Source organism: [Pantoea] beijingensis, assembly GCF_022647505.1.
GTDB classification, from domain to species: Bacteria; Pseudomonadota; Gammaproteobacteria; order Enterobacterales; family Enterobacteriaceae; genus Erwinia; species Erwinia beijingensis.
Map to the genome: position 1 here is coordinate 402,284 of NZ_CP071409.1, position 54,986 is coordinate 457,269.

66 protein-coding genes, 3 tRNA genes, 4 rRNA genes and 1 pseudogene (2 of these 74 running past the window's edge) are annotated in these 54,986 nt (G+C 49.3%); 49 read left to right on the top strand and 25 right to left on the bottom strand.

The window, feature by feature from the left end:
* The 3 genes from rpsG to tuf form a co-directional block, all read left to right on the top strand.
* Positions 1–395, top strand: the 3' portion of a protein-coding gene (gene rpsG, locus J1C60_RS01745) for a 30S ribosomal protein S7 (protein ID WP_017803037.1). The gene continues 76 nt to the left of window position 1, outside the view; 395 of the gene's 471 nt are visible here — the last part of the coding sequence; the start codon falls outside the window, past its left edge; its stop codon occupies positions 393–395.
* A gap of 96 nt (positions 396–491) precedes the next feature.
* Positions 492–2,606 (top strand): elongation factor G, encoded by a 2,115-nt coding sequence (gene fusA, locus J1C60_RS01750; RefSeq protein WP_128177200.1) that lies wholly within the window; start codon positions 492–494, stop codon positions 2,604–2,606.
* Positions 2,607–2,677: 71 nt separating this feature from the next.
* Positions 2,678–3,862, top strand: a complete 1,185-nt coding sequence (gene tuf, locus J1C60_RS01755) for an elongation factor Tu (RefSeq protein ID WP_242080467.1) — start codon at positions 2,678–2,680, stop codon at positions 3,860–3,862.
* A 114-nt stretch (positions 3,863–3,976) separates the two neighbouring features.
* Here tuf and J1C60_RS01760 read toward each other — a convergent pair whose 3' ends face one another.
* The gene (locus J1C60_RS01760) at positions 3,977–4,810 is read right to left on the bottom strand and encodes a DUF364 domain-containing protein (RefSeq protein WP_128178021.1); all 834 of its coding nucleotides are present in this window, start codon (positions 4,808–4,810) and stop codon (positions 3,977–3,979) included.
* A gap of 196 nt (positions 4,811–5,006) precedes the next feature.
* Between J1C60_RS01760 and bfd the strand changes: the two genes are divergently transcribed.
* Entirely contained in the window at positions 5,007–5,201 is a 195-nt protein-coding gene (gene bfd, locus J1C60_RS01765) for a bacterioferritin-associated ferredoxin (RefSeq protein ID WP_128178078.1), read from the top strand.
* 234 nt (positions 5,202–5,435) lie between these two features.
* Positions 5,436–5,909: a bacterioferritin gene (bfr, locus tag J1C60_RS01770; protein ID WP_128178023.1), complete on the top strand. Its 474-nt coding sequence runs from the start codon at positions 5,436–5,438 to the stop codon at positions 5,907–5,909.
* Here bfr and J1C60_RS01775 read toward each other — a convergent pair.
* The 3 genes from J1C60_RS01775 to idi all read right to left on the bottom strand — a co-directional run bounded on the left by J1C60_RS01775 (position 5,896) and on the right by idi (position 8,717).
* Positions 5,896–6,687, bottom strand: a complete 792-nt coding sequence (locus J1C60_RS01775) for a prepilin peptidase (protein WP_128178025.1) — start codon at positions 6,685–6,687, stop codon at positions 5,896–5,898. The two genes, bfr and J1C60_RS01775, sit on opposite strands and share 14 nt — an antisense overlap.
* A gap of 432 nt (positions 6,688–7,119) precedes the next feature.
* Positions 7,120–8,166 (bottom strand): terpene synthase family protein, encoded by a 1,047-nt coding sequence (locus tag J1C60_RS01780; RefSeq protein ID WP_128178027.1) that lies wholly within the window; start codon positions 8,164–8,166, stop codon positions 7,120–7,122.
* A complete protein-coding gene (gene idi / locus J1C60_RS01785; protein ID WP_128178080.1) occupies positions 8,163–8,717 on the bottom strand; it encodes an isopentenyl-diphosphate Delta-isomerase in 555 nt (184 codons plus the stop codon). The genes J1C60_RS01780 and idi overlap by 4 nt, the downstream gene beginning before the upstream one ends.
* A gap of 1,235 nt (positions 8,718–9,952) precedes the next feature.
* On the opposite strand from idi, the gene rpsJ reads away from it, so the two are divergent.
* The 31 genes and pseudogenes from rpsJ to J1C60_RS18605 all read left to right on the top strand — a co-directional run.
* On the top strand, positions 9,953–10,264 hold the full coding sequence (gene rpsJ / locus J1C60_RS01790) for a 30S ribosomal protein S10 (protein ID WP_001181005.1): 312 nt from the start codon (positions 9,953–9,955) through the stop codon (positions 10,262–10,264).
* 32 nt (positions 10,265–10,296) lie between these two features.
* Complete coding sequence (rplC, locus tag J1C60_RS01795; protein ID WP_128178029.1) at positions 10,297–10,926, top strand: 50S ribosomal protein L3; 630 nt, start codon at positions 10,297–10,299, stop codon at positions 10,924–10,926.
* Between the two features lie 10 nt (positions 10,927–10,936).
* A complete protein-coding gene (rplD, locus tag J1C60_RS01800) occupies positions 10,937–11,542 on the top strand; it encodes a 50S ribosomal protein L4 (RefSeq protein ID WP_128178031.1) in 606 nt (201 codons plus the stop codon).
* Positions 11,539–11,841 (top strand): 50S ribosomal protein L23, encoded by a 303-nt coding sequence (gene rplW / locus J1C60_RS01805; RefSeq protein WP_128178032.1) that lies wholly within the window; start codon positions 11,539–11,541, stop codon positions 11,839–11,841. Before rplD ends, rplW begins: the two co-directional genes overlap by 4 nt.
* 17 nt (positions 11,842–11,858) lie before the next feature.
* Positions 11,859–12,680 carry a 50S ribosomal protein L2 gene (gene rplB, locus J1C60_RS01810; RefSeq protein WP_128178034.1) on the top strand — a complete coding sequence of 274 codons (822 nt, stop codon included), beginning with the start codon at positions 11,859–11,861 and terminating at the stop codon, positions 12,678–12,680.
* A gap of 16 nt (positions 12,681–12,696) precedes the next feature.
* Positions 12,697–12,975 carry a 30S ribosomal protein S19 gene (gene rpsS / locus J1C60_RS01815; protein ID WP_004929772.1) on the top strand — a complete coding sequence of 93 codons (279 nt, stop codon included), beginning with the start codon at positions 12,697–12,699 and terminating at the stop codon, positions 12,973–12,975.
* A gap of 14 nt (positions 12,976–12,989) precedes the next feature.
* Complete coding sequence (gene rplV, locus J1C60_RS01820; protein WP_052902732.1) at positions 12,990–13,322, top strand: 50S ribosomal protein L22; 333 nt, start codon at positions 12,990–12,992, stop codon at positions 13,320–13,322.
* A 17-nt stretch (positions 13,323–13,339) separates the two neighbouring features.
* A complete protein-coding gene (gene rpsC, locus J1C60_RS01825) occupies positions 13,340–14,038 on the top strand; it encodes a 30S ribosomal protein S3 (protein ID WP_002919766.1) in 699 nt (232 codons plus the stop codon).
* Positions 14,039–14,050: 12 nt separating this feature from the next.
* The gene (gene rplP, locus J1C60_RS01830; RefSeq protein WP_002438716.1) at positions 14,051–14,461 is read left to right on the top strand and encodes a 50S ribosomal protein L16; all 411 of its coding nucleotides are present in this window, start codon (positions 14,051–14,053) and stop codon (positions 14,459–14,461) included.
* On the top strand, positions 14,461–14,652 hold the full coding sequence (gene rpmC, locus J1C60_RS01835) for a 50S ribosomal protein L29 (RefSeq protein ID WP_128178036.1): 192 nt from the start codon (positions 14,461–14,463) through the stop codon (positions 14,650–14,652). Before rplP ends, rpmC begins: the two co-directional genes overlap by 1 nt.
* On the top strand, positions 14,652–14,906 hold the full coding sequence (rpsQ, locus tag J1C60_RS01840; RefSeq protein ID WP_017799048.1) for a 30S ribosomal protein S17: 255 nt from the start codon (positions 14,652–14,654) through the stop codon (positions 14,904–14,906). Before rpmC ends, rpsQ begins: the two co-directional genes overlap by 1 nt.
* A gap of 291 nt (positions 14,907–15,197) precedes the next feature.
* The gene (gene rplN, locus J1C60_RS01845; RefSeq protein ID WP_020322771.1) at positions 15,198–15,569 is read left to right on the top strand and encodes a 50S ribosomal protein L14; all 372 of its coding nucleotides are present in this window, start codon (positions 15,198–15,200) and stop codon (positions 15,567–15,569) included.
* 10 nt (positions 15,570–15,579) lie between these two features.
* Positions 15,580–15,894: a 50S ribosomal protein L24 gene (gene rplX, locus J1C60_RS01850; protein ID WP_034899626.1), complete on the top strand. Its 315-nt coding sequence runs from the start codon at positions 15,580–15,582 to the stop codon at positions 15,892–15,894.
* A gap of 14 nt (positions 15,895–15,908) precedes the next feature.
* Complete coding sequence (gene rplE, locus J1C60_RS01855) at positions 15,909–16,448, top strand: 50S ribosomal protein L5 (protein ID WP_128178038.1); 540 nt, start codon at positions 15,909–15,911, stop codon at positions 16,446–16,448.
* A 14-nt stretch (positions 16,449–16,462) separates the two neighbouring features.
* Positions 16,463–16,768 carry a 30S ribosomal protein S14 gene (gene rpsN, locus J1C60_RS01860; RefSeq protein WP_128178040.1) on the top strand — a complete coding sequence of 102 codons (306 nt, stop codon included), beginning with the start codon at positions 16,463–16,465 and terminating at the stop codon, positions 16,766–16,768.
* Between the two features lie 33 nt (positions 16,769–16,801).
* Positions 16,802–17,194: a 30S ribosomal protein S8 gene (rpsH, locus tag J1C60_RS01865; RefSeq protein WP_052902739.1), complete on the top strand. Its 393-nt coding sequence runs from the start codon at positions 16,802–16,804 to the stop codon at positions 17,192–17,194.
* 12 nt (positions 17,195–17,206) lie between these two features.
* Positions 17,207–17,740: a 50S ribosomal protein L6 gene (gene rplF / locus J1C60_RS01870; protein WP_128178042.1), complete on the top strand. Its 534-nt coding sequence runs from the start codon at positions 17,207–17,209 to the stop codon at positions 17,738–17,740.
* A gap of 9 nt (positions 17,741–17,749) precedes the next feature.
* Positions 17,750–18,103, top strand: coding sequence for a 50S ribosomal protein L18 (gene rplR, locus J1C60_RS01875; protein ID WP_052902743.1), 354 nt, complete (start codon positions 17,750–17,752; stop codon positions 18,101–18,103).
* A gap of 14 nt (positions 18,104–18,117) precedes the next feature.
* Entirely contained in the window at positions 18,118–18,618 is a 501-nt protein-coding gene (gene rpsE / locus J1C60_RS01880) for a 30S ribosomal protein S5 (protein ID WP_052902745.1), read from the top strand.
* A gap of 5 nt (positions 18,619–18,623) precedes the next feature.
* A complete protein-coding gene (gene rpmD / locus J1C60_RS01885; RefSeq protein ID WP_004160569.1) occupies positions 18,624–18,803 on the top strand; it encodes a 50S ribosomal protein L30 in 180 nt (59 codons plus the stop codon).
* 3 nt (positions 18,804–18,806) lie between these two features.
* Positions 18,807–19,241: a 50S ribosomal protein L15 gene (rplO, locus tag J1C60_RS01890; protein WP_128178044.1), complete on the top strand. Its 435-nt coding sequence runs from the start codon at positions 18,807–18,809 to the stop codon at positions 19,239–19,241.
* Between the two features lie 7 nt (positions 19,242–19,248).
* On the top strand, positions 19,249–20,580 hold the full coding sequence (gene secY / locus J1C60_RS01895) for a preprotein translocase subunit SecY (RefSeq protein WP_128178046.1): 1,332 nt from the start codon (positions 19,249–19,251) through the stop codon (positions 20,578–20,580).
* Positions 20,581–20,612: 32 nt separating this feature from the next.
* Complete coding sequence (gene rpmJ, locus J1C60_RS01900) at positions 20,613–20,729, top strand: 50S ribosomal protein L36 (protein ID WP_004160566.1); 117 nt, start codon at positions 20,613–20,615, stop codon at positions 20,727–20,729.
* Between the two features lie 143 nt (positions 20,730–20,872).
* Complete coding sequence (rpsM, locus tag J1C60_RS01905; RefSeq protein WP_128178047.1) at positions 20,873–21,229, top strand: 30S ribosomal protein S13; 357 nt, start codon at positions 20,873–20,875, stop codon at positions 21,227–21,229.
* 16 nt (positions 21,230–21,245) lie between these two features.
* Positions 21,246–21,635: a 30S ribosomal protein S11 gene (gene rpsK, locus J1C60_RS01910; RefSeq protein WP_004160563.1), complete on the top strand. Its 390-nt coding sequence runs from the start codon at positions 21,246–21,248 to the stop codon at positions 21,633–21,635.
* A 31-nt stretch (positions 21,636–21,666) separates the two neighbouring features.
* A complete protein-coding gene (gene rpsD / locus J1C60_RS01915; RefSeq protein WP_024966594.1) occupies positions 21,667–22,287 on the top strand; it encodes a 30S ribosomal protein S4 in 621 nt (206 codons plus the stop codon).
* 25 nt (positions 22,288–22,312) lie between these two features.
* Positions 22,313–23,302: a DNA-directed RNA polymerase subunit alpha gene (locus J1C60_RS01920; protein ID WP_128178049.1), complete on the top strand. Its 990-nt coding sequence runs from the start codon at positions 22,313–22,315 to the stop codon at positions 23,300–23,302.
* Between the two features lie 40 nt (positions 23,303–23,342).
* A complete protein-coding gene (gene rplQ / locus J1C60_RS01925) occupies positions 23,343–23,729 on the top strand; it encodes a 50S ribosomal protein L17 (RefSeq protein ID WP_128178051.1) in 387 nt (128 codons plus the stop codon).
* A gap of 108 nt (positions 23,730–23,837) precedes the next feature.
* Positions 23,838–24,221 (top strand): DnaJ family domain-containing protein, encoded by a 384-nt coding sequence (locus tag J1C60_RS01930; RefSeq protein ID WP_259393880.1) that lies wholly within the window; start codon positions 23,838–23,840, stop codon positions 24,219–24,221.
* On the top strand, positions 24,221–24,658 hold the full coding sequence (zntR, locus tag J1C60_RS01935) for a Zn(2+)-responsive transcriptional regulator (protein WP_128178054.1): 438 nt from the start codon (positions 24,221–24,223) through the stop codon (positions 24,656–24,658). The genes J1C60_RS01930 and zntR overlap by 1 nt, the downstream gene beginning before the upstream one ends.
* A 51-nt stretch (positions 24,659–24,709) precedes the next feature.
* A pseudogene (locus tag J1C60_RS18605) lies at positions 24,710–24,883 on the top strand (alternative ribosome-rescue factor A); the annotation flags it as partial.
* Between the two features lie 482 nt (positions 24,884–25,365).
* Here the strand turns inward: J1C60_RS18605 and mscL are convergent.
* From mscL to def, 5 genes are all read right to left on the bottom strand, one after another.
* Positions 25,366–25,770, bottom strand: a complete 405-nt coding sequence (mscL, locus tag J1C60_RS01945; RefSeq protein ID WP_128178058.1) for a large-conductance mechanosensitive channel protein MscL — start codon at positions 25,768–25,770, stop codon at positions 25,366–25,368.
* A gap of 160 nt (positions 25,771–25,930) precedes the next feature.
* Positions 25,931–27,307 (bottom strand): Trk system potassium transporter TrkA, encoded by a 1,377-nt coding sequence (trkA, locus tag J1C60_RS01950; protein WP_128178060.1) that lies wholly within the window; start codon positions 27,305–27,307, stop codon positions 25,931–25,933.
* Between the two features lie 163 nt (positions 27,308–27,470).
* Entirely contained in the window at positions 27,471–28,760 is a 1,290-nt protein-coding gene (rsmB, locus tag J1C60_RS01955) for a 16S rRNA (cytosine(967)-C(5))-methyltransferase RsmB (RefSeq protein WP_128178062.1), read from the bottom strand.
* 49 nt (positions 28,761–28,809) lie between these two features.
* Positions 28,810–29,757 carry a methionyl-tRNA formyltransferase gene (fmt, locus tag J1C60_RS01960; RefSeq protein WP_128178064.1) on the bottom strand — a complete coding sequence of 316 codons (948 nt, stop codon included), beginning with the start codon at positions 29,755–29,757 and terminating at the stop codon, positions 28,810–28,812.
* A gap of 24 nt (positions 29,758–29,781) precedes the next feature.
* Entirely contained in the window at positions 29,782–30,291 is a 510-nt protein-coding gene (gene def, locus J1C60_RS01965; protein ID WP_128178066.1) for a peptide deformylase, read from the bottom strand.
* A gap of 130 nt (positions 30,292–30,421) precedes the next feature.
* Here def and dprA point away from each other — a divergent pair, with 130 nt between their 5' ends.
* Genes dprA through J1C60_RS01995 form a run of 6 tightly spaced genes read left to right on the top strand, consistent with a single transcriptional unit; the run spans position 30,422 to position 34,210 of the window.
* Entirely contained in the window at positions 30,422–31,546 is a 1,125-nt protein-coding gene (gene dprA, locus J1C60_RS01970) for a DNA-protecting protein DprA (protein WP_128178068.1), read from the top strand.
* Positions 31,518–31,991, top strand: a complete 474-nt coding sequence (gene smg, locus J1C60_RS01975; protein WP_128178070.1) for a DUF494 family protein Smg — start codon at positions 31,518–31,520, stop codon at positions 31,989–31,991. Before dprA ends, smg begins: the two co-directional genes overlap by 29 nt.
* A gap of 25 nt (positions 31,992–32,016) precedes the next feature.
* Complete coding sequence (locus tag J1C60_RS01980; RefSeq protein ID WP_128178072.1) at positions 32,017–32,574, top strand: DNA topoisomerase family protein; 558 nt, start codon at positions 32,017–32,019, stop codon at positions 32,572–32,574.
* Complete coding sequence (gene tsaC / locus J1C60_RS01985; protein ID WP_128178073.1) at positions 32,564–33,136, top strand: L-threonylcarbamoyladenylate synthase type 1 TsaC; 573 nt, start codon at positions 32,564–32,566, stop codon at positions 33,134–33,136. Before J1C60_RS01980 ends, tsaC begins: the two co-directional genes overlap by 11 nt.
* Before the next feature lie 7 nt (positions 33,137–33,143).
* Positions 33,144–33,962 (top strand): shikimate dehydrogenase, encoded by an 819-nt coding sequence (aroE, locus tag J1C60_RS01990; protein WP_128178082.1) that lies wholly within the window; start codon positions 33,144–33,146, stop codon positions 33,960–33,962.
* On the top strand, positions 33,959–34,210 hold the full coding sequence (locus J1C60_RS01995; RefSeq protein ID WP_128178075.1) for a DUF1488 family protein: 252 nt from the start codon (positions 33,959–33,961) through the stop codon (positions 34,208–34,210). Before aroE ends, J1C60_RS01995 begins: the two co-directional genes overlap by 4 nt.
* Here J1C60_RS01995 and J1C60_RS02000 read toward each other — a convergent pair.
* Positions 34,186–34,731 (bottom strand): gamma carbonic anhydrase family protein, encoded by a 546-nt coding sequence (locus tag J1C60_RS02000; protein WP_128178076.1) that lies wholly within the window; start codon positions 34,729–34,731, stop codon positions 34,186–34,188. The two genes, J1C60_RS01995 and J1C60_RS02000, sit on opposite strands and share 25 nt — an antisense overlap.
* A gap of 586 nt (positions 34,732–35,317) precedes the next feature.
* Here J1C60_RS02000 and J1C60_RS02005 point away from each other — a divergent pair.
* The 7 genes from J1C60_RS02005 (at position 35,318) to rrf (J1C60_RS02035) (ending at position 40,783) form a co-directional block, all read left to right on the top strand.
* A 16S ribosomal RNA gene (locus J1C60_RS02005) occupies positions 35,318–36,859 on the top strand.
* A gap of 72 nt (positions 36,860–36,931) precedes the next feature.
* A tRNA-Ile gene (locus J1C60_RS02010) sits at positions 36,932–37,008 on the top strand.
* Between the two features lie 129 nt (positions 37,009–37,137).
* Positions 37,138–37,213: transfer RNA gene (locus tag J1C60_RS02015), tRNA-Ala, on the top strand.
* Positions 37,214–37,414: 201 nt separating this feature from the next.
* A 23S ribosomal RNA gene (locus J1C60_RS02020) occupies positions 37,415–40,322 on the top strand.
* Between the two features lie 99 nt (positions 40,323–40,421).
* Positions 40,422–40,537: ribosomal RNA gene (gene rrf, locus J1C60_RS02025) — 5S ribosomal RNA — on the top strand.
* A gap of 15 nt (positions 40,538–40,552) precedes the next feature.
* Positions 40,553–40,628: transfer RNA gene (locus J1C60_RS02030), tRNA-Thr, on the top strand.
* 39 nt (positions 40,629–40,667) lie between these two features.
* Positions 40,668–40,783 (top strand): 5S ribosomal RNA (rrf, locus tag J1C60_RS02035).
* Together the 16S, 23S and 5S rRNA genes with 3 tRNA genes alongside form the textbook arrangement of a ribosomal RNA operon.
* A 154-nt stretch (positions 40,784–40,937) precedes the next feature.
* Here the strand turns inward: rrf (J1C60_RS02035) and J1C60_RS02040 are convergent.
* The 15 genes from J1C60_RS02040 to msrQ all read right to left on the bottom strand — a co-directional run.
* Complete coding sequence (locus J1C60_RS02040) at positions 40,938–41,699, bottom strand: amino acid ABC transporter ATP-binding protein (protein ID WP_128178667.1); 762 nt, start codon at positions 41,697–41,699, stop codon at positions 40,938–40,940.
* 8 nt (positions 41,700–41,707) lie between these two features.
* Complete coding sequence (locus J1C60_RS02045) at positions 41,708–42,808, bottom strand: amino acid ABC transporter permease (protein ID WP_128178666.1); 1,101 nt, start codon at positions 42,806–42,808, stop codon at positions 41,708–41,710.
* Positions 42,809–42,822: 14 nt separating this feature from the next.
* Positions 42,823–44,001, bottom strand: coding sequence for an amino acid ABC transporter permease (locus J1C60_RS02050; protein ID WP_128178665.1), 1,179 nt, complete (start codon positions 43,999–44,001; stop codon positions 42,823–42,825).
* A 70-nt stretch (positions 44,002–44,071) separates the two neighbouring features.
* Entirely contained in the window at positions 44,072–45,097 is a 1,026-nt protein-coding gene (locus J1C60_RS02055) for an amino acid ABC transporter substrate-binding protein (RefSeq protein ID WP_128178664.1), read from the bottom strand.
* Positions 45,098–45,701: 604 nt separating this feature from the next.
* Entirely contained in the window at positions 45,702–46,631 is a 930-nt protein-coding gene (gene lpxP / locus J1C60_RS02060) for a kdo(2)-lipid IV(A) palmitoleoyltransferase (RefSeq protein ID WP_128178663.1), read from the bottom strand.
* Between the two features lie 202 nt (positions 46,632–46,833).
* The gene (gene fis / locus J1C60_RS02065; RefSeq protein WP_000462905.1) at positions 46,834–47,130 is read right to left on the bottom strand and encodes a DNA-binding transcriptional regulator Fis; all 297 of its coding nucleotides are present in this window, start codon (positions 47,128–47,130) and stop codon (positions 46,834–46,836) included.
* Between the two features lie 25 nt (positions 47,131–47,155).
* Positions 47,156–48,121, bottom strand: coding sequence for a tRNA dihydrouridine synthase DusB (gene dusB / locus J1C60_RS02070; RefSeq protein WP_128178662.1), 966 nt, complete (start codon positions 48,119–48,121; stop codon positions 47,156–47,158).
* A gap of 320 nt (positions 48,122–48,441) precedes the next feature.
* On the bottom strand, positions 48,442–49,206 hold the full coding sequence (locus J1C60_RS02075; protein WP_128178661.1) for a carbonic anhydrase: 765 nt from the start codon (positions 49,204–49,206) through the stop codon (positions 48,442–48,444).
* A gap of 134 nt (positions 49,207–49,340) precedes the next feature.
* Complete coding sequence (prmA, locus tag J1C60_RS02080; RefSeq protein ID WP_128178660.1) at positions 49,341–50,222, bottom strand: 50S ribosomal protein L11 methyltransferase; 882 nt, start codon at positions 50,220–50,222, stop codon at positions 49,341–49,343.
* 24 nt (positions 50,223–50,246) lie between these two features.
* Positions 50,247–51,692, bottom strand: a complete 1,446-nt coding sequence (gene panF / locus J1C60_RS02085; RefSeq protein ID WP_220485595.1) for a sodium/pantothenate symporter — start codon at positions 51,690–51,692, stop codon at positions 50,247–50,249.
* Complete coding sequence (locus J1C60_RS02090) at positions 51,676–51,918, bottom strand: YhdT family protein (RefSeq protein ID WP_128178658.1); 243 nt, start codon at positions 51,916–51,918, stop codon at positions 51,676–51,678. The genes panF and J1C60_RS02090 overlap by 17 nt, the downstream gene beginning before the upstream one ends.
* 69 nt (positions 51,919–51,987) lie before the next feature.
* Positions 51,988–53,337, bottom strand: coding sequence for an acetyl-CoA carboxylase biotin carboxylase subunit (gene accC / locus J1C60_RS02095; RefSeq protein WP_128178657.1), 1,350 nt, complete (start codon positions 53,335–53,337; stop codon positions 51,988–51,990).
* 11 nt (positions 53,338–53,348) lie between these two features.
* The gene (gene accB, locus J1C60_RS02100) at positions 53,349–53,816 is read right to left on the bottom strand and encodes an acetyl-CoA carboxylase biotin carboxyl carrier protein (RefSeq protein ID WP_128178656.1); all 468 of its coding nucleotides are present in this window, start codon (positions 53,814–53,816) and stop codon (positions 53,349–53,351) included.
* A 21-nt stretch (positions 53,817–53,837) separates the two neighbouring features.
* Positions 53,838–54,290, bottom strand: coding sequence for a type II 3-dehydroquinate dehydratase (gene aroQ, locus J1C60_RS02105; protein WP_128178655.1), 453 nt, complete (start codon positions 54,288–54,290; stop codon positions 53,838–53,840).
* Between the two features lie 234 nt (positions 54,291–54,524).
* Positions 54,525–54,986 carry the 3' portion of a protein-methionine-sulfoxide reductase heme-binding subunit MsrQ gene (gene msrQ, locus J1C60_RS02110; protein ID WP_128178654.1) on the bottom strand. The gene runs 141 nt beyond the window's last position, so the window shows 462 of its 603 coding nt (coding positions 142–603); its start codon lies beyond the right edge, outside the window — the gene reads right to left on this strand; it ends in the stop codon at positions 54,525–54,527.

The window sequence follows — 54,986 nt, forward strand, 5'->3', positions numbered from 1 at the left end:
TTGTAAACATCCTGATGGTAGATGGTAAAAAATCTACTGCAGAAGCTATCGTCTATACCGCGCTGGAGACCCTGGCTCAGCGTTCTGGTAAAAACGAACTGGAAGCGTTCGAAGTCGCTCTGGACAACGTCCGTCCGACCGTCGAAGTTAAGTCCCGCCGCGTAGGTGGTTCAACTTATCAGGTTCCAGTAGAAGTCCGTCCGGTTCGTCGTAATGCGCTGGCAATGCGTTGGATCGTAGAAGCTGCTCGTAAACGCGGTGATAAATCCATGGCTCTTCGCCTGGCGAACGAACTTTCTGATGCTGCAGAAAACAAAGGTACTGCAGTGAAGAAACGTGAAGACGTTCACCGTATGGCTGAAGCCAACAAGGCGTTCGCACACTACCGTTGGTAATAAAACCGTCGTAGTGTTAGTCACCAAGCGGGCACTTCAAGAAGCTGCCCGCTTTGGGTTACTTAACTTGAACGTCCCAGGATATAGAGGAATCAAATGGCTCGTACAACACCCATTGCACGCTACCGTAACATTGGTATCAGTGCACACATCGACGCCGGTAAAACCACTACTACCGAACGTATTCTGTTCTACACCGGTGTAAACCATAAAATCGGTGAAGTTCATGACGGCGCTGCCACCATGGACTGGATGGAGCAGGAGCAGGAGCGTGGTATCACCATCACCTCCGCTGCAACGACTGCGTTCTGGTCAGGTATGGCTAAGCAGTATGAACCGCATCGTGTAAACATCATCGACACCCCCGGACACGTTGACTTCACCATCGAAGTTGAACGTTCCATGCGTGTGCTTGACGGTGCGGTAATGGTTTACTGCGCAGTTGGTGGTGTTCAGCCGCAGTCTGAAACCGTATGGCGTCAGGCTAACAAATATAAAGTTCCACGCATCGCGTTCGTTAACAAAATGGACCGCATGGGTGCAAACTTCCTGAAAGTTGTAGGCCAGATTAAATCACGTCTGGGCGCGAACCCGGTTCCGCTTCAGTTGGCGATTGGTGCTGAAGAGCACTTCACCGGTGTTATCGACCTGGTGAAAATGAAAGCGATCAACTGGAACGATGCGGATCAGGGCGTGACCTTCGAATACGAAGAGATCCCTGCCGATATGCAGGATCTGGCTGAAGAATGGCACCAGAATCTGATCGAATCCGCAGCAGAAGCGTCTGAAGAGCTGATGGAAAAATACCTGGGCGGCGAAGAGCTGACCGAGGAAGAGATCAAGAAAGCTCTGCGTCAGCGCGTTCTGAACAACGAAATTATTCTGGTTACCTGTGGTTCTGCCTTTAAGAACAAAGGTGTACAGGCAATGCTGGATGCGGTAATTGATTACCTGCCAGCACCAACTGACGTACCTGCGATCAACGGTATGCTGGATGACGGTAAAGATACTCCTGCTGAGCGTCACGCCAGCGATGAAGAACCGTTTGCTGCACTGGCGTTCAAAATCGCAACTGACCCGTTTGTGGGTAACCTGACGTTCTTCCGTGTTTATTCCGGTGTAGTTAACTCTGGTGATACCGTAGTTAACTCCGTGAAAGCGGCACGTGAGCGTTTCGGTCGTATCGTTCAGATGCATGCTAACAAACGTGAAGAGATCAAAGAAGTTCGCGCAGGCGACATCGCGGCAGCTATCGGTCTGAAAGACGTAACTACCGGTGATACCCTGTGTGATCCAGACCATGTGATCATTCTGGAGCGTATGGAATTCCCTGAACCGGTAATTTCAATCGCCGTTGAGCCGAAAACCAAAGCTGACCAGGAAAAAATGGGTCTGGCTCTGGGTCGTCTGGCGAAAGAAGATCCATCATTCCGCGTATGGACTGATGAAGAATCTAACCAGACTATCATCGCCGGTATGGGTGAGCTGCACCTTGACATCATCGTTGACCGTATGAAGCGTGAATTCAACGTTGAAGCGAATGTCGGTAAACCACAGGTTGCTTATCGTGAAGCGATTCGCGCGAAAGTTACCGATATCGAAGGTAAACACGCCAAGCAGTCTGGTGGTCGTGGTCAGTACGGTCATGTTGTTATCGATATGTACCCACTGGAGCCGGGCTCAAATCCGAAAGGCTACGAGTTTGTCAACGACATCAAAGGTGGTGTAATTCCTGGCGAATACATCCCTGCCGTTGATAAAGGCATTCAGGAGCAGTTGAAATCTGGTCCACTGGCGGGTTACCCGGTAGTTGACATGGGTATTCGTTTACATTTCGGTTCTTACCATGATGTTGACTCCTCCGAACTGGCGTTTAAACTGGCGGCATCTATCGCCTTTAAAGATGGCTTTAAGAAAGCAAAACCTGTGCTGCTTGAGCCAATTATGAAGGTTGAAGTTGAAACGCCTGAAGAGAATACCGGTGACGTGATCGGCGACCTTAGCCGCCGTCGTGGTATGCTGCGTGGTCAAGAATCCAACGTTACTGGCGTTGTGATTCACGCTGAAGTTCCGCTGTCCGAAATGTTCGGATATGCAACTCAGCTGCGTTCTCTGACCAAAGGTCGTGCATCTTACTCCATGGAATTCCTGAAGTACGATGATGCGCCGAACAACGTTGCTCAGGCCGTAATCGAAGCCCGTGGCAAATAAGTCCCGAGTTTAAATAATTGATCCCGTGCTCTCCTCCCACAAGGAGAGCACAGAAAGTAAGGAATATCGTCGTGGCTAAAGAGAAATTTGAACGTAACAAACCGCACGTCAACGTAGGTACTATCGGCCACGTTGACCATGGTAAAACTACCCTGACTGCTGCTATCACTACCGTTCTGGCTAAAACCTACGGTGGTTCTGCTCGTGCATTCGACCAGATCGATAACGCGCCTGAAGAAAAAGCTCGTGGTATCACCATCAACACGTCTCACGTTGAATATGACACCCCAAGCCGCCACTATGCGCACGTTGACTGCCCGGGACACGCCGACTACGTCAAAAACATGATCACCGGTGCTGCACAGATGGACGGCGCAATCCTGGTTGTTGCTGCAACTGACGGCCCGATGCCTCAGACCCGTGAGCACATCCTGCTGGGTCGCCAGGTTGGCGTTCCTTACATCATCGTGTTCCTGAACAAATGTGACATGGTTGATGATGAAGAGCTGCTGGAACTGGTTGAGATGGAAGTACGTGACCTGCTGTCACAGTACGATTTCCCAGGCGATGATACGCCAATCGTTCACGGTTCTGCACTGAAAGCGCTGGAAGGCGATGCACAGTGGGAAGAGAAAATCATCGAACTGGCAGGTTACCTGGATTCTTACATCCCTGAGCCAGAGCGTGCGATTGATAAGCCGTTCCTGCTGCCAATCGAAGACGTATTCTCCATCTCCGGTCGTGGTACCGTTGTTACCGGTCGCGTAGAGCGCGGTATCGTTAAAGTGGGTGAAGAAGTTGAAATCGTTGGTATCAAAGCAACCGTAAAATCAACCTGTACTGGCGTTGAAATGTTCCGCAAACTGCTGGACGAAGGCCGTGCCGGTGAGAACGTTGGTGTTCTGCTGCGTGGTATCAAACGTGAAGAAATCGAACGTGGTCAGGTTCTGGCTAAGCCAGGCTCAATCAAGCCACATACTCAGTTCGAGTCCGAAGTTTATATCCTGAGCAAGGATGAAGGCGGCCGTCATACTCCGTTCTTCAAAGGCTACCGTCCACAGTTCTACTTCCGTACAACTGACGTGACCGGTACCATCGAACTGCCAGAAGGCGTGGAAATGGTAATGCCAGGCGACAACATCAAAATGGTTGTTACCCTGATCCACCCAATTGCAATGGACGACGGTCTGCGTTTCGCAATCCGCGAAGGTGGTCGTACCGTTGGTGCAGGTGTTGTTGCTAAAGTTATCGCTTAATCGCTGATAATTGGTAATAAACCGTACAAAAAAGAGCGCCTTGGCGCTCTTTTTTACTTTCTATGCCTTACTCTTTTCCTCTCATCGCTATATCAGCCGAATACGCTTTTACACTCAATGTAATGTCAGATTTATGCGTTCAAGGCCCTTTTCAAAAAGGTGGTAGCCGGATGCTCCTTGCACCAGTAAATCCAGTACGTGCTCAGGAGCGGTTACCCGCACACCACCGAGTAAACTCACAGAATAGGGGGCAAAGGCTTCTGGTAATAATGGCGTAGTTGGGCCTACGATAGCGACCGATGTGCCAGTTTTCGCCAGGCGCAACAAGGAATCGAGTGTGCCATTCAAAAGTGTTGTGGCAGTAATGATAAGAATATCGGCGGTAGGAATAACGGTGGGTGCCTGATCTGCTGGGACGTAGTACGTCAGTTCACTAGTTTTAAACACTGACGGATCCTTCTCCAAAACCTTGAAGGAGATGCCTTGCTTACGTAACTGGTGAATATAAGGATAAAAAGCCCCCACCATCACTACGTGTTGACCTGGCGAAGGGGACAAGGTAAGGATGGCATCGCCAGAAGTCGTGGCTGCGACTAACTCATCTCCTCTCATTTGCCAGATGGTTTCGATTAATGCGTTCAGTGTGGCAATTGCCACCGTACGTCGCAGCGGTTTTGGTGAGCCGAGATCCTCAAGGCATGTTTCGACCGGGAGCCCTCTGAGACGGCCCGCTCCCGGTAACGCATTTGCTGAACTGGAGCAACAGACTGCAGCGGATATCTCTTTCACGGGTGTTGCGCAGAGACCAGCACAACGATTACTAAGTTGAACCCCAGTAAAAAATACACCGACTACAGCCTCCTTGATCGTAAGAGATGAGAGTATTTCTGATGTTTGCTGGCAAGCAATCAACTTGAGTTGTTGTAAAAGCGTCAATTCAGTTTGCACAGGAGTCCTTCCTTATTAAAGAGATAGCATCTCAATGTCCTTTCACACCGTTCAGATTACGCCATTATATTATGTTGGGAAGCAGGTATGTGTCGAAAATGTGACCTGATACAGCGGGTAATGTAGCCAATGAAGTATTGAAATGCTAATGGTTATCATTTATATTCTTGTTGTGGAAAGTTTCCGGGATGTTGATATGTATATTTGTCTGTGTAATGCCGTTAGTGATAAAACAATCCGTGAAGCGGTGCGCCGCTATCAGCCAAAGTCTATCCAGCATTTGCGTCAAATTATCCCCGTAGGCAAACAATGCGGCAAATGCATCCGCGCTACACGCGAGATTATGGACGAAGAGTTACAATGCCTACCGCAATATAAAGAAATAGCATGAAATTTCATGTAGTTAACTTGTATTGCAATACCCCTGAATCGTATGCAAATCGGGCTGAAAGGCTCGTTTGTGTCCCTGTGTTTCCAGTGATATCTCTGTTTATCGCGTTTTATTGACAGACCGGTTACCTGCGTCACGCGTTATTTAGAGCATATATCCCTTATTTTCGTCCTGTCTTTTGACTTCTTCCTCAGTGCATCTACGCTGTTATTAACTGGAAGCGGAGGAAACAAAATGAAGGGCGATAGTAAAATCATAAATCATCTCAACAAATTACTGGGGAATGAGCTGGTGGCGATTAACCAGTATTTCCTGCATGCGCGGATGTTCAAAAATTGGGGGCTGATGCGGCTAAACGACGTTGAGTATCATGAATCAATTGATGAAATGAAGCATGCAGATAGGTATATCGAACGCATCTTATTCCTTGAAGGCATTCCAAATCTGCAGGACTTGGGCCGGCTTCGTATTGGTGAGGATGTAGAGGAAATGCTAAAGTCTGACTTGGCGCTGGAGTTGGAGGGTGCAAAGGATCTCCGCGAAGCGATTGCCTGGGCAGATAAAGTTCACGATTATGTCAGCCGTGACATGATGATCGAAATCTTGGCCGATGAAGAGCATCATATCGATTTTCTTGAAACCGAGCTGGAGTTGATTCAGAAAATAGGCATTCAAAATTACCTGCAATCGCAAATCACATCAGAATAGTCAGCCAAAACACATCATAATGTTGTGCCGTGAAAACCAACCATCCCGCGACTGCCAGATAGGGGCCAAAAGGTTGCTGGATGGTTTTTTGCGTCTGCGCCCTTGCAGCCGAGTATAACCAGCCTGCGATGCCAAAGACGGCGGCCAGCGCCGCAATTAACGGCAGTGCTAATATGCCAGTCCATGCACCAAGCGCGGCAAAAAGCTTTGCATCACCCAAGCCCAGCCCCTGCTGCTTACGGCACAAAAAATAAATGAATGAAATCGATAAAAAACTGAGATAACCGGCTGCTGCTCCTGTTACCGACCCAGACCAGTTTGCCGGGGAGCGTTGAAGTTGGAAAAGCATCCCACTGATAAGTAAGGGGAGCGTTAACACGTCGGGTAAGAGAAGATGCCGACGATCAATTTCACTTAGCACTAGCAGCATTATACTGAGTAAAAGCAACCAGAAAAATAGGGAAGGGGAATCCGTTATTCCATCTGCTACGATAAAAACCAAGGCAGTGAACAGCTCGACCAAAAAGAGTGTCGCTGGAATACTGTGCCCACAATGACGACAGCAGCCACGCAGCTTTAACCAGCTATAGAGTGGGATCAGGTCTCTAGGGGATAATGTTGTTTTACAAAATGAGCAATGAGAGGCCGGCCAGCTTATCTGCGCAAACCAGTTACGTGCACTGCATCCGGGAATATAGCGTGTAATCACTAAGGCCAGGAAACTACCGGTGGTAGCACCCGCTATAAATTCAACGATAACTCTTATCCACTCATCCATAAGTTCCTCCTGACTCCCGTTAGCATAAAGCCGTCGTTCTCTCTTGGGCTACATAAAAATGAGTCGGAAGACGATATTGCGGAATGTTACGCAACTCAAATGTCAGATATGGTCATTACACGCAACCAACTCGGGGGAGGCCAAAAATCTGTGAAGTTATCGGATAAATAAGTGGTTTTTTTGGGACAAGAATCTTATTGGAGTGAGGCATTATTGAAATAACAATAGTGCTTCTATCGTTAGTATCAATAATCGCCATCAGGGATCATGCAGGATTACCATGGTATCGAAAGTGGCATAGAGAGTTATAACCGGGGAGAGCATTAACCCAGAGATCCATGCTCTCTGGATTAATGCAAATTAACAGGGCCGCTAAGATGTAAGTAAACGATGGTTTTACGGACTACCAGCAGTGGTTACTGCGTCTTTATATCAGGGCGCTGTAAAAACCTCTGATTGCATGGAGCTAATATTCTCTAACCAACTTAATGGCTTGCCCTTTTGGCTTTCTTCTATATCAAAATAGCGCGGTGTTCTCAGAGAGAACTCAAGATTCGCTCGCATCCAGTGCCCCATTCCCTGAACATAGTCTCTGATGCTGGTGCAGGTTTGTTCATCAAGTTTGAGAGTATGCAATAGCGATTCCAGGCGCGATTGGGTATCAATAAACAGCTGCTGACGATTAAGAACAAATCGATAAATAGTATCTGCAGCCTCCTGCAAATCGCTGTGGGTGCAATGCTGCCAGACTGTCACCAAATTGTTGGTATCACCACGAGCCTGCTCTTTTTCGAAGGAAAATAAATCATTGCTCATGCAGATAACGTCTATAGTGCAGTCCTTGAGTACCTGCATTTCGAGACTATTGGCGATTTCGTTAGGGATTGGGCTGCCCAAACAATACTCGATCAAATCGAGGACCATGCGCACTGCGCCGGTATCTCGCCGCAGTTCAATAAAATTTATAAAATGCGGCAGGGTCCCATCAGCTCGGGTAGAGACTTCCCAGCGCATAGATGCGAGATAATTACGTATATTTTGCATAAAAGACTGATGCTGTTGAACATTCAGTGTGCGAGTGTACTCCTGGCATAAATCAACAAAAGCCACTTCTATCGGACTGGACGGCTCAAGAGACTGGCAGGTGTCAATATGGGTAAATTGATACAGACGATCAATAATTACCGCTGCCTGTTGTTTATCATGCCCCAGATAACATTCGTCCAACTGATCATCGAACAGGAACAACCATATCAGCCAGTTAATAGCGATAGTTAATTGTTGCTGCGTTGCATTAGGATAAGCTTGTGCTGTTAATTGTGAAAACCCTGAGCGATCCAAACGTTCAGTCGCTTGCCTTCCCTTAATTAGTCCAGTCTGCTTCAGCCATTGGCGTGAGAGATCCCAGCTTTGATCGTGATGGGGATTCATCCAGGTCGTAAAAGGACAATAAAAATCCGGCTTAGAAAATGAACTCATGATTGTGCCTCTTTAAGACGTACCTGTTGCCACCACAATTCAGGTTGCAGAGGGGCAGGTTGCTGAAAAATACGCAGAAACCACTGGCTGAAAGAATTGGGGTTAGTGGCGATTTGTTGACGGATATCAGCCAAATCAAGCCATTTATATTGCGCGACTTCAGCCGGATTATGTTGCGGGGAACCATCGAAGACCCCTGCATAAAGATGGTCATATTCATACTCAACCATATTATCTGAGACCTGAGCGTGGTAGATGAAACTCCCAACGGGGATCAGAGAACAATCGAAGCCCATTTCTTCATGCAAGCGTCGGCGCGCTGCCGCTAGTTTGTCTTCTCCTGGACGGGGATGACCACAACAGGTATTCGCCCATAGACCAGCAGAGTGGTATTTTTCCACCGCTCTTTGCTGAAGGAGTAACTGTCCATTAGAATTAAAAATAAATACAGAAAAGGCTCGGTGCAAGCTTCCATCAAGGTGGACCTGCAACTTTTCGCCTTCGCCTACCTGGTTGTCGTGGCGGTCAACAAGTATCAGTTTTTCAATCAGCATAGTTATCATTTATTAGGTATTAAATATTAATTGCATGTGTCTGCATATTCGCGGATAGCGTAGTCACTCTTTTGACACAGGCTTAGCGGGAAATCCTGACACAGGAATTCGTCGGACAGTTATTGATCCTATATAGAACAGAATTTATTGATGTTTTTTTGAGTTATGCTCGCAGGCAGAACGGCAGGCCAGCACGATCAGGTTGACTCTCCCCCTTTTGGTAAAGCCCGGTGATAGCAATGATGAAAAGTAACAATAGAAACTGAATAACAGATAACGAGAGTAGAACGTTATGGAATGAATCTTTTAGTTTATTCATAATGGTTTTCTAATGAGTTACGATATAAATCATTAACGTATTGCCAGAGGTGTGTTGGCTGGCGGTAGTAAGTAATAACGCAGACGGTTTAGTTCCATTTATTCAGAAATTACTCTCTATGCGTATTTTGTGTACTTTGAGTTATATCGAATTTACAGGCTGGCAGTGGAATTGCCTATGATGCGAATTATCCCGCTTAATAAATGAGAGTGATTACGGAGGGTGTTCTTTGTCCGCAATTAAGATCATGTTTTGTTTCTTTATAAAGAAATTGCGGTTGCCAGTGCATGAATATTATCCTGTTAAAAATGAATACTTAGGCGTTTATCGCGATTCAATAAAAAGGTCATTTGCCATCAGGTCGCAGCCAGGAAACAGCATATTCCGTCTTTAGTATGCTGATTATTGCTTTCATTATTATGTTTTCCATGAGCGACACACCGAGTGACGCAATTGAGCTGCCCAATGATATCTGTGGAATATTGACGTAATGTTTCAGGAAAGGATTTAACATCTGAAAATAGTCATGGCCCCGGGAATGACTGACACAATAGAGTTTTCGCCCCCCGTCCGGCTTGGCCCGTAGAACGTAAAGCGTCGGAATAAAATAACGCGATCTATCAGGTCAGCGTCCCGGCCACTCAACGGGTGAAGAATGGTACAACGGCCTTTACTTCCTTGAAGGTAAAACCCACAAATTCAGGTTGCTTCCTGAGCGGGAATCCGTATAATGCGCGGGCCTGCCTTTATTGCCAGGCGCGATTCAATAAGAGTCGCAGGTCGAGGTTAAATCCACGACCAGACAATACTCCCGATATGGGGGTTATGTACTGAACGATTACACTCCTCCATCAATCGTAATGGATGTGGGTAGTAATTTTTTTCGTTTATAAATAATTGGAGCTCTGGTCTCATGCAGAACCAAAGAATCCGTATCCGTCTTAAAGCGTTTGATCATCGTCTGATCGATCAATCAACTGCGGAAATCGTTGAGACTGCCAAGCGCACTGGTGCGCAGGTTCGTGGTCCAATCCCGCTGCCGACCCGCAAAGAGCGTTTTACCGTTCTGATCTCCCCGCACGTCAATAAAGATGCGCGCGATCAGTACGAAATTCGTACTCACAAGCGTCTGGTTGACATCGTTGAGCCAACTGAAAAAACGGTTGATGCTCTGATGCGTCTGGATCTGGCTGCCGGTGTTGACGTGCAGATCAGCCTGGGTTAATCAGGTCATTGAGCGATTGAGAGGTTGAAACAATGATTGGTTTAGTCGGTAAAAAAGTGGGTATGACCCGCATCTTCACTGAAGATGGCGTTTCTATCCCAGTAACCGTAATCGAAATTGAAGCAAACCGCGTTACTCAGGTCAAAGGCCTGGAAAACGAAGGTTACACCGCTGTTCAGGTCACTACCGGTGCTAAAAAAGCAAACCGTGTAACTAAGCCTGAAGCAGGTCATTTTGCTAAAGCTGGCGTTGAAGCTGGCCGTGGTCTGTGGGAATTCCGCACTGCTGAAGGCGAGGAATTCACTGTAGGTCAGAGCATTAATGTCGATATTTTCGCTGACGTGAAAAAAGTTGACGTGACTGGTACATCTAAAGGTAAAGGTTTTGCCGGTACTGTTAAGCGCTGGAATTTCCGTACTCAGGATGCTACTCACGGTAACTCCTTGTCTCACCGCGTTCCGGGTTCTATCGGTCAGAACCAGACTCCGGGCAAAGTGTTCAAAGGCAAGAAAATGGCAGGCCAGCTGGGTAATGAGCGCGTAACCGTTCAAAGCCTGGACGTAGTACGTGTTGACGCTGAGCGCAACCTGCTGCTGGTTAAAGGTGCGGTTCCCGGTGCTACCGGTAGCGACCTGATCGTTAAACCAGCTGTGAAGGCGTAAGGGGATAGCAATGGAATTAGTATTGAAAGACGCGCAAAGCGCGCTGACTGTTTCCGAAACTACCTTCGGTCGTGATTTCAACGAAGCGCTGGTACATCAGGTTGTTGTTGCTTATGCAGCAGGCGCCCGTCAGGGTACCCGTGCTCAGAAGACCCGTGCTGAAGTTACTGGTTCCGGCAAAAAGCCGTGGCGCCAGAAAGGTACCGGCCGTGCGCGTTCAGGTTCTGTTAAGAGCCCGATCTGGCGTTCCGGTGGCGTAACCTTCGCTGCGAAGCCTCAGGATCACAGTCAAAAAGTAAACAAAAAGATGTACCGCGGCGCGCTGAAAAGCATCCTGTCCGAACTGGTACGTCAAGATCGTCTGATCGTTGTCGAGCAGTTCTCTCTGGAAGCACCTAAGACTAAGCTTCTGGTAGAAAAACTGAAAGACATGGCGCTGGAAGACGTGCTGATCATCACTGGCGAACTGGAAGAGAATCTGTTCCTGGCCGCTCGCAACCTGTACAAGGTTGACGTTCGTGATGCATCAGGTATCGACCCAGTTAGCCTGATCGCCTTCGACAAAGTCGTTATGACTGCTGACGCAGTTAAGCAAGTTGAGGAGATGCTGGCATGATCCGTGAAGAACGTCTGCTGAAAGTACTGCGCGCGCCGCACGTATCTGAAAAAGCGTCTGCTGCGATGGAAAAAACCAATACCATCGTTCTCAAAGTTGCTAAAGACGCGACCAAGGCAGAAATCAAAGCCGCTGTACAGAAACTTTTCGAAGTTGAAGTTAATGATGTAAACACCCTTGTTGTTAAAGGGAAAGTGAAACGTCAAGGACAGCGTATTGGTCGTCGTAACGACTGGAAAAAAGCTTACGTCACCCTGAAAGAAGGCCAGAATCTGGACTTCGTCGGCGGCGCTGAGTAAGTCGGAGGAGAAGAACAATGGCAGTTGTTAAATGTAAACCGACATCTCCGGGTCGTCGCCACGTTGTTAAAGTGGTGAACCCAGAGCTGCACAAGGGCAAACCTTTTGCTCCGCTGGTCGAAAAGAACAGCAAATCCGGTGGCCGTAACAACAATGGTCGCATCACTACCCGTCACATTGGTGGTGGTCACAAGCAGGCTTACCGTATTGTTGACTTCAAACGCAACAAAGACGGTATCCCGGCAGTTGTTGAACGTCTTGAGTACGATCCGAACCGCTCTGCGAACATCGCACTGGTTCTGTACAAAGATGGCGAACGCCGTTACATCCTGGCCGCTAAAGGCCTGAAAGCTGGCGACCAGATTCAGTCTGGCGTTGATGCTGCGATCAAAGCAGGTAACACTCTGCCGATGCGTAACATCCCAGTAGGTTCTACCGTACACAACGTAGAAATGAAACCAGGTAAAGGCGGTCAGATTGCTCGCTCTGCTGGTGCTTACGTGCAGATCGTTGCGCGTGAAGGTTCCTACGTTACCCTGCGTCTGCGTTCTGGTGAAATGCGTAAAGTCGAATCTGACTGCCGCGCGACCCTGGGCGAAGTCGGTAACGCTGAGCACATGCTGCGCGTTCTGGGTAAAGCCGGTGCAACCCGTTGGCGTGGTGTTCGTCCGACCGTTCGTGGTACCGCGATGAACCCAGTTGATCACCCGCACGGTGGTGGTGAAGGTCGTAACTTTGGTAAGCACCCGGTATCTCCGTGGGGCCTACAGACCAAAGGTAAGAAGACCCGTAGCAACAAGCGTACTGATAAATTTATCGTACGTCGCCGTAGCAAATAATTTTAGAGGATAAGCCATGCCACGTTCTCTCAAGAAAGGTCCTTTTATTGACCTGCACTTGCTGAAGAAGGTAGAGAAAGCGGTGGAAAGCGGAGACAAGAAGCCTTTGCGCACCTGGTCCCGTCGTTCAACGATCTTCCCTAACATGATCGGTTTGACCATCGCTGTCCATAATGGTCGTCAGCACGTTCCTGTCTTTGTTTCCGACGAAATGGTCGGTCACAAGTTGGGTGAATTTGCACCGACTCGTACTTATCGCGGCCACGCGGCTGATAAGAAAGCCAAGAAACGCTAAGGCAGGAGGAAGAGATGGAAACTTTAGCTCAACATCGCCACGCTCGTTCTTCTGCTCAGAAGGTTCGCCTGGTAGCGGATCTTGTACGCGGTAAGAAAGTGTCGCAGGCTCTGGACATTTTGACCTACACCAATAAGAAAGCGGCTGTACTGGTCAAGAAAGTCCTGGAATCTGCCATTGCTAACGCCGAACACAACGATGGCGCTGACATTGATGATCTGAAAGTGACGAAAATTTTCGTCGACGAAGGCCCAAGCATGAAGCGCATTATGCCGCGTGCGAAAGGTCGTGCAGATCGCATCCTGAAGCGCACCAGCCACATTACTGTGGTTGTGTCCGATCGCTGAGACTCTGGAGACTAGCAATGGGTCAGAAAGTACATCCTAATGGTATTCGACTGGGTATTGTTAAACCCTGGAACTCTACCTGGTTCGCCAATACCAAAGAATTCGCTGACAACCTGGACAGCGATTTTAAAGTTCGTCAGTTCCTGACTAAAGAACTGGCTAAAGCGTCCGTATCTCGTATCGTTATCGAGCGCCCGGCAAAAAGCATTCGTGTGACTATTCACACTGCTCGCCCAGGTATCGTTATCGGTAAGAAAGGCGAAGACGTAGAAAAACTGCGCAAGGTCGTAGCGGATATCGCTGGCGTTCCTGCACAGATCAATATCGCCGAAGTCCGTAAACCGGAACTGGACGCTAAATTGGTTGCTGACAGTATCACTTCACAGCTGGAGCGTCGTGTGATGTTCCGTCGTGCGATGAAGCGTGCTGTACAGAACGCAATGCGTCTGGGCGCTAAAGGTATCAAAGTTGAAGTTAGTGGCCGTCTGGGCGGTGCTGAAATCGCGCGTACCGAATGGTACCGTGAAGGCCGCGTGCCGTTGCACACCCTGCGTGCTGACATTGACTACAACACCTCTGAAGCGCACACCACTTATGGTGTAATCGGCGTTAAGGTATGGATCTTCAAAGGTGAGATCCTGGGTGGTATGGCTGCTGTTGAACAACCGGAACCGGCTGCTCAACCTAAAAAGCAGCAGCGTAAAGGCCGTAAGTAAGGAGAGTCGCTGATGTTACAACCAAAGCGTACAAAATTCCGTAAAGTGCACAAAGGCCGCAACCGTGGTCTGGCGCAGGGTACGGATGTTAGCTTCGGTACTTTCGGTCTGAAAGCTGTTGGCCGTGGTCGTCTGACTGCACGTCAGATCGAAGCAGCACGTCGTGCTATGACCCGTGCAGTTAAGCGTCAAGGTAAGATCTGGATCCGTGTATTCCCGGACAAACCGATCACCGAGAAGCCGCTGGAAGTGCGTATGGGTAAAGGTAAAGGTAACGTAGAGTATTGGGTTGCCTTGATCCAGCCTGGTAAAGTCCTGTATGAAATGGACGGTGTTCCGGAAGAGCTGGCCCGTGAAGCATTCAAGCTGGCAGCAGCAAAACTGCCTATCAAAACCACCTTTGTAACTAAGACGGTGATGTAATGAAAGCAACAGAGCTGCGTGAAAAGAGCATTGAAGAGCTTAACACTGAGCTGCTTAACCTGCTGCGTGAGCAGTTCAACCTGCGCATGCAGGCAGCATCCGGCCAACTGCAACAGACTCATCTGTTGAAAAATGTTCGCCGTGATGTTGCACGCGTTAAGACTTTACTGACTGAGAAGGCGGGTGCGTAATGACCGATAAAATCCGTACTCTGCAAGGTCGTGTCCTGAGTGACAAAATGGAGAAATCTATTGTTGTTGCGATTGAACGTTTCGTGAAACACCCAATCTACGGTAAGTTCATTAAGCGTACGACCAAACTGCACGTACATGACGAGAACAATGAATGTGGTATCGGCGACGTGGTAGAAATCCGCGAATGCCGCCCACTGTCTAAGACTAAGTCCTGGACGCTGGTTCGCGTTGTAGAGAAAGCGATTCTGTAATAGAATTCGCCCTCTTTACCCGAAAGACTTCTGGGTGTAGTCAAGGTGGCAAGTGCGAAAACCCCGGTAGCTTACTCCGGTAAGCTGCCTAATTAACAGCGCGATGCCGCCATGTTTGTACTGTGGAAGATTGCGGGTAATAAAAAATAAGATAAACGGCTCGAAAGAGCCGTTTATTTTTTCTACCCATATGCAGGAACCGGTGTTATAATGCCGCGCCCTCAATTATGGGGCTTTCTAACGACCTGTTTCAGGTCCCGAAGTAGTAGTTGACATTAGCGGAGCACTAAAATGATCCAAGAACAGACTATGCTGAACGTCGCCGACAACTCCGGTGCACGTCGCGTAATGTGTATCAAGGTTCTGGGTGGCTCGCACCGTCGCTACGCAGGCGTAGGCGACATCATCAAAATTACCATCAAGGAAGCAATTCCTCGCGGTAAGGTTAAGAAGGGTGATGTGCTGAAGGCGGTAGTGGTGCGCACCAGGAAGGGTGTTCGTCGCCCGGACGGTTCTGTCATTCGCTTCGATGGTAATGCATGCGTTATTTTAAATAATAACAGCGAGCAACCTATCGGTACGCGTATTTTTGGGCCGGTAACTCGTGAACTTCGTAATGAAAAGTTCATGAAAATTATCTCTCTGGCACCAGAAGTACTCTAAGGAGCGAGCAATGGCAGCTAAAATCCGTCGCGATGACGAAGTTATCGTGCTGACCGGTAAAGATAAAGGTAAGCGCGGTAAAGTTAAGAATGTCCTGTCTTCTGGTAAGGTCATTGTTGAAGGTATCAACCTGGTTAAGAAACATCAGAAGCCTGTCCCGGCCCTGAACCAACCAGGTGGCATCGTTGAAAAGGAAGCTGCTCTGCAGGTTTCTAACGTTGCACTTTACAACTCTGCAACCGGCAAGGCTGACCGTGTAGGCTTTAGATTCGAAGACGGCAAAAAAGTCCGTTTTTTCAAGTCTAATAGCGAAACTATCAAGTAATTTGGAGTAGTACGATGGCGAAACTGCATGATTACTACAAAGACGAGGTAGTCAAAAAACTCATGACTGAGTTTGGCTACAATTCTGTCATGCAAGTCCCTCGGGTCGAGAAGATCACCCTGAACATGGGTGTAGGTGAAGCGATCGCTGACAAGAAACTGCTGGATAATGCAGCAGCGGATCTGACAGCAATCTCCGGTCAAAAACCGTTGATCACCAAAGCACGCAAATCAGTTGCAGGCTTCAAAATCCGTCAGGGCTATCCGATCGGCTGTAAAGTGACTCTGCGTGGCGAGCGCATGTGGGAGTTCTTTGAGCGTCTGATCTCTATTGCTGTACCACGTATCCGTGACTTCCGTGGCTTGTCCGCTAAGTCATTTGATGGCCGTGGCAACTACAGCATGGGCGTTCGTGAGCAGATCATCTTCCCAGAAATCGACTATGACAAGGTCGATCGCGTTCGTGGTTTGGATATTACCATTACCACTACTGCGAAATCTGACGATGAAGGCCGTGCTCTGCTGGCTGCCTTTGACTTCCCGTTCCGCAAGTAAGGTAGGGTTACTTCATGGCTAAGCAATCGATGAAGGCACGCGAAGTTGTTCGCGTAAAACTGGCTGATAAATACCGCGCTAAACGCGAGGAATTAAAAGCTATCATCTCTAGTGTGAACGCATCCGACGAAGATCGTTGGAATGCTGTTCTGAAGCTGCAGACTCTGCCGCGTGATTCCAGCCCGTCTCGTCAGCGTAACCGCTGCCGCCAAACAGGCCGTCCACATGGTTATGTGGGTAAGTTCGGGCTGAGCCGTATTAAGCTGCGTGAAGCCGCCATGCGCGGTGAAGTACCTGGCTTGAAAAAGGCTAGCTGGTAATTGTCACCAATTGAATCACGGGAGTAAAGACAGATGAGCATGCAAGATCCGATCGCGGATATGCTGACCCGTATCCGTAACGGTCAGGCCGCGAACAAAGTTGCGGTCACCATGCCTTCCTCCAAGCTGAAAGTGGCAATTGCCAACGTGCTGAAGGAAGAAGGTTATATTGAAGAATTTAAAATCGAAGGCGACACCAAGCCAGAACTGGAACTGACTCTTAAGTATTTCCAGGGCAAGGCTGTGGTAGAGAGCATTCAACGTGTAAGCCGTCCAGGTCTGCGTATTTATAAGCGCAAAGACGAACTGCCAAAAGTTATGGCAGGACTGGGTATTGCCGTTGTTTCTACCTCTAAAGGTGTTATGACCGATCGTGCAGCGCGCCAGGCTGGTCTTGGCGGCGAAATTATCTGCTACGTAGCTTAATCGGAGGAAAGAATGTCTCGTGTTGCAAAAGCACCTGTCGTCATTCCTGCCGGCGTAGAGGTAAAACTCAACGGTCAGGTTATTTCGATTAAAGGTAAAAACGGCGAGCTGACTCGTACTATCAATGATGCTGTTGAACTTAAGCATGCTGACAACGCTCTGACTTTCGCTCCGCGCGAAGGTTTTGTTGATGGCTGGGCGCAGGCGGGTACTTCTCGCGCGCTGCTGAACGCAATGGTTATCGGTGTTACCGAAGGCTTCACTAAGAAGCTGCAGCTGGTTGGTGTAGGTTATCGTGCGGCCGTTAAAGGCAACGTGGTGAATTTAGCCTTGGGCTTTTCTCATCCTGTTGACCACGAGCTGCCAGCGGGGATCACTGCAGAGTGTCCGACTCAGACTGAGATCGTGCTGAAAGGCGCTGATAAACAGCTGATCGGCCAGGTTGCGGCTGACTTACGCGCCTACCGTCGTCCTGAGCCTTACAAAGGCAAGGGTGTTCGTTACGCCGACGAAGTCGTGCGTACCAAAGAGGCTAAGAAGAAGTAAGGTAACACTATGGATAAGAAATCTGCTCGTATCCGTCGTGCGACCCGCGCACGTCGCAAGCTCAAAGAGCTTGGTGCAACTCGCCTGGTAGTACATCGTACTCCGCGTCATATTTACGCACAGGTTATTGCCCCAAACGGTTCTGAGGTTTTGGTTGCTGCTTCTACTGTAGAAAAAGCTATCACTGAACAACTGAAGTATACCGGTAACAAAGACGCTGCAGCTGCTGTGGGTAAAGCACTCGCTGAACGCGCTCTCGAAAAAGGCATCAAAGATGTTTCTTTCGACCGTTCCGGTTTCCAATATCATGGTCGCGTCCAGGCACTGGCAGATGCTGCCCGTGAAGCTGGCCTTCAGTTCTAAGGTAGAGGTGTAAGATGGCACACATCGAGAAACAAGCTGGCGAACTGCAGGAAAAGCTGATCGCGGTAAATCGCGTATCTAAAACTGTTAAAGGCGGTCGTATTTTCTCCTTCACAGCATTGACTGTAGTGGGTGATGGTAACGGTCGTATCGGTTTTGGTTACGGTAAAGCGCGTGAAGTTCCAGCAGCGATCCAGAAAGCGATGGAAAAAGCCCGTCGCAATATGATTAACGTCGCGCTGACCAACGGTACCCTGCAGCACCCAGTTAAAGGTGTTCATACGGGTTCCCGCGTGTTCATGCAGCCGGCTTCTGAAGGTACCGGTATCATTGCCGGTGGTGCAATGCGCGCCGTTCTGGAAGTCGCTGGAGTTCATAACGTTCTGGCAAAAGCATACGGTTCCACTAACCCGATTAACGTGGTTCGTGCAACACTGGATGGCTTAGCTAATATGAATTCTCCAGAAATGGTCGCTGCCAAGCGTGGTAAATCCGTTGAAGAAATTCTGGGGTAATGACCATGGCAAAGACTATTAAAATTACACAAACCCGCAGTTCGATCGGACGTTTGCCGAAACACAAGGCAACGCTGCTTGGCCTGGGTCTGCGTCGTATTAACCACACCGTAGAGCGTGAAGATACGCCAGCTGTACGCGGTATGGTTAACGCGATTTCCTACATGGTTAAAGTGGAGGAGTAACAGATGCGTTTAAATACTCTGTCTCCGGCCGAAGGGTCTAAACACGCACCAAAGCGTCTGGGTCGTGGTATTGGTTCTGGTCTCGGTAAAACCGGTGGTCGTGGTCACAAAGGTCAGAACTCTCGTTCTGGTGGTGGCGTACGTCGCGGTTTTGAAGGTGGCCAGATGCCTCTGTACCGTCGTCTGCCGAAGTTCGGTTTCACCTCTCGTAAAGCAGCAGTAACGGCTGAAGTCCGTCTGTCTGATCTGGCGAAAGTTGAAGGCGGAATCGTCGACCTGAATACGCTGAAAGCAGCTAATATTATCGGTATTCAGATTGAATTCGCGAAAGTGATTCTCTCTGGCGAAGTTTCTGCACCGGTAACGGTTCGCGGTCTGCGTGTCACTAAAGGCGCTCGTGCTGCAATCGAAGCTGCTGGCGGTAAAATTGAGGAATAAGTAGCAGATGGCTAAGCAACCAGGATTAGATTTTCAAAGTGCCAAGGGTGGATTTGGTGAACTAAAACGCAGACTTCTGTTTGTTATTGGTGCACTGATTGTCTTCCGTATTGGCTCTTTTATTCCGATCCCTGGTATCGATGCCACTGTACTTGCCAAACTGCTTGAACAACAGCGTGGCACCATCATTGAGATGTTTAACATGTTCTCTGGTGGTGCGCTTAGCCGTGCTTCTATTTTTGCTCTGGGTATCATGCCGTATATTTCGGCATCAATTATCATCCAGTTGCTGACGGTGGTTCATCCGGCGTTAGCGGAAATTAAGAAGGAAGGGGAGGCTGGCCGTCGTAAGATTAGTCAGTACACCCGTTACGGTACGTTGGTACTGGCAATATTCCAGTCGATCGGTATTGCTACTGGTCTACCGAATATGCCTGGAATGCAAGGCCTGGTGTTAAATCCAGGCTTTCCATTCTACTTTACCGCTGTTGTGAGTCTGGTCACAGGAACGATGTTCCTGATGTGGCTGGGTGAACAGATTACTGAGCGTGGTATCGGGAACGGTATCTCAATCATTATCTTCGCTGGTATTGTTGCGGGGTTGCCGCCGGCCATTGGCCATACTATCGAGCAAGCGCGGCAAGGCGACCTGCACTTCCTCCTGTTGCTGTTGGTTGCAGTTCTCGTATTTGCAGTGACCTTCTTCGTTGTTTACGTTGAGCGTGGTCAACGCCGTATTGTGGTGAACTATGCGAAACGTCAGCAAGGTCGTCGTGTCTATGCAGCACAGAGCACGCACTTACCGTTGAAAGTAAATATGGCCGGCGTTATTCCTGCTATCTTTGCTTCCAGCATCATTCTGTTCCCGGCGACGATTGCATCGTGGTTTGGGGGCGGTACCGGTTGGAGCTGGTTGACTACAATTTCTATGTATTTACAACCAGGTCAGCCGCTGTATGTGCTACTCTATGCGACTGCAATCATCTTCTTCTGTTTCTTTTATACTGCGTTGGTGTTTAACCCACGTGAAACAGCAGATAACCTGAAGAAGTCTGGTGCATTTGTACCAGGAATTCGTCCGGGAGAGCAAACGGCGAAGTACATTGATAAAGTAATGACCCGCCTGACATTAGTTGGCGCATTGTACATTACTTTCATCTGCCTAATCCCGGAGTTCATGCGTGATGCGATGAAAGTCCCATTCTACTTCGGTGGTACATCACTGCTGATTGTAGTGGTTGTCATCATGGACTTTATGGCTCAAGTGCAAACTCTGATGATGTCAAGTCAGTATGAGTCTGCATTGAAGAAAGCAAACCTGAAAGGCTACGGTCGTTAATTCAGGCGCTTGAGAAGTTACGGAGAGTAAAAATGAAAGTTCGTGCTTCCGTCAAGAAATTATGTCGTAACTGCAAAATCATCCGTCGCGACGGTGTTGTACGTGTGATTTGTAGTGCCGAGCCAAAGCATAAACAGCGCCAAGGCTGATTTTCACATATTTTTCTTGCAAAGTCGGGTTGAGCTGGCTAGATTAGCCAGCCAATCTTTTGTATGTCTATGCGTTTCCATTTGAGTATCCTGAAAACGGGCTTTTCGGCATGGAACGCATATTTAAATAGTAGGAGTGCATAGTGGCCCGTATAGCAGGCATTAACATTCCTGATCAGAAGCATACCGTGATCGCGTTAACTTCGATTTACGGCATCGGCAAAACCCGCTCACAGGCTATCTGTGCGGCAACGGGTATCGCTGAAAATGTGAAGATCAGTGAGCTGTCTGAAGAACAAATCGACATTCTGCGTGATGAAGTTGCTAAGTTCGTCGTTGAAGGCGATCTGCGTCGTGAAGTCACCCTGAGCATCAAGCGTCTGATGGACCTTGGTTGCTATCGTGGTTTGCGTCATCGTCGTGGTCTTCCAGTGCGCGGTCAGCGTACCAAGACCAACGCACGTACCCGTAAGGGTCCGCGTAAACCGATCAAGAAATAATCGGGGTGATTGAATAATGGCAAAGGCACCAGTTCGTGCACGTAAGCGTGTAAGAAAACAAGTCTCTGATGGCGTGGCTCATGTCCATGCTTCTTTTAACAACACCATCGTGACCATTACCGATCGTCAGGGTAACGCGCTGGGTTGGGCAACTGCCGGTGGTTCCGGTTTCCGTGGTTCTCGTAAATCTACGCCGTTCGCAGCCCAAGTGGCAGCTGAGCGTTGCGCAGAAGCCGTGAAAGATTACGGTATTAAGAACCTGGAAGTTATGGTTAAGGGTCCAGGTCCAGGACGCGAATCAACGATTCGTGCTCTGAACGCTGCTGGTTTCCGCATCACGAATATTACTGATGTGACTCCGATCCCTCACAACGGTTGTCGTCCGCCGAAAAAACGTCGCGTATAACGCTCGTTTTTAGGAATGTTGGAGAAAGAAAATGGCAAGATATTTGGGTCCTAAGCTCAAGCTGAGCCGTCGCGAGGGTACAGACCTTTTCCTGAAGTCTGGCGTTCGCGCGATTGATACCAAGTGTAAGATTGAACAAGCTCCTGGCCAGCACGGTGCGCGTAAACCGCGTCTGTCTGACTATGGCGTACAGTTACGTGAAAAGCAGAAAGTTCGCCGTATGTACGGTGTACTGGAGCGTCAGTTCCGTAACTATTACAAAGAAGCAGCACGTCTGAAAGGCAACACGGGTGAAAACCTGTTAGCTCTGCTGGAAGGTCGTCTGGATAACGTAGTTTATCGTATGGGCTTTGGTGCCACTCGTGCGGAAGCACGTCAGTTGGTAAGCCATAAATCTATCATGGTAAACGGCCGCGTTGTTAGCATCGCTTCTTATCAGGTAACTCCGAATGACGTTGTTAGCATCCGTGAGAAAGCCAAAAAGCAATCTCGCGTGAAAGCCGCTCTGGAGCTGGCTGAACAGCGTGAAAAGCCAACCTGGCTGGAAGTTGATGCGACTAAGATGGAAGGTGTGTTCAAACGTATTCCTGAACGTACCGATCTGTCTGCGGACATTAACGAACACCTGATCGTCGAGCTTTACTCCAAGTAAAGCTTAGTACCAAAGAGAGGACACAATGCAGGGTTCTGTGACAGAGTTTCTAAAACCGCGCCTGGTAGATATCGAGCAAGTGAGTTCGACGCACGCCAAGGTGACCCTTGAGCCTTTAGAGCGTGGCTTTGGCCATACTCTTGGTAACGCACTGCGCCGTATTCTGCTTTCATCCATGCCGGGTTGCGCGGTGACCGAGGTTGAAATTGATGGTGTACTGCATGAGTACAGCACCAAAGAGGGTGTACAGGAAGATATCCTGGAAATCCTACTCAACCTGAAAGGGCTTGCGGTAAGAGTTCAAGGCAAAGATGAAGTTATTCTAACCCTGAATAAATCTGGCATTGGCCCTGTGACTGCAGCCGATATCACCCATGATGGTGATGTCGAAATCGTCAAGCCGCAGCACGTGATCTGCCACCTGACCGATGAAAACGCATCTATTAGTATGCGTATCAAAGTTCAGCGCGGTCGCGGTTATGTGCCGGCTTCTGCCCGAATTCATTCGGAAGAAGATGAGCGCCCGATCGGTCGTCTGTTGGTTGACGCCTGCTATAGCCCTGTAGACCGTATTGCCTACAATGTTGAAGCAGCGCGTGTAGAACAGCGTACTGACCTGGACAAGCTGGTCATCGAAATGGAAACCAACGGCACTATTGATCCTGAAGAAGCGATCCGCCGTGCGGCTACCATCCTGGCAGAACAACTTGAAGCTTTCGTTGACTTACGTGATGTACGTCAGCCGGAGATCAAAGAAGAGAAACCAGAATTCGATCCGATCCTGCTGCGCCCTGTTGACGATCTGGAATTGACTGTCCGCTCTGCTAACTGCCTTAAGGCAGAAGCTATCCACTACATCGGTGATCTGGTACAGCGTACCGAGGTTGAGCTGCTTAAAACGCCTAACCTTGGTAAAAAATCTCTTACCGAGATTAAAGATGTGCTGGCTTCTCGTGGTCTGTCTCTGGGCATGCGCCTGGAAAACTGGCCGCCCGCTAGCATCGCTGATGAATAACCCGATCACAGGTTAAGGTTTCACTGAGAAGGATAAGGTCATGCGCCATCGTAAGAGTGGTCGTCAACTGAACCGCAACAGCAGCCATCGTCAGGCTATGTTCCGCAACATGGCTGGCTCTTTGGTTCGTCATGAGATCATCAAGACGACCCTGCCAAAAGCGAAAGAGCTGCGTCGTGTAGTTGAGCCGCTGATTACTCTTGCCAAGACCGACAGCGTAGCTAATCGTCGTCTGGCATTCGCCCGTACTCGTGATAACGAGATCGTGGCAAAACTGTTTAACGAGTTGGGCCCGCGTTTCGCGGCCCGTACTGGTGGTTACACTCGCATTCTGAAGTGTGGCTTCCGTGCTGGTGACAACGCTCCGATGGCTTACATCGAGCTGGTTGATCGTCCAGAAGCTCAAGCAGAAGCTGCTGCAGAGTAATCTACAGCAACGTGAAAAAACCGGGCTTGCCCGGTTTTTTTATATCTAAAATTCCTCGTACGTCCTCTTCGATATTTAGTTATGCTGTCAGTGTTAACCGGTTTATAGCTGGAGGAGACAACGTGGCTGATTGACCAACTTGCCGAACAAAAAATGTGTAGCGCACAGGAAAAAGGCGAGTTTGATAATTTGGCTGGTCAGGGAAAACCGTTGATACTTGACGATAATAGTCATGTTCCTGCCGAGCTCCGTACTGCTTATCGATTACTCAAAAATTCAGGGTATCTTCCTCCTGAACTCGAAATGCGTCGGGAAGCGATTGAACTTGATTCCTTACTCAGAAAGTTTAACCCTGCTGAGAGCGACTATGATGTGAAGAATAAGCGCTTAATATTGCTTGAAATGAAACTTCGGCAGGCCGGGATGAGTACCGCATTTCTTTCTACCGAATATCAGCAGCAGCTGCAACGAAAGTTTGCAAAGGAGGAATAATGTATCGTATTGGACAGCTTGCTAAGCTGGCGGATGTTACGCCGGATACTATTCGTTACTACGAAAAGCAGCAGATGATGGGGCACGAAATTCGCACCGAGGGCGGTTTCCGGCTCTATACGGATAATGATCTACAGCGGTTGCGGTTTATCCGCTATGCCCGTCAGTTGGGTTTTACTTTAGAAGCCATTCGGGAACTGCTCTCGATTCGCGTCGATCCTGAACATCATACCTGTCAGGAGTCGAAGAATATTGTGCAGTCGCGGCTGAATGAAGTTGAGGCCAGAATTGCAGAGCTGCAGCATATGCAGCGTTCGCTGCAAAAGTTGAGTGCGGCCTGTTGCGGTAGCGAGCACAGCAGTGCCTATTGTTCAATTCTGGAGACGCTGGAGTCGGGCGCATCGGGGCAGGAAACAGGAGCTCATCATCATTGTTGATTTTTACCTTATCAGCACCTATTCTGCAGTTTCATACCATAAGGAGCTACTATGTCAGGTTATCAACACAAAAAAGGGGTTATCCGGGATAACGCCCTGGAAGCGTTATTACACGACCCACTGTTTCGGGCTCGTATCGAAGTGAATCAAAAAGGGAACGGAAGTTACAAAAGGAAAGATAAACATATGAAGAAAGGTAACTGGGAGGCCAGTGGTAAAGAAAGCTTTACCACTGGCCTTCTACTTAAGACCGCAGTACGACCCGTTCTGCTCTCCTCCCTGAAAGCGTATCACAGTATTACGCGTGCACTAAGAATTTTGGAAATAGCCGGCCAACGCGGCTGCAGCGCCCGATCATCCAGTATTCCAGCGTAATAATGTAGTTCCAGCCAGATGTTAACCAACTATAACGGGTCTCAGACAGATCTCTGCGTACTGGATACAGTTGTAGCTGTGCGTTTAATACATCAAGGTTAATACGTTCTTGGATCTGACTGAGTTAGCAGTAACCCAGCCCCGCCGCAATTTAATGTTTTCCGTCATACTGCATGCAAGTTGCTGGTGACGGTCAGTCACCCAAATTGCTAACTCAAGTCAGTTTCTCGGGATTATTTCCTTTGCCGCTGGCTTACAGTTTGAGTTTAAGGGATATAAAATAAAACCTCTTCCAACCGGAAGAGGTTTTAAAAAAACTGCGGAGAGCAAGCTTACTTGTTCTGCTGCTTAAGCAGGTCGCGGATCTCCGCAAGTAAGACTTCTTCTGCGCCAGGTTTGGCAACAACTTCCTCAACTTCTTTTTTCTTATACAGTTTATTCATTAATTTAATTGCCATAAAGATGGCAAAAGCCACAATAAGGAAATCAAAAATAGACTGGATAAATACGCCGTATTCCATGACTACGGCAGGAACATCACCTGCAGCGGGTTTAAGTACCCAGGTAAACTGCTTGAAATCGACCCCGCCAATCAACAGTCCCAGTGGCGGCATAATAATATTTGCTACCAGGGAAGAGACAATTTTACCAAACGCTGCGCCAATAATAACACCCACTGCCAGATCGACGACGTTGCCACGCATTGCAAAGTCGCGAAACTCTTTGAATAAACTCATTGTTATCTCCTTTCCTATGCCAATCGCTAAAGTTTAACAAATCATTGATCTTTTGCCATCGCTACAACGTAATGGGTCATATTTTCCTGCTACTGGTTTTATCAAGTTACAGGATCTGTGTCGCTTCCCCTCTTCATGCAATGTGAAAAATCTCGTTACCCTACAGGAAAAAAGGACTCGGCTGGAAAAGACGCTCAACATCCGGCACAAATTTCTTATCTGTCAGGAACATAATAACGTGGTCACCTTGCTCAATACGTAAGTTATCGTTGGCGATCATCACGTCATTACCGCGCACGACGGCGCCAATAATCGTGCCCGGCGGTAGCTTAATGTCATCGATTGGTCGACCAACAACACGCGACGTGGTTTCATCACCATGAGCGATCGCCTCGATGGCTTCGGCAATCCCACGGCGTAATGAGGAAACGCTGACAATGTCTGCTTTACGCACGTGGCCCAGCAAGGCGGATATGGTTGCCTGCTGTGGTGATATGGCAATATCAATCACGCTCCCCTGAACCAGATCGACATAGGCACGACGTTGGATCAACACCATCACTTTCTTCGCGCCCATTTTCTTGGCCAGCATGGCTGACATAATATTGGCTTCATCGTCGTTAGTGATTGCGATAAACAGGTCAACCTGATCGATATGCTCTTCTGCCAGTAACTCCTGATCGGAAGCATCGCCATAAAATACAATGGTATCTTGCAACTGCTCCGCCAATTCAGCGGCACGCTGCTGATTTCTTTCAATTAATTTAACACTGTAGTTTTTTTCCAGCTTTTGTGCCAGACCAAAGCCAATATTGCCGCCACCGACGATCATGATCCGCTTATAGGGTTTCTCCAGACGTTGAAGTTCACTCATAACGGCGCGGATATGCTGGCTTGCCGCAATAAAGAAAACTTCGTCGCCGGCTTCAACTATGGTCGACCCTTGCGGCCGGATGGGACGGTCCTGACGAAAAATAGCAGCGACTCGCGTATCGATATGAGGCATGTGATCGCGCATGATCGACAGTGCATTCCCCACCAGTGGTCCTCCGTAATAGGCTTTGACCACGGCGAGGCTGACTTTGCCTTCGGCAAAATTGACCACCTGAAGCGCCCCGGGATACTGAATAAGGCGGTATATGTTATCGATAACCAATTGTTCTGGCGAAATCAGGTGATCGATAGGCACTGCGTCAGGAACAAAAAGTTTATCAGCATCACGGATATAATCAGGAGCGCGAATACGTGCAATACGATTGGGGGTATTAAATAGTGAATAAGCGACCTGGCAGGCTATCATATTGGTTTCATCTGAGCTGGTGACTGCCACCAACATATCGGCATCTGCAGCACCGGCTTCCCTTAGCACGCGTGGATGTGAGCCATGTCCCTGGACGACGCGCAGATCAAATTTATCCTGTAGCTGGCGAAGGCGTAAGGGATCGGTATCGACAACGGTAATATCGTTGTTTTCCCCCACAAGATTTTCTGCCAGTGTTCCGCCGACCTGGCCGGCGCCGAGAATGATAATTTTCATTGTTGTTTCAGCTTATTCCGTCTTACTTATACCGGTGTTATTTCGGGTTGCAGGTGCGTGAGCGCGTTTTATTTAGCCGGCCTGTCCGTGAGCACAGTTGCCTTCCCTACTGATATCTTGAGTGATTTCTCAGTCATCAGAGCGGCATGTGCTCGACGGAAAATCACTGCTTTATTAGCTTAGCGTAAAAGAAACCATCGCCGCCCTGTGGATGTGGAAGCACTTGTTTACCCGGCAGGGGGCTATCAGTGACCGGCTGGTGAATAGCATCCTTATGGCGCTGTAAAAATGCGCTAATTTGCTGATGATTTTCTTCAGGTAATACTGAACAGGTAGCATAGAGTAAGGTGCCGCCCGTTTTTAAACTTGGCCAGATGGCATCCAGAATTTGTGATTGCAGGGCCGTGAGTTCAGCGATATCTCGATCGCGTCGTAGCCATTTGATATCCGGATGGCGGCGAATCACGCCTGTGGCGGAGCAGGGAGCATCCAGCAGAATCCGATCAAACTGCCTGTTTTCACTCCATTGTTCCGGGTAACGACCGTCACCCACTTTAACCTCTGCGGCCATATTCAGCCGTGCCAGATTCGCTTTCACGCGAGCCAGCCGTTGTGCATCAATATCTACCGCCATCACTTTTGCCTGCGGTGCAGCTTCCAGTATATGGGTAGTCTTACCGCCTGGTGCTGCACAAAGGTCGAGGATCGTTTCGCCGTTTTGAGGATCAAGCAGGGCTATGCAGCCTTGAGCGGAAGCGTCCTGAACTGTCACCCAGCCTTTATCGAATCCCGGCAGTTGATTAACGGATGTTGGCTCCTCCAGCCGTAAAGCATCATCGTAGTCGGAATGGGCTTCGGCATTTTTCCCCTGTTCCTGCAGCATCGCGAGCCATGCATCGCGTGTGTGATGCTGGCGATTTACCCGCAGCCACATCGGTGGCCGCATATTGTTTGCCTCAATAATCTGTTGCCAGTCGTCAGGCCATGCCCGCTGCAGGCGCTCAAGCAACCATTTAGGATGTAAATATTTTTGTGGTCCATCGCCCATTTCCTGCGTCAGTATTTCCTGCTGGCGCTGAAACTGGCGCAGGACGCCATTAATCAATCCTTTGAGTTTCTCCCGCTTTAGTACCACTGCGCCTTCAACCGTTTCTGCCAGTGCAGCATGGGCCGGTATACGGGTAAACATCAGCTGATAAAGGCCGACCATAATAAGAAAGTGAATAGTGCGTTGCTTGCCTGTCATAGGGCGTGACATCAGCTTGCCGATAATCCATTCGAGTTGAGGCAGGGTGCGTAGCACACCGAAACAGAGTTCCTGCAGCAATGCGCTATCTTTTTCGGATAAAGGTTTTTGCGCAGTGGGTAGGACGTTACTAAGTGACTGTCCCTGTTCAACCACGCGCTCAATGGTTTGCGCCGCAAGACTGCGGAGATTGATCTGTTTTTTCATATTTAGGTCGTCTTTAAACAAAAGCCCGACGTTGGGTCGGGCTAAAGGATCAGGCAAGGAGAGTGCCTTGTATGAACCAGTCGCGGCGGGAGTTCAGCAAATCTTGCGCTTTCATCGCTTTTTTGCCGGCTGGCTGTAGCTCTTCGATATTGAGGATGCCGTTAGCGGTTGCGACCTGGATGCCGTTTTTATCGGTATGCATGATTTCACCAGGCTGTCCTTTAACACTATGCGGCAGTACGCTGGCTTTCCACACCTTAACGGGCATCTCTTCAATCACAAAATAGCTCATCGGCCATGGATTAAAAGCACGGATACAGCGCTCCAGTTGCGCGGCTGACAGCGTCCAGTCAAGGCGGGCTTCTTCCTTACTGAGTTTTTCGGCGTAGCTGACCAGCGCCTCGTTCTGTACTTCTGGCGCCCCCGTGCCTGCGGATAATTGCTGCAGCGTGGACAGCATGCCTTCAGGCCCCAGAGTGGCGAGTTTATCGTACAGTGTTGCGCTGGTATCGTTGTGCTCAATCGGACAAGCCAACTTATGGAGCATATCACCGGTATCAAGCCCAACGTCCATCTGCATAATGGTGATACCGGTCTCGCTGTCACCGGCCCAAAGGGCTCGCTGAATCGGTGCCGCACCGCGCCAGCGCGGCAGCAGAGAACCATGCACGTTGATGCAGCCCAAGCGCGGCATGTCTAGCACCGCTTTGGGCAGAATTAATCCATAGGCGACGACAACCATGACATCGGCATCCAGGCTGGCAATCAGTTGCTGATTCACTTCAGGACGTAGCGACGTAGGTTGAAACACTGGGATATTATGCTGCAGCGCCAGGTTTTTTACCGGACTTGGCGTTAATTTATTCCCACGACCAGCTGGCCGGTCGGGCTGGGTAAATACACCAATAACCTGGTGTTCGGAAGCTAACAGCGCGTCAAGATGACGCGCTGCAAAATCAGGTGTACCGGCAAAAATAAGCTTTAATGAATCGGACACATTATTCCCTTCACGATGATGCAATCAGGCACGGGTATTCAGTCGGGCCATCTTTTCCAGCTTCTGACGGATGCGTTGACGTTTCATTGGCGAAAGATAATCAATGAAAAGCTTGCCGACAAGGTGATCCATCTCATGCTGAATACAGATAGCCAGCAGACCATCCGCTTCCAGCTCAAAGGTGTTTCCTTCGCGATCCAGGGCACGTACTTTTACTTTTTCAGAGCGTGGCACCAGGGCGCGTTGCTCAGGAATTGACAGGCAACCTTCTTCGATGCCTGTCTCACCGCATTTATCCAGCATTTCAGGATTGATCAGAACTAAGCGCTCATCGCGATTTTCCGAAACGTCAATCACGATAATGCGCTGATGAATATCAACCTGTGTTGCGGCCAGGCCAATGCCTTCTTCGGCATACATCGTCTCGAACATATCATCAACGATACGCTGAATATCTGCATTCACTTCTTTAACTGGCTTTGCGACGATGCGAAGACGCTCGTCAGGAAAATGTAATACCTGCAAAACTGACATAACTTTCCAGATCTGTGTTCAAGGGATAAAAGAATTATTGCCCTTATTGTAGACATTTCGCACGCTGATTGACAGCATTCGTAGCGATGAGTACCGCACCGCGGTGCTGCAAGTTTACAGGGATAGTAACGTGACACCGACGGAGATTTGGTTACGCCTGTCAGGGATAAAAAGGTTAGCGGGGGGAGGGATGTTACGTGTTGCCACCCAATTAATTGCCCAAGGCGATTTTACTGCTTCTGCCCTCGCGGCGGCGGGGCTTGATCGGCAACAGGCTGATTGGTTTAACGCAACGCGTGACAAGGAGCTCACGAGAACCCTTCGCTGGCTTGATGAGCCGGGGCATTACCTGGTCACCGCAGACAGTGAGCTATATCCAGCCCGGTTGAAAAATATTAGCCGCTTTCCCGCGCTGCTATTTGTGGTGGGTGATCCGCAGTTGCTTGCTTCAACACAATTGGCGGTGGTGGGTAGCCGTAACTGTTCACATTATGGGCGTGAATGGGGCGCATTTTTCTCTCAGGCGCTGGCGGTAAGCGGCCTTACCATTACCAGTGGTTTAGCGCTGGGTATTGATGCCGTTGCACATCGTGCTGCACTGGATGTTAAAGGTAAAACTCTCGCCGTATTGGGCAATGGGCTGAGATCGGTTTATCCGAAAAGGCACCGCTACCTGGCAGAGGAGATTATTGCTGGTGGCGGCACGTTAATTTCTGAGTTCCCTCTGGACGCACCACCGCTGGCGATGCATTTTCCGCGCAGGAATCGAATTATCAGCGGGTTAAGCGTCGGTGTTCTGGTTGTGGAAGCCTCAGTGCGCAGCGGCTCGCTGGTAACGGCGCGCTATGCGCTGGAACAAAATCGCGATGTTTATGCGCTACCCGGCGCGTTAGGCAATAAAGGCAGTGAAGGAGGGCACTGGCTCATTCAACAAGGCGCCCTGCTGGTTGCTCATCCCAATAATATCCTCGAACAGATACAAAGCGATTTCAATTGGCTGCCTTTTTTGCCACAGGATGCAATATATTCTTCAGACAATACCGAAGGTCCATTGCCATTTGCTGATGTGTTGGCTAACGTAGGAGATGAGGTTACACCTGTTGACGTCGTCGCTGAACGTGCCGGCCAACCTGTGCCAGCTATTGTAGCCAAATTGCTTGAGCTGGAGTTAGCAGGATGGATCGCAGCTGTACCCGGCGGCTATGTCCGATTGAGGAGGGCATGCCATGTTCGACGTACTAATGTACTTATTTGAAACCTATATCCACAACGAAGCAGAGATGCGAGTTGATCAGGATAAACTGACTGATGATTTAGCTGATGCGGGTTTTCATCGTGAAGATATTTATAATGCGTTGAACTGGCTGGAAAAGCTTGCGGATTATCAGGACGGACTGACCGCCCCGATTTTGCTTGCTGCCGATCCGCTGTCAATGCGTATCTATACCGAAGAAGAGAGCCAGCGGCTTGATGCGAATTGCCGGGGGTTTATTCTATTTCTGGAGCAGATACAAGTACTTAATCTCGAAACGCGGGAAATGGTTATTGAGCGCATTATGGCTCTGGATACCCTCGAGTTCGATCTGGAAGATCTCAAATGGGTCGTGTTGATGGTTCTGTTTAATATCCCCGGATGTGAAAACGCCTATCAGCAGATGGAAGAGCTACTTTTCGACGTCAATGAAGGAATGCTGCACTGAAGATTGTTTTCGTGTACACAACGCTATGAATAAAACAGCGCTTTTCGCTGTGCGAAAAAATGAACCCTGCCCTCAATGTGGGGCAGAACTGACTATCCGTTCAGGAAAGCACGGTGCTTTTTTGGGATGTTCAGATTACCCGGCATGTGATTATGTTCGCCCGTTAAAAAATCAGGTTGATGGGCATGTTGTTAAAGTCCTGGAAGGACAGCACTGCCCTGAGTGTCAGTCTGAGCTGGTGCTGCGTCAGGGGCGTTACGGTATGTTTATCGGTTGTAGCAATTATCCGACATGTGAGCATACGGAGGTTATCGATCGCCCGGACGCGACGACCATTCCTTGCCCGCAATGTCAGCAGGGGAAACTTGTTCAGCGACGTTCACGCTATGGAAAGACGTTTCACTCATGCGATCGCTACCCTGATTGCCAGTTTACCGTGAACTTTACGCCCATCGAAGGCACGTGTGAATTCTGCCATTTTTCCCTCCTTATCGAGAAAAAAACCGCTCAGGGCCTCAAGCGTCTTTGTGCAAGTAAAGCCTGTGGTAAACCCGTGAGCTTAGGAAGCAGCAGTGAAGAATAGTGTTTTAGACGACTCCGTTGAAATCTGTGTTGAACAACTGCGTAAGCAGTCGGTTATTGCTTACCCGACCGAAGCCGTTTTTGGACTGGGTTGCGACCCCGATAGTGAAACTGCGGTTTTACAACTTTTGGCATTAAAGCAGCGCCCGGTTGAAAAGGGGCTAATTCTGATTGCTTCCGATTATCAGCAGCTTGAGCCTTATATTTCCGATCGTGAGCTATCGGTAGCGCAACGTGAAAGAATGTTTGCCAGTTGGCCTGGCCCCGTAACCTGGGTGGTACCCGCAACGTCACAAACCCCCCGCTGGTTGACTGGACGGTTTGACTCTCTGGCCGTACGCGTCAGTAATCATCCTGACGTGCAACAACTTTGTCGCGCTTTTGGTAAGCCTGTCGTGTCAACCAGCGCAAATTTATCCGGTCTGGAACCCTGCCGCTCGTCCGAGGAAGTTCGTCAGCAATTTGGTGCAGATTTCCCTGTACTGGAGGGCAAAACAGGCGGGCGACTGAATCCTTCGGAAATTCGTGATGTCATCAGTGGCGAACAGATTCGCAAGGGATAAAATTATGCTGGAAACCTTCGCCGTCTTTGGCAACCCGATTAATCACAGCAAATCGCCGCGTATCCATCAATTATTTGCTGAACAGACGGGAATTGCGCATTCCTACGGGCGTATCTGTGCGCCGGTAGAGGCGTTTGAAAAAACGCTGATGCAATTTTTCTCTCAAAGTGGCCGTGGTGCAAACGTCACGATGCCTTTTAAACAAGAGGCTTTTGCACTTGCTGATGAATTAACCGAGCGTGCGGCACTGGCCGGTGCCGTGAATACCTTAAAAAAAATGAGCGATGGCCGTTTAATCGGAGATAACACGGATGGCATTGGGTTATTAACCGACCTTCAGCGACTCAATTTAATTAAACCTACGGATAAGATCCTGCTAGTGGGGGCAGGTGGCGCGGCGCGTGGAGTGATTCTACCGTTACTTTCTTTTGGCTGCGCTATCACCATCGCTAACCGCACGCTACAACGAGCTGAAGATCTCGCGGATCTGTTTCAACACACTGGCGATATTCAGGCTTGCGCACTGGATAAACTTAATAGCAGAGACATTGATCTGATCATTAATGCCACATCAAGCGGCGTGAATGGTGATATCCCTGAGATACCCGCAGCGCTTGTCACGTCAGACACGCGATGCTATGACATGTTTTATCAGACGGGGGAGACGCCCTTTTTACAATGGTGTCAAAAATACGGCGCTATGCAATATGCGGAGGGATTAGGCATGCTGGTGGGCCAGGCTGCTCACTCATTCTTGCTATGGCATGAAGTCTTACCTGAAATCGCTCCGGTTATCAGCATCCTCAAGCGTGAGCTGACCGCGTGAATCAGGCTATCCAGTTTCCGGACCGGGAAGCGTGGGAAGGTGAGTACCACGCTGTATGCTTTCCTGTGCTGGTAAATGGGTTTCAGCTCACTTGTGCGATAGCGGGTGATACGTTACGGGCGCGTTATGGCAGCGATGAACCTGAAATAGATATATTCAGGGCCCACCGCTGGGACCTGGAAGAGGAAGCTGAAGTGCTAATTAAACAGCAACAGGAAGATGCTCAGGGCTGGGTTTGGTTGAGATAGTCATCTTTCCAGCCAACATAGTTATTCGATGAATATAACAGTCCGGCTATCTCTTTTTCAGTCAACGGACGTACCTTCCGGGCCGGACTACCAAGATAAAGATGACCACTCTCCAGGCGTTTACCCGGAGCGACTAAACTTCCTGCGCCAATCATCACATCATCCTCAACAATGGCACCATCCAGTAAAATAGAGCCCATCCCAACCAGAACGCGATTTCCGATTGTGCAGCCATGAAGCATGACTTTATGGCCAACGGTCACGTCCTCACCGATGATCAGAGGAAAACCTTCCGGGTTATTAGAGGATTTATGGGTAACATGCAGCACACTGCCATCTTGAATATTGCTACGCTTGCCAATGAAGACTTTATTCACATCACCGCGAATAGCAACTAATGGCCAGATACTCACATCATCTGCTAATGACACTTCACCCACGACGACGCTAGACGCATCTACCATTACCCGTTCACCAAGTTGGGGAAAAAACTGTTTAAAAGGACGTAAAACCGCTGGCATAGCTTCTCTCCGTTAATCATATGGCTCAAGCATGCGAGCCAGTTGTACATAAAACAACGATAGTTGTAATACTTCAAGTTGCTTATGGGACGTTGCTATCACGGCGATCGTTGCCCCGAACTATTGTTTCCCCCATTTACAGGGGAAGTTGTGCTGCAAAAATGCACGGATCGTGTGAGATCCAAGCAAAAAGATTGAAAACGCAGCAATCGAAATAAAAGATCTAAAAAAGGCTTGTGCAATAAATTCGGATCCCTATAATGCGCCTCCACTGACACGGAACAACGGCTTACAGGCCACCGGGTCAGAGGTTCAGAACACACTGAACCGCCAGAGAAAAAACCTCCTTAAAAAGGGTTGACTCTGAAAGAGGAAAGCGTAATATACGCCACCTCGCAGCAGCAGGCGAAGCCGCTGACTGCACCGCTCTTTAACAATTTATCAGACAATCTGTGTGGGCACTCGCAGGATTGATATCAACGTCTCCGGACGTAAAAAATATCAAGTCTTAAGAGTGAACACGTAATAAATTCATTACGACGTTTTCCTTGAGCATCGCTTCACGAGTTGAAGCAAATCAAACTTTAAATTGAAGAGTTTGATCATGGCTCAGATTGAACGCTGGCGGCAGGCCTAACACATGCAAGTCGAACGGTAGCACAGAAGAGCTTGCTCTTCGGGTGACGAGTGGCGGACGGGTGAGTAATGTCTGGGGATCTGCCCGATGGAGGGGGATAACTACTGGAAACGGTAGCTAATACCGCATAACGTCGCAAGACCAAAGTGGGGGACCTTCGGGCCTCACACCATCGGATGAACCCAGATGAGATTAGCTAGTAGGTGGGGTAACGGCTCACCTAGGCGACGATCTCTAGCTGGTCTGAGAGGATGACCAGCCACACTGGAACTGAGACACGGTCCAGACTCCTACGGGAGGCAGCAGTGGGGAATATTGCACAATGGGCGCAAGCCTGATGCAGCCATGCCGCGTGTATGAAGAAGGCCTTCGGGTTGTAAAGTACTTTCAGCGGGGAGGAAGGGAGAGAGGTTAATAACCTTTTTCATTGACGTTACCCGCAGAAGAAGCACCGGCTAACTCCGTGCCAGCAGCCGCGGTAATACGGAGGGTGCAAGCGTTAATCGGAATTACTGGGCGTAAAGCGCACGCAGGCGGTCTGTTAAGTCAGATGTGAAATCCCCGGGCTCAACCCGGGAACTGCATTTGAAACTGGCAGGCTTGAGTCTCGTAGAGGGGGGTAGAATTCCAGGTGTAGCGGTGAAATGCGTAGAGATCTGGAGGAATACCGGTGGCGAAGGCGGCCCCCTGGACGAAGACTGACGCTCAGGTGCGAAAGCGTGGGGAGCAAACAGGATTAGATACCCTGGTAGTCCACGCCGTAAACGATGTCGACTTGGAGGTTGTGCCCTTGAGGCGTGGCTTCCGGAGCTAACGCGTTAAGTCGACCGCCTGGGGAGTACGGCCGCAAGGTTAAAACTCAAATGAATTGACGGGGGCCCGCACAAGCGGTGGAGCATGTGGTTTAATTCGATGCAACGCGAAGAACCTTACCTGGTCTTGACATCCACAGAACTTTCCAGAGATGGATTGGTGCCTTCGGGAACTGTGAGACAGGTGCTGCATGGCTGTCGTCAGCTCGTGTTGTGAAATGTTGGGTTAAGTCCCGCAACGAGCGCAACCCTTATCCTTTGTTGCCAGCGGTTCGGCCGGGAACTCAAAGGAGACTGCCGGTGATAAACCGGAGGAAGGTGGGGATGACGTCAAGTCATCATGGCCCTTACGACCAGGGCTACACACGTGCTACAATGGCGCATACAAAGAGAAGCGACCTCGCGAGAGCAAGCGGACCTCATAAAGTGCGTCGTAGTCCGGATCGGAGTCTGCAACTCGACTCCGTGAAGTCGGAATCGCTAGTAATCGTGGATCAGAATGCCACGGTGAATACGTTCCCGGGCCTTGTACACACCGCCCGTCACACCATGGGAGTGGGTTGCAAAAGAAGTAGGTAGCTTAACCTTCGGGAGGGCGCTTACCACTTTGTGATTCATGACTGGGGTGAAGTCGTAACAAGGTAACCGTAGGGGAACCTGCGGTTGGATCACCTCCTTACCTGAAGATACTTTCCGGCGCAGTGTCCACAACAGATTGTCTGATGAAAAGAAACGAGCAGGATACCTTTATAGGCTTGTAGCTCAGGTGGTTAGAGCGCACCCCTGATAAGGGTGAGGTCGGTGGTTCAAGTCCACTCAGGCCTACCAAATTCTTACTCATGCTGCGTTATGCTCGCGGTCGTTTACTGAAGTAAACTTCCCGGTCGCATGCCTTGCCTGAGAAAGAATTAACTCTTGATTGAGTTTGGTAATAAAGGTCTCTGCAAGTGACTGTATGGGGCTATAGCTCAGCTGGGAGAGCGCCTGCCTTGCACGCAGGAGGTCAGCGGTTCGATCCCGCTTAGCTCCACCATATATGTCCTGAAATCCAATACTTCAGAGTGTACTGGCAACAGTATGCTGCGAAGTATTATGCTCTTTAACAATCCGGAACAAGCTGAAAATTGAAACGACACGTCGCGTCATTCTTCCGTAATAAAGAATGAAGGCGGTGTGTTCGAGTCTCTCAAATTATCACGACACATGTGCGTTGCAAAACGCCTGTGGGTTGTGAGGTTAAGCGACTAAGCGTACACGGTGGATGCCCTGGCAGTCAGAGGCGATGAAGGGCGTGCTAATCTGCGATAAGCGCCGGTAAGGTGATATGAACCGTTATAACCGGCGATACCCGAATGGGGAAACCCAGTGCAATCCGTTGCACTATCATGTCATGAATACATAGTGGCATGAGGCGAACCGGGGGAACTGAAACATCTAAGTACCCCGAGGAAAAGAAATCAACCGAGATTCCCCCAGTAGCGGCGAGCGAACGGGGAGGAGCCCGGAACCATCATCAGCTTGTGCATCAGTGGAAGCGTCTGGAAAGTCGCGCGACACAGGGTGAAAGCCCCGTACACGAAGATGCACCTGCTGTGAGTTCGAAGAGTAGGGCGGGACACGTGGTATCCTGTCTGAATATGGGGGGACCATCCTCCAAGGCTAAATACTCCTGACTGACCGATAGTGAACCAGTACCGTGAGGGAAAGGCGAAAAGAACCCCGGCGAGGGGAGTGAAAAAGAACCTGAAACCGTGTACGTACAAGCAGTGGGAGCCTCTTTAATGGGGTGACTGCGTACCTTTTGTATAATGGGTCAGCGACTTATATTCTGTAGCAAGGTTAACCGTATAGGGGAGCCGCAGGGAAACCGAGTCTTAACTGGGCGTTAAGTTGCAGGGTATAGACCCGAAACCCGGTGATCTAGCCATGGGCAGGTTGAAGGTTGGGTAACACTAACTGGAGGACCGAACCGACTAATGTTGAAAAATTAGCGGATGACTTGTGGCTGGGGGTGAAAGGCCAATCAAACCGGGAGATAGCTGGTTCTCCCCGAAAGCTATTTAGGTAGCGCCTCGTGAACTCATCTCCGGGGGTAGAGCACTGTTTCGGCTAGGGGGCCATCCCGGCTTACCAACCCGATGCAAACTGCGAATACCGGAGAATGTTATCACGGGAGACACACGGCGGGTGCTAACGTCCGTCGTGAAGAGGGAAACAACCCAGACCGCCAGCTAAGGTCCCAAAGTCATGGTTAAGTGGGAAACGATGTGGGAAGGCCCAGACAGCCAGGATGTTGGCTTAGAAGCAGCCATCATTTAAAGAAAGCGTAATAGCTCACTGGTCGAGTCGGCCTGCGCGGAAGATGTAACGGGGCTAAACCATGCACCGAAGCTGCGGCAGCGACGCTTATGCGTTGTTGGGTAGGGGAGCGTTCTGTAAGCCGTTGAAGGTGGCCTGTGAGGGTTGCTGGAGGTATCAGAAGTGCGAATGCTGACATAAGTAACGATAAAGCGGGTGAAAAGCCCGCTCGCCGGAAGACCAAGGGTTCCTGTCCAACGTTAATCGGGGCAGGGTGAGTCGACCCCTAAGGCGAGGCCGAAAGGCGTAGTCGATGGGAAACGGGTTAATATTCCCGTACTTGGTGTTACTGCGAAGGGGGGACGGAGAAGGCTATGTTAGCCGGGCGACGGTTGTCCCGGTTTAAGCGTGTAGGCTTGCATCCCAGGCAAATCCGGGGTGCTTTAAGGCTGAGGCGTGATGACGAGGCACTACGGTGCTGAAGTAACAAATGCCCTGCTTCCGGGAAAAGCCTCTAAGCTCCAGGTAACACTGAATCGTACCCCAAACCGACACAGGTGGTCAGGTAGAGAATACCAAGGCGCTTGAGAGAACTCGGGTGAAGGAACTAGGCAAAATGGTGCCGTAACTTCGGGAGAAGGCACGCTGGCGCGTAGGTGAAGGGACTTGCTCCCGGAGCTGAAGCCAGTCGAAGATACCAGCTGGCTGCAACTGTTTATTAAAAACACAGCACTGTGCAAACACGAAAGTGGACGTATACGGTGTGACGCCTGCCCGGTGCCGGAAGGTTAATTGATGGGGTTATCCGCAAGGAGAAGCTCTTGATCGAAGCCCCGGTAAACGGCGGCCGTAACTATAACGGTCCTAAGGTAGCGAAATTCCTTGTCGGGTAAGTTCCGACCTGCACGAATGGCGTAATGATGGCCAGGCTGTCTCCACCCGAGACTCAGTGAAATTGAACTCGCTGTGAAGATGCAGTGTACCCGCGGCAAGACGGAAAGACCCCGTGAACCTTTACTACAGCTTGACACTGAACATTGAGCCTTGATGTGTAGGATAGGTGGGAGGCTTTGAAGCGTGGACGCCAGTCTGCGTGGAGCCGACCTTGAAATACCACCCTTTAACGTTTGATGTTCTAACGTAGGCCCGTTATCCGGGCTGCGGACAGTGTCTGGTGGGTAGTTTGACTGGGGCGGTCTCCTCCTAAAGCGTAACGGAGGAGCACGAAGGTCAGCTAATCACGGTCGGACATCGTGAGGTTAGTGCAATGGCATAAGCTGGCTTGACTGCGAGAGTGACGGCTCGAGCAGGTGCGAAAGCAGGTCATAGTGATCCGGTGGTTCTGAATGGAAGGGCCATCGCTCAACGGATAAAAGGTACTCCGGGGATAACAGGCTGATACCGCCCAAGAGTTCATATCGACGGCGGTGTTTGGCACCTCGATGTCGGCTCATCACATCCTGGGGCTGAAGTAGGTCCCAAGGGTACGGCTGTTCGCCGTTTAAAGTGGTACGCGAGCTGGGTTTAGAACGTCGTGAGACAGTTCGGTCCCTATCTGCCGTGGGCGCTGGAAGACTGAGAGGGGTTGCTCCTAGTACGAGAGGACCGGAGTGAACGCACCACTGGTGTTCGGGTTGTCATGCCAATGGCATTGCCCGGTAGCTAAGTGCGGAAAAGATAAGCGCTGAAAGCATCTAAGCGCGAAACTTGCCTCGAGATGAGTCTTCCCTGACTCCTTGAGAGTCCTGAAGGGACGTTGAAGACGACGACGTTGATAGGCCGGGTGTGTAAGCGCAGCGATGCGTTGAGCTAACCGGTACTAATGACCCGTGAGGCTTAACCTTACAACGCCAGAGGCGTTTTGGTAGAGAGACGATAAGATTTTCGGCTTGTAAACGGATAAAGAATCAGTGGCGCAGAATGAGCGTCACGAAAAGAATTTGCCTGGCGGCACTAGCGCGGTGGTCCCACCTGACCCCATGCCGAACTCAGAAGTGAAACGCCGTAGCGCCGATGGTAGTGTGGGGTCTCCCCATGCGAGAGTAGGGAACTGCCAGGCATCAAATATTAGCGTGCTGATATGGCTCAGTTGGTAGAGCGCACCCTTGGTAAGGGTGAGGTCCCCAGTTCGACTCTGGGTATCAGCACCAGTAACAAATTAAGCGTGAGTTCGGTAAATAAAGAATTTGCCTGGCGGCACTAGCGCGGTGGTCCCACCTGACCCCATGCCGAACTCAGAAGTGAAACGCCGTAGCGCCGATGGTAGTGTGGGGTCTCCCCATGCGAGAGTAGGGAACTGCCAGGCATCAAATAAAACAAAAGGCCCGGTCGAAAGACCGGGCCTTTTGTTTATCTGTATCTTGCCGGTGAGCCCTCTCCAGAGCTGCCCACAGTAGAACGGGCAAGATAGCCCGTCATACAACACTCAGGTCTTGCATAAGCTGCAAAGAGAGTTTCTCTTAATGAATAACCTGAGAAAGAAATGCTTTTGTCCTCTCGGATGTGGGGTTAGAGAAGAATTTCTGTGGCGGAGCTTGCTCGACAATCTCTCCTTGATCCATAAATATCACGCGGTCTGCTACCGTACGAGCGAATCCCATCTCATGCGTCACGCACAGCATTGTCATTCCATCCTCTGCAAGGCCGATCATTGTATCCAATACTTCTTTTACCATTTCAGGATCGAGAGCCGAGGTCGGTTCATCAAACAGCATAATTTTGGGCTTCATACAGAGCGAACGTGCGATTGCAACACGCTGCTGCTGTCCGCCTGAAAGCTGTCCGGGGAATTTGTGTGCATGTTCAGCGATACGCACCCGTTGCAAATAATGCATGGCCAACTCTTCTGCTTCTTTCTTTGGTGTTTTGCGTACCCAAATGGGGGCAAGAGTACAGTTTTGTAAAACACTCAAATGCGGGAACAGATTAAAGTGTTGGAAGACCATACCGACCTCGGTGCGCACCCGCTCTATGTTACGTAAATCACCATCTAGCAGTGTACCGTCAACTACAATACGCCCTTGTTGGTGCTCTTCAAGGTGGTTAATGCAACGAATGGTTGTCGATTTACCTGAACCTGAAGGGCCACATAGCACGATGCGCTCGCGTGGTTTAACCTGCAGGTTAATATTTTTCAGAACGTGGAATTGCCCATACCATTTATTCACATCTTCCAGCGTAATCATCATTGTATCGCCGGAATTAACCATAGATTCAGTCATTTTAAACCTCAGTGTGGCGTACGCCCGGTGTGAAAACGCTTCTCCAGATATTGGCTGTAGCGCGACATGCTAAAACAAAACACCCAATAAGTAAGGGCGGCGAAAACATAACCTTCCGTCGACATGCCAAGCCATTCGGGATCGACAGTGGCTTGCTGCACGCTGCTGAAAAGATCGAAAAGTCCAATAATGATGACAAGGCTGGTATCTTTGAACAGGGCTATGATGGTGTTAACTAAGCCTGGAATAACCATTTTTAGTGCCTGTGGTAGGATCACCAAACCTTGCATCCTCCAGTAACCGAGTGCGAGTGACTCAGCTGCTTCATACTGTCCTTTCGGTAAGGCTTGCAGGCCACCACGGACCACTTCAGCAACATAAGCTGACTGGAAGAGAATCACACCGACCAGTGCACGTACCAGTTTATCGATACTGGTTCCTTCTGCCATAAATAGGGGCAGCATAACTGATGACATGAAGAGGACGGTGATCAGTGGTACTCCGCGCCAGAACTCAATGAAGATAATCGACAATGAACGCACTACGGGTAAGCGTGAACGTCTTCCCAGCGCCAACAGAATACCTAAAGGCAACGCGCCGGCAATGCCGACTGAGGCGATAATGAGCGTCAGCGTCAAACCACCCCACTGGCGAGTTTCCACGCGTTCCAGGCCCAGATAGCCACCGTAGAACAGGAACCATACGACGACAGGGTAAATAATTGCCCATACCGCAATGTAACGTCCCCGTCGAGGTATCTTACTGATAAACATTGGTATAATAGACAGTAAGCCAATAATCAGCGAAAGATTGATACGCCAGCGTAGCTCATGTGGGTAAAGGCCATAGATAAACTGGCCAAAACGAGCATGAATGAACACCCAGCATGCACCATCTTTGGTGCAATCGGCTCGTGTAGAACCTATCCAATTAGCCTGTACGATAAGCCAATTCAGGGCCGGAGGAATGATGGACCATATCAGCCAAAGGCAGAATAGCGTTAGTAGCGAATTGGACCAGCTTGAAAACAGATTTTTCCGGATCCAACGTAACACGCGGATAAACATATTTGTTGGCGCAGGCGGCGTCTCATGTGAAATAACAGTCATAATATTCCGTCCTCTTAGCGCTCAACCAGCGCGATTTTGCGGTTATAGATATTCATTAACAACGAAATCGACAGGCTGATAATCAGGTAAACCGCCATCGTGATAGCAATCGTTTCAATCGCCTGGCCAGTCTGGTTCAAGACTGTTCCGGCAAAAAGCGAAACCATATCCGGATAACCGATTGCTGCTGCCAGTGACGAGTTTTTGACAATATTCAGATACTGGCTGGTCAGCGGGGGAATGATGACCCGCATCGCCTGCGGAATGATGACCTGCCGTAGTGTTACCGGTGTCGGTAATCCAAGTGAGCGCGCCGCTTCGTGTTGACCATGAGGAACAGATTGAATACCTGAGCGAATCACCTCGGCGATAAAGGACGATGTGTAAATAGACAGCGCTACCGTCAGGGCTGCCAGCTCAGGAATTAACGCGAATCCCCCTCGAAAATTGAAGCCGCGCAGCTGTGGTATATCCCAGTGCATTGCTGCGCCATAAAAAACATGAGCTATGAGCGGGAATATCACCAGAATAGGAATCGCAGTCGGCCATGTGCGGCGTAACTGCCCGGTTTTTAACTGATGTTTACGATTGAAGCGATGCAATCCAATAATTCCCGCGATTGCTAGTAGCAATGCGATAATAAACGGGAAGGTTCCTGGAGAGTATTCAGGCCACGGAATATAAAGCCCCCGATTACTTACATATGCCAAATCGAACGCATTCATTGCCTGGCGTGGCCCCGGTAGATTACGCAGCACGGCAAAATACCAGAAGAAGATCTGTAACAGTGGTGGAATATTGCGGAACGTTTCAATATAGACATTCGCTATTTTACGTAGCAGCCAATTGTCTGACAGACGCGCCAGTCCAATAAAAAAACCGAGAAAAGACGCAAAAACAATACAGAGTACGGAAACCAATAGGGTATTAGTTAAGCCAACGAGAAACACACGGGCATAGGTATCGCCTTCAGAATAATCAATTAAATGCTGAACGATACCAAAACCAGCATTACGTTCCAGAAAACCAAAACCGGAAGTGATACCGCGATTGGCTAAATTAATCACAGTATTGTGAATGAGATAACCAGCAACAGCGAGAACCGCAACAATCGCGACGATCTGGTAGCACCAGGCACGTACCGCAGGATTGGTGAATGAAAGATCCTTTTTCACGGTTGGGCGTTGAGACATGTTGAAACCTCAGTAACGGAAATTCTGACGTGGGCACCGTAAATACTACGGTGCCCTGTAAACGAGGGAATTAACGTACCGGCGGAGCGTACTGGATGCCACCATCTTTCCAGAGGGCATTTTGACCGCGTGCAATTTTCAATGCACTGTCTTTACCCACATTACGGTCAAAGCTTTCCTGATAATTTCCAACCTGCTTAATGATGTTATAAGCCCATTTGTTATCAAGCTTTAGATCCTTACCAAAATCACCTTCAGCACCCAGCAGGTGAGCCATATCGGGTGTGGTTGGCTTCGCTGTCATTTGATCGACATTTTTCGAGTTAATGCCCATCTCTTCCGCGTTTAACATAGCGTTAAAGGACCATTTTACGATAGTGAACCAATCATCATCACCGCGGCGAACTAATGGGCCTAGCGGTTCCTTAGAAATCACTTCCGGTAATACAATAAATTCATCTGGCTGACCGAGTTTAATGCGCAATGCATAAAGCTGCGACTGGTCGGAAGCGAGGGTGTCGCAACGCCCGCTATCCAGAGCTTTTGCCGATTCGTCTGAGCGATCGAATGTAACGGGTGTATAGCTCATCTTGTTAGCTTTGAAATAATCCGCAACGTTCAGTTCAGTATCCGTGCCTGCCTGGATACACACGGTTGCGCCATCAAGTTCCTTCGCGCTTTTCAGACCGGCTTTATTATGAGTGAGGAAACCAATGCCGTCGTAGTAGTTTACGCCGGCAAATATAAAGCCCATACCGCCATCACGGGCAGAGGTCCACGTAGTATTACGTGAAAGTATGTCTACTTCACCCGATTGCAGTGCGGTGAAACGTTCTTTCGCCGTAAGAGGGGTGTATTTTACTTTCGTGTCGTCACCAAACACTGCAGCCGCAGCCGCGCGGCAAATATCCACATCCAGGCCAGTAAATTTCCCGCTGGCATCCGCGTAAGAAAAACCGGGCAGGCCGTCACTGATACCACACTGAATAAACCCTTTTTTCTTAATAGCATCCAACGTTGTACCCGCATGGGCCTGGTTAGCGATGGCAAAAAAAGCAGCAGTTGCAACCAGGGTAGAAAGCATCATTTTATTCATAAAGCATCCTGTGTGGTTTAATTGTTTTGTTATGTTTAAACCCGCAATATTTCAAGTCAGGCGCTATACGTATTTGCACGTAGAGCACAACACAGAAATCTGGTGTTGACTGGCTCAGCTGTAGTCACTTAACCGGTAAGTTTCCAGATCTTGTTGCATTGCCGCTTTCCTGCGACTCGAATTATTTGAGGAGTTATATGCACCATGAGATTGTGCATTTTTTCAGTCTGCGGCGGTCAGCCCTTCATGGTTCTGCAAAGTAAATGCCAAATTTGCAGGGCCCTGAATTCATTAGAAAGTTTTGCTAATAATCGGAAGTGATTGGAAAGTTTGTTTAATATGGCGCACCAAATAGAAGCAAAGCCAGATGGAGCGATCACAAATAGTGCAAATAGTTTCACTAAATAGAAGCAATGTGACCCGTAGCGCACTTGGTTATGTTTGTTTTTAATCGTCGGCGGGAAGGGCGTGCGATAAAGGAGGTTCCATAGCGTCGGCGAAAAGCGAATTTGCTTGAAGAGAAGGGTTGAAAGAGATTGACTAGAAGAAAGGTAAAAAGCCTGCCGTGAATAGACAGCAGGCTTTTTTAAGCGTGAACGTGAGACTAGTAGAGTGAAACAGCTCCATCAGGACGCGTCTTAAAGCGACGGTGCAGCCATAAATATTGATTGGGCGCGCGCATGATCTCACGCTCAATGACTTTATTCATGTAGGCTGCAGCCTGATGCTCATCTTCCAGTGGGTAGCCTTGTAGTTCAGGTTGGATTACTAGTTCATAACCCGCCCCGTTCTCTTTACGGATGAGTACCACGGTCACCATTGCAGGTTTAGCCATGCGAGCTAGCATATAAGTACCGCTGGTGGTTGCGGCCTGAGGGACGGCAAAAAGAGGTGCAAAGACACTGCCTTTCGGTCCGTAATCCTGGTCCGGCGCGAACCATACCGCTTCACCCTGCTTCAGAGCACTAACCATGCCGCGTAGATCGCGCCGATTAATCATCGCTTTGTTTGAACGCATGCGGCCTTTAGTCTGCACCCATTCCATCATTTTATTATTGTGTGGGCGATACATTGCCATCATTGGCTGGCAGATACCCATTGCTCGTCCGCCGAGTTCTAATGACATAAAGTGCACGCCAATGATAAGTGCACCCCGTTTGTCCTGCTGTGCACACTGTAGATTATGCAGGCCGTTAACTGTGAACCATCGTTTGACTCGTGCATCAGACCAGAACCAAGCCATACCGGTTTCCAGTAAGCCCATGCCTAATGATTCGAAGTTATTAACAATACGTTGTTCCAGAGCCGCCGAAGGTAAATCGGGAAAACACAACTCAAGATTACGGCGGGTAATACGGACACGACGCTTAAGAAAACGCATTGAGGTGCGTCCCATCCAGGTGCCGAGTTTTTCAATCCATGGGAAAGGAAGTTGGACTAACAGATAAAGCAGGCCTAAGCCAAACCAAGTCGACCAATAACGCGGGTGTAGCAAATCGCGTGAGAAGCATGGTGGCGCTTTTGGAGATTTCATTGTTCTCTCTTTATGCGTGAGTGGATGACGTAGCGCATAAAGACGTGAATCAGTCGCGGTACAGGGTTTTAGACAGCGTTAATGGCAGGAAGTTGATAGCTCTGTTGAAACTTTACACAAATCGGAGGAGTCCGACTAGAGGTGGGCGATAAAAAAGGCGCTAACCATCTCAAGTCGCGCCTTCATCACAATGAACCGAAACTTAGTTCATGCCATATTTTTTCAGTTTCTTACGCAGCGTACCGCGGTTAATGCCCATCATCAGGGCTGCACGGGTCTGGTTGCCACGGGTGTACTGCATCACCATGTCCAACAGAGGCTGCTCTACTTCAGCCAGTACCAACTCATACAGATCATTAACATCCTGACCATTCAATTGAGCAAAATAGTTCTTCAGTGCCTGTTTAACCGAGTCACGCAATGGCTTTTGGGTAACCTGATCCTGTGAGTTCACGGTAGAAACGGTCAGTACGTCAGAATTTACGCGTTGTTCGAACATATTTCTGTCAGCTCTTTATTTCTGTTTAGGCAAGTTTTTCGAAGTATGCTTCCAACGCCTCCAGCTGTTCGCCGGCATCCTCTATGGCGTTGAATGTGCGCCGAAACTGGTCGTTTGGGGCATGTTCCTGTAGATACCAGGATACGTGCTTCCGGGCAATACGGTATCCCTTGCGCTGACCATAAAAGTCGTGCAGTTCCCGTAAGTGCCCGATGAGCAAGCGCTTAACCTCTGCCAATGGCATTGGTGCCAGCAGCTCCCCAGTGTCCAGATAGTGCTGGATTTCCCGGAAGATCCACGGTCTTCCCTGAGCAGCACGTCCTATCATCAGGGCATCCGCCCCCGTATAGTCGAGTACCGCTCTGGCTTTGTGCGGGTCAGTAATGTCACCATTCGCGATAACAGGAATGGTAACGTTCTGCTTAACTGTCCGAATGCTGTCATATTCAGCTTCACCGTTAAACAAACAGGCGCGGGTGCGTCCATGTATTGTCAGGGCCTGAATACCACAGCGCTCAGCCAATTGGGCAATCTCTACGCAATTGCGATTATCTGTATCCCAACCAGTGCGAATCTTTAAGGTAACTGGAACGTCAACTGCATTTACCACCGCTGAGAGGATTGATTTCACCAACTCAGGATGCTGCAGCAGTGCCGAACCTGCCATCTTACGATTCACTTTTTTAGCCGGGCAGCCCATATTGATATCGATAATCTGCGCGCCGGATAAGGCATTAAAGCGTGCAGCATCAGCCATCTCATTTGGATCGCAACCGGCGATTTGCACGGTGCGAATACCGGGCTCGTCACTATGTACCATACGCAATCGGGATTTATCACTAGCCCACACTTCGGGGTTTGACGATAACATCTCCGATACGGTCATTCCGGCTCCCATACTATGACAGAGTGTCCTGAATGGCCTGTCGGTTATGCCGGCCATCGGGGCTGCTATCAAACGGTTACGAAGCTGGTGATTTCCAATGCGCATGAAAAAGAAGTGGCCATATATGTTCGCAAGGCGGCGTATATTACGCATTTTTTAAAAAAGATGAAAGGCCAAACTTTGAACAATTAGTGATAAGTAGACCAGGAACCACTTTTTGTTGTGGATGGTTCAATTATTTATTTTTAATATTCAATTAGTTAAAAAATAACGATGAAATTGCGAGCAAAGATTTTTCTTTTTTTGTGGCCGATAAAACAACATAAATCACGCTATCTGACATGAATAGCGCGATTTATGTCGGATTATCAGGCTAATTTTTAGCCAAAAAATGCTTAAAAAAGCAGAGCTTGTGCTGTGCTCATTTATTCAACAATCATGCGTCCGTGTAAGGGTTGCAAAGGGCGATTGTTAGCATGTTTCAACGCCTGTTGAAAAGCGGTAATTTGCGCTTTAGAAATGGTTTCCGGCTGTTTAATTACCAGCCAGCGTAGACCCTCGGTGCAGGGGGGGGTGGTCAGTGAGCCACTGAATCGGTAATAATGTTTATCCTGTGGGAAGAAGGCGCCAAGATCAATTACGGCCTCGAGTGGTTCCACTTTGTTCTGCGCTTTTGGCAGTTTTTGCAGAATGGTTTCCAACTGAGGATTAACCTCACCCTCTTCAAACATCACGGCGACAACAGCAACTTCCCCCTGTGGATTAGAATGGACAAAATGTGCTTCTAATGGGAAAGATTTCCCATTAATAAGGTTTTCACTCGGCGTATGAAAATGGAACTGCTGAAGCGTAAACTGCTGACCATCCAGTAAAAAGTCCTCACCGTCTTTTACCATCACCTGGATCGTATGACCATTGTTCACGATAGACTCGCTCTGTGTATGGAATACCATATCGAGCGGAGGTAAATTGCCTTTAATGACGTGATTTATATCGATTGGTGATTGAAAATGGCCTTTTTTGCAGGTCTGAAATTCATCACTCAGCTCGCTCCAGTGTTCTGGAGAACCTTTCCCTTCATAGGACCATACGGTAGCCGCGGGGGAAAGCGAAGGGGTGGAAGGTGATGCCTGGAGTGCGGGTGTACCCGCCAAGAAAAGAGTTAAAGTACAAATAAGTTTTTTTATCATCCCTGTAACATCCTTGATTTATTAAAGTTTATACCGCAGCTTGAACAATTCTCATGCTGCGGTATAAAGCATAACTAAAGGTGTTACTCGGGTATATTGTTGTTGCCCTGAACCGGGTGAAACAAGACGAGTCTCTAGTTTTTAATACCGGTAATGCGGCACCACTCCTCTTTTTCAGCCACGAGATCGAGTGTGAATTTATCGGCGTAGGCCTCGCATACGCCTGCCGCCTGGCTTGAAAGAACACCAGAAAGCCCCAAATGACCACCGGGTTTAGGTAGTACACTTATCTGTGGCGAAAGCTCTCTGAGCGGGCCCGCAAGGATATTGGCGACAACGACATCGGCACTCAGATTTTCCGGCTGCTGATGGGGCAAGTAGAGAGCCAGACGATCGCTGACACCATTGCGTTCAGCATTGTCCCTGCTGGCCAGAATTGCCTGGGGATCGATATCAATGCCAATAGCTTGTGCGGCACCCAGCTTGAGCGCAGCGATCGCCAGGATCCCTGAGCCACAGCCAAAATCAATGAGGGTTTTTCCCTGTAGATCCAGTCCGTCAAGCCAGGCTAAACAAAGCGCTGTCGTTGGGTGTGTACCGGTACCAAAAGCCAAACCAGGATCAAGCATAACATTAACGGCTGTTGGATCAGGGACATCACGCCAGCTAGGGCAAATCCACAGGCGCTCGCCAAAACGCATAGGGTGAAAATTTTCCATCCATTCGCGTTCCCAGTCTTTATCTTCAATCTGCTCTATTTTGTGATGAAAACCTTTATTTAGCAGCGGGTGAAATTGCAAACCGGCGACGACCTCGTTCATCTCGGTTGCCGCATCAAAAAGGCCAATCACATCCGTATCGCCCCACAGACGTGTTTCACCAGGGAGCGGCTCAAACACTGGAGTATCATGCGTATCCTGAAAAGTCACAGATACGGCTCCCTGTTCAATCAGCGCATCGCCAAGTTCTTCGGCATGGGCGCCGGTTGTGTTGATCTTAATTTGTATCCAGGGCATAGCGAGTCTCTTTGTTCAAAAAAGTTAATGCGTGGCCGCCGGGTTAACCGGGCGACCAAAAAGATTACCGATAAAAAAAGCGATCAGGCTAAGCAGCAGGGCCGGGACTATCGGATGAAAACCCAACGGTTGTATGCCAAAACTGGCTAGCAATGTATAAATCACTGCACCGCAGCTCATACCGCTCAATGCGCCAGCAGCGTTGGCCTTTTCCCAGTAGAGGCCCAGTACGAGCGGCCACAGAAACACCGCCTCAAGGCCGCCAAATGCCAGCAGGTTGAGCCAGATAATCATATCTGGTGGATTCCATGCGGCCAGCAATAATAATAATCCAAGCACTAACGTGATAGTGCCGGACATCTGTTTTAACCGCGCTTCATTTTCCATTTGCTGCGGCCGTAGACGAAGATAGAGATCTTTCACAATCGTTGCGGATGATTGCAGCAGCTGCGCATTGATGGTTGACATGATTGCGGCCATTGGCGCGGCAAGAAAGAGTCCGGCGGCAAATGGCGGCAGAACTTTCATCATCAGCGTTGGGATAACCTGGTCGGGGATCTTAAGATCGGGAATGATTGCCCGGCCAAGTGCGCCCGCGAGATGCATACCAAACATCAATACTGCCACCACGATGGTGCCAATAATAATCCCCTGATGTACGGCCTTACTGTCTTTATAAGAGATGCAGCGTACCGCCGTATGGGGCAAGCCGATAACGCCAAAGCATACCAACACCGAGAACGATGCAAGAAAGGTGGGATTGATCATGTTATCCACACCTTGTGGAGAGACAAGGCGTGGATCAATCGCCTGCAATTTGTTAATTGCGGCATGCATTCCACCGGCAGCATGAATCACAGCAAAGAGCAGCAGGAAGGTTCCAAGCAGCATCACCAGTCCCTGCATCGCATCATTCAGTACGCTGGCCCGGAATCCACCAAACGCGGTATAGAGCGCGATAGTCAGCCCGAAAATCAGCAGGCCGGTATTGTAGGGAATCCCAGCAGCCGTCTCCAGCAGACGCGCACCACCGATAAACTGTACCGTCATTGCGCCAATAAAAGCGATAAGCAGGCTCAGGCTGGCCAGCCATACCAGCAGCGTGCTGCCGTAGCGGGCATAAAGCATATCGTTAAGCGTCACAGCATTATAACGGCGGGCGAGAATAGCAAATTTTTTGCCGAGAACGCCCAAAGAGAGCCAAACTGCAGGTACTTGAACCATCGCCAGTAATACCCAGCCGAGTCCATATTTATACGCCGCACCCGGGCCGCCGATAAATGAACTGGCGCTGATATAGGTGGCCGTGAGCGTCATCGCTAATACGAATCCGCCCATGGATCGGCTACCGAGAAAATATTCATTCAGGAAGTTGCCTTCACGACGTTTACGCATGGCATAAATAGACAGGCCTGCAACCAGTAGCAAATAACCCAGCAGGGGGAAAATAACTTCAGCGTCCACGATCATCCTCCAGTGGAATATCGCGGAAAGCAACGCGAACCATCAACCAGCAGAGAAAAATAAACAGTAAGGGGATTATCAGGCAAGATAGCTCAAACCAGCGTGGTAGCCCGGTAACGCCGATCTCATCTCCTCCAAGCCAGGCGCTTAATGCCCAGGCGGAAAGATAAGCGACAGCAAGAACAACCGACCAGCGTGCCTCTTTATGTGCCTGCAAAAAGCGTGCATCCATAAATCAACCTCTACTTTTGCAGCAAAGAAAAAGGCCGGTAAACCGGCCTTTATAAAACTCAGCGGACAATCAGGTTTCCTGAAGGCCGAGTTTTTTCTCCAGATAGTGGATATTGGTTCCACCCTGCTGGAAGTTTTCGTCGGACATGATTTTCATCTGCAGCTCGACGTTGGTCTTAATGCCGTCGATGATCAACTCCGCCAGCGCGTTTTTCATGCGAGCGATAGCCACATCACGGTTTTCACCGTAGGTGATCAGCTTACCAATCATCGAATCATAGTACGGGGGAACGGTATAACCCGCGTAAATATGAGATTCCCAACGCACACCAAAACCACCAGGCGCATGGAAGCGGGTAATTTTACCCGGACTCGGCAGGAAAGTATTCGGATCTTCGGCGTTGATACGGCATTCCACTGCGTGGCCTTTGATCACCACATCTTCTTGTCTGATCGATAGCGGCTGACCGGCAGCGATGCGCAGCTGCTCTTTGATCAGATCAACGCCGGTGATCATCTCAGTAACGGGATGTTCAACCTGAATACGGGTGTTCATCTCAATAAAGTAGAATTCACCGTTTTCATACAGGAACTCAAAGGTACCCGCACCGCGATAACCTATTTCAATACAGGCTTTCGAACAGCGTTCACCGATATAGCGGCGCATTTCGCTGGTAATGCCCGGCGCTGGCGCTTCTTCAACGACTTTCTGATGTCGACGCTGCATTGAGCAGTCGCGTTCGGCAAGGTAGATCGCGTTGCCCTGGCCATCAGCCAGTACCTGGATCTCAATATGGCGAGGATTTTCCAGATACTTTTCCATGTAAACCATGTCGTTATTGAAAGCTGCTTTCGCTTCCGCCCGCGTCATGTTGATGGACTGTTCAAGGTCTTTCTCGTGGCGCACAACGCGCATACCACGACCGCCACCGCCACCGGATGCTTTGATAATAACCGGATAACCGATGCGCTTACCAAAAGCGCGGTTTTTATCCATATCATCGCCAAGCGGGCCATCGGAGCCCGGGACGCATGGAACACCTGCTTTTTTCATCGCATTGATAGCGGAAACTTTATCGCCCATCAAGCGGATAGTATCGGCTTTCGGGCCGATAAAGATAAAGCCAGAGCGTTCAACCTGCTCGGCAAAATCAGCGTTCTCGGACAAGAAGCCGTAGCCCGGGTGAATCGCAACGGCACCGGTGATTTCAGCCGCAGAGATTAACGCAGGAATGTTCAAATAACTTTTCACTGATGGTGGAGGACCAATACAGACGGTTTCATCTGCCAGCAGTACATGTTTCAGATCGCGGTCCGCGCTTGAGTGAACCGCAACAGTCTTGATGCCCAGTTCTTTACAGGCACGCAGAATGCGCAGCGCAATCTCACCACGGTTAGCAATTACAATTTTATCCAGCATGGTGGGCCTCGTTATTCGATGACGACCAGCGGCTCGTCAAATTCAACGGGTTGACCGCTTTCGACCAGGATCGCTTTCACAACACCGGATTTGTCTGCTTCAATCTGGTTCATCATTTTCATTGCTTCAACGATGCACAGGGTATCGCCTGCGGATACCTTCTGGCCCACTTCAACGAACGCTTTGGCATCCGGGCTTGGGGTACGATAGAAAGTACCGACCATTGGGGAACGTACGATATGACCACTGATCTCCGCGCTAGCAGGGGCTTCCATTACGGGAGTCGTTGCTGGCGCAACCGCGGTTGCCAATGCAGGCTGCTGCGGAGGAAGCGCGTAAGCCTGCTGCATCATTGGGTAACCCATACTGGCCGGGGAACGGCTGATGCGAACTGACTCCTCACCTTCAGAGATTTCCAGTTCAGCGATACCTGATTCTTCAACCAGTTCGATCAGTTTTTTAATCTTACGAATATCCATGAGTGTGGTTCCGTACTCTGTTTAATTAGAATTTGACAGGCGTTTTACTGCCGTCTGTAAAGCCCAGGAATAACCGTCGACGCCAAGTCCACAGATCACGCCGGCAGAAATATCAGAAAGATACGAATGATGGCGAAAAGGCTCGCGGGCATGCACATTAGAGAGGTGCACTTCAATAAACGGAATGTTCACCGCCAGCAGTGCGTCACGTAGTGCTACGCTGGTATGTGTGAATGCCGCCGGGTTAATGACGATATAATCGACGTTGCCTTTTGCCTCATGAATGCGATCAATTAATACATGTTCAGCATTCGACTGAAGATGACTTAACTTCACATTTAGCGCATTAGCCTGCGATGTTAAATCGTAGACAATTTCTGCTAAAGTTGTCTTACCGTACTTCTCCGGCTCACGCGTGCCGAGTAAGTTAAGGTTAGGGCCGTTCAAAAGCAGAATGTGAGAGTTAACTGCCATCTTGCTGCTATCTCCTGCAATAATTGAAGCAACGCGTAAAATACCTTGTGAAAATCCATTTGTCACCTTTCAGAGAGAAAAATGGACTTTCTTTGCCATCAGGGGCGGGCATTATAACGATTTCGTTGCAATTAGCAGCTGAATACTGATCTTATCAGCGAAGATTATCAACTGCGAGTCATGGCGGGGGGCTGTTGACCTCAGAATCTGTGTGCTGGAACACACATTAGCGCATTAGCGTGAGAGCCATTTACGGAATTTTTTATAGCGCCACACCAGCAATATGGCCGCAATCAGTGCATAGAGAATCGGCTGCGGTGACAGGATTTTCACTGACCACAGATAGTGAATAGGTGCGAGAATAGCCACAATGTAAATAAAATTGTGCAGCGTTTGCCAGCGACGACCGAGTTTGCGCTGTGCTTGCTGGAATGAAGTAACGGCTAATGCGAATAAAATACCCCAACTAATGATACCCAGCGTTAAATAGGGCCGCGAGAACAGCTCTGTTCCCAGTAATCCTAAATTGTTAATACCTAATTCAAGCACGGAATAACTGATCAGATGCAACGTTGCCCAGGCAAAGCACCATAATCCCAACAGGCGGCGTGTCCGAATCAATAATGGTTGTTTGCCATAACGTGCCAGCGGCGTGACCACTAAGGTTGCCAGTAATAGTTTCAACGCCATTCTGCC

Bases quoted from the DNA above. Each gene is read 5' to 3' on its own strand.
- fusA (WP_128177200.1), top strand. From the start codon at position 492: ATGGCTCGTACAACACCCATTGCACGCTACCGTAACATTGGTATCAGT.
- bfd (WP_128178078.1), top strand. From the start codon at position 5,007: ATGTATATTTGTCTGTGTAATGCCGTTAGTGATAAAACAATCCGTGAA.
- bfr (WP_128178023.1), top strand. From the start codon at position 5,436: ATGAAGGGCGATAGTAAAATCATAAATCATCTCAACAAATTACTGGGG.
- J1C60_RS01775 (WP_128178025.1), bottom strand. From the start codon at position 6,687: ATGGATGAGTGGATAAGAGTTATCGTTGAATTTATAGCGGGTGCTACC.
- J1C60_RS01780 (WP_128178027.1), bottom strand. From the start codon at position 8,166: ATGAGTTCATTTTCTAAGCCGGATTTTTATTGTCCTTTTACGACCTGG.
- rpsJ (WP_001181005.1), top strand. From the start codon at position 9,953: ATGCAGAACCAAAGAATCCGTATCCGTCTTAAAGCGTTTGATCATCGT.
- rplC (WP_128178029.1), top strand. From the start codon at position 10,297: ATGATTGGTTTAGTCGGTAAAAAAGTGGGTATGACCCGCATCTTCACT.
- rplD (WP_128178031.1), top strand. From the start codon at position 10,937: ATGGAATTAGTATTGAAAGACGCGCAAAGCGCGCTGACTGTTTCCGAA.
- rplW (WP_128178032.1), top strand. From the start codon at position 11,539: ATGATCCGTGAAGAACGTCTGCTGAAAGTACTGCGCGCGCCGCACGTA.
- rplB (WP_128178034.1), top strand. From the start codon at position 11,859: ATGGCAGTTGTTAAATGTAAACCGACATCTCCGGGTCGTCGCCACGTT.
- rpsS (WP_004929772.1), top strand. From the start codon at position 12,697: ATGCCACGTTCTCTCAAGAAAGGTCCTTTTATTGACCTGCACTTGCTG.
- rplV (WP_052902732.1), top strand. From the start codon at position 12,990: ATGGAAACTTTAGCTCAACATCGCCACGCTCGTTCTTCTGCTCAGAAG.
- rpsC (WP_002919766.1), top strand. From the start codon at position 13,340: ATGGGTCAGAAAGTACATCCTAATGGTATTCGACTGGGTATTGTTAAA.
- rplP (WP_002438716.1), top strand. From the start codon at position 14,051: ATGTTACAACCAAAGCGTACAAAATTCCGTAAAGTGCACAAAGGCCGC.
- rpmC (WP_128178036.1), top strand. From the start codon at position 14,461: ATGAAAGCAACAGAGCTGCGTGAAAAGAGCATTGAAGAGCTTAACACT.
- rpsQ (WP_017799048.1), top strand. From the start codon at position 14,652: ATGACCGATAAAATCCGTACTCTGCAAGGTCGTGTCCTGAGTGACAAA.
- rplN (WP_020322771.1), top strand. From the start codon at position 15,198: ATGATCCAAGAACAGACTATGCTGAACGTCGCCGACAACTCCGGTGCA.
- rplX (WP_034899626.1), top strand. From the start codon at position 15,580: ATGGCAGCTAAAATCCGTCGCGATGACGAAGTTATCGTGCTGACCGGT.
- rplE (WP_128178038.1), top strand. From the start codon at position 15,909: ATGGCGAAACTGCATGATTACTACAAAGACGAGGTAGTCAAAAAACTC.
- rpsN (WP_128178040.1), top strand. From the start codon at position 16,463: ATGGCTAAGCAATCGATGAAGGCACGCGAAGTTGTTCGCGTAAAACTG.
- rpsH (WP_052902739.1), top strand. From the start codon at position 16,802: ATGAGCATGCAAGATCCGATCGCGGATATGCTGACCCGTATCCGTAAC.
- rplF (WP_128178042.1), top strand. From the start codon at position 17,207: ATGTCTCGTGTTGCAAAAGCACCTGTCGTCATTCCTGCCGGCGTAGAG.
- rplR (WP_052902743.1), top strand. From the start codon at position 17,750: ATGGATAAGAAATCTGCTCGTATCCGTCGTGCGACCCGCGCACGTCGC.
- rpsE (WP_052902745.1), top strand. From the start codon at position 18,118: ATGGCACACATCGAGAAACAAGCTGGCGAACTGCAGGAAAAGCTGATC.
- rpmD (WP_004160569.1), top strand. From the start codon at position 18,624: ATGGCAAAGACTATTAAAATTACACAAACCCGCAGTTCGATCGGACGT.
- rplO (WP_128178044.1), top strand. From the start codon at position 18,807: ATGCGTTTAAATACTCTGTCTCCGGCCGAAGGGTCTAAACACGCACCA.
- secY (WP_128178046.1), top strand. From the start codon at position 19,249: ATGGCTAAGCAACCAGGATTAGATTTTCAAAGTGCCAAGGGTGGATTT.
- rpmJ (WP_004160566.1), top strand. From the start codon at position 20,613: ATGAAAGTTCGTGCTTCCGTCAAGAAATTATGTCGTAACTGCAAAATC.
- rpsK (WP_004160563.1), top strand. From the start codon at position 21,246: ATGGCAAAGGCACCAGTTCGTGCACGTAAGCGTGTAAGAAAACAAGTC.
- rpsD (WP_024966594.1), top strand. From the start codon at position 21,667: ATGGCAAGATATTTGGGTCCTAAGCTCAAGCTGAGCCGTCGCGAGGGT.
- J1C60_RS01920 (WP_128178049.1), top strand. From the start codon at position 22,313: ATGCAGGGTTCTGTGACAGAGTTTCTAAAACCGCGCCTGGTAGATATC.
- rplQ (WP_128178051.1), top strand. From the start codon at position 23,343: ATGCGCCATCGTAAGAGTGGTCGTCAACTGAACCGCAACAGCAGCCAT.
- zntR (WP_128178054.1), top strand. From the start codon at position 24,221: ATGTATCGTATTGGACAGCTTGCTAAGCTGGCGGATGTTACGCCGGAT.
- mscL (WP_128178058.1), bottom strand. From the start codon at position 25,770: ATGAGTTTATTCAAAGAGTTTCGCGACTTTGCAATGCGTGGCAACGTC.
- trkA (WP_128178060.1), bottom strand. From the start codon at position 27,307: ATGAAAATTATCATTCTCGGCGCCGGCCAGGTCGGCGGAACACTGGCA.
- rsmB (WP_128178062.1), bottom strand. From the start codon at position 28,760: ATGAAAAAACAGATCAATCTCCGCAGTCTTGCGGCGCAAACCATTGAG.
- def (WP_128178066.1), bottom strand. From the start codon at position 30,291: ATGTCAGTTTTGCAGGTATTACATTTTCCTGACGAGCGTCTTCGCATC.
- smg (WP_128178070.1), top strand. From the start codon at position 31,518: ATGTTCGACGTACTAATGTACTTATTTGAAACCTATATCCACAACGAA.
- J1C60_RS01980 (WP_128178072.1), top strand. From the start codon at position 32,017: ATGAATAAAACAGCGCTTTTCGCTGTGCGAAAAAATGAACCCTGCCCT.
- J1C60_RS02000 (WP_128178076.1), bottom strand. From the start codon at position 34,731: ATGCCAGCGGTTTTACGTCCTTTTAAACAGTTTTTTCCCCAACTTGGT.
- J1C60_RS02040 (WP_128178667.1), bottom strand. From the start codon at position 41,699: ATGACTGAATCTATGGTTAATTCCGGCGATACAATGATGATTACGCTG.
- J1C60_RS02045 (WP_128178666.1), bottom strand. From the start codon at position 42,808: ATGACTGTTATTTCACATGAGACGCCGCCTGCGCCAACAAATATGTTT.
- J1C60_RS02050 (WP_128178665.1), bottom strand. From the start codon at position 44,001: ATGTCTCAACGCCCAACCGTGAAAAAGGATCTTTCATTCACCAATCCT.
- J1C60_RS02055 (WP_128178664.1), bottom strand. From the start codon at position 45,097: ATGAATAAAATGATGCTTTCTACCCTGGTTGCAACTGCTGCTTTTTTT.
- lpxP (WP_128178663.1), bottom strand. From the start codon at position 46,631: ATGAAATCTCCAAAAGCGCCACCATGCTTCTCACGCGATTTGCTACAC.
- fis (WP_000462905.1), bottom strand. From the start codon at position 47,130: ATGTTCGAACAACGCGTAAATTCTGACGTACTGACCGTTTCTACCGTG.
- dusB (WP_128178662.1), bottom strand. From the start codon at position 48,121: ATGCGCATTGGAAATCACCAGCTTCGTAACCGTTTGATAGCAGCCCCG.
- J1C60_RS02075 (WP_128178661.1), bottom strand. From the start codon at position 49,206: ATGATAAAAAAACTTATTTGTACTTTAACTCTTTTCTTGGCGGGTACA.
- prmA (WP_128178660.1), bottom strand. From the start codon at position 50,222: ATGCCCTGGATACAAATTAAGATCAACACAACCGGCGCCCATGCCGAA.
- panF (WP_220485595.1), bottom strand. From the start codon at position 51,692: ATGATCGTGGACGCTGAAGTTATTTTCCCCCTGCTGGGTTATTTGCTA.
- J1C60_RS02090 (WP_128178658.1), bottom strand. From the start codon at position 51,918: ATGGATGCACGCTTTTTGCAGGCACATAAAGAGGCACGCTGGTCGGTT.
- accC (WP_128178657.1), bottom strand. From the start codon at position 53,337: ATGCTGGATAAAATTGTAATTGCTAACCGTGGTGAGATTGCGCTGCGC.
- accB (WP_128178656.1), bottom strand. From the start codon at position 53,816: ATGGATATTCGTAAGATTAAAAAACTGATCGAACTGGTTGAAGAATCA.
- aroQ (WP_128178655.1), bottom strand. From the start codon at position 54,290: ATGGCAGTTAACTCTCACATTCTGCTTTTGAACGGCCCTAACCTTAAC.